General features: G+C 69.3%; 50 protein-coding genes and 1 other RNA gene (2 of these 51 cut by a window edge). 39 read left to right on the forward strand and 12 right to left on the reverse strand.

The features are described from left to right. The 5 genes from ftsE to ssrA all read left to right on the forward strand — a co-directional run. Window positions 1-511 carry the 3' portion of a cell division ATP-binding protein FtsE gene (ftsE, locus tag ACIP79_RS15955; protein WP_365430268.1) on the forward strand. 179 nt of this gene lie to the left of the window's left edge, so only the last 511 of its 690 coding nucleotides appear in the window; its start codon lies off the left edge, out of view; the stop codon is at window positions 509-511. A gap of 46 nt (window positions 512-557) precedes the next feature. Continuing rightward, window positions 558-1,475 carry a permease-like cell division protein FtsX gene (gene ftsX, locus ACIP79_RS15960; RefSeq protein WP_383677420.1) on the forward strand — a complete coding sequence of 306 codons (918 nt, stop codon included), beginning with the start codon at window positions 558-560 and terminating at the stop codon, window positions 1,473-1,475. A gap of 67 nt (window positions 1,476-1,542) precedes the next feature. Beyond that, window positions 1,543-2,730, forward strand: a complete 1,188-nt coding sequence (locus ACIP79_RS15965; RefSeq protein ID WP_401223518.1) for a S41 family peptidase — start codon at window positions 1,543-1,545, stop codon at window positions 2,728-2,730. 82 nt (window positions 2,731-2,812) lie between these two features. Then, the gene (gene smpB, locus ACIP79_RS15970; protein ID WP_401223520.1) at window positions 2,813-3,364 is read left to right on the forward strand and encodes an SsrA-binding protein SmpB; all 552 of its coding nucleotides are present in this window, start codon (window positions 2,813-2,815) and stop codon (window positions 3,362-3,364) included. Window positions 3,365-3,477: 113 nt separating this feature from the next. Continuing rightward, window positions 3,478-3,865, forward strand: a transfer-messenger RNA (tmRNA) gene (gene ssrA, locus ACIP79_RS15975). 80 nt (window positions 3,866-3,945) lie between these two features. On the opposite strand, the gene ACIP79_RS15980 is transcribed toward ssrA, so the two are convergent. From ACIP79_RS15980 to ACIP79_RS16005, 6 genes are all read right to left on the reverse strand, one after another. Beyond that, window positions 3,946-4,959 (reverse strand): LacI family DNA-binding transcriptional regulator, encoded by a 1,014-nt coding sequence (locus ACIP79_RS15980; RefSeq protein ID WP_401223523.1) that lies wholly within the window; start codon window positions 4,957-4,959, stop codon window positions 3,946-3,948. Then, a complete protein-coding gene (yicI, locus tag ACIP79_RS15985; RefSeq protein ID WP_401223525.1) occupies window positions 4,959-7,214 on the reverse strand; it encodes an alpha-xylosidase in 2,256 nt (751 codons plus the stop codon). Before yicI ends, ACIP79_RS15980 begins: the two co-directional genes overlap by 1 nt. Window positions 7,215-7,225: 11 nt before the next feature. Then, a complete protein-coding gene (locus ACIP79_RS15990) occupies window positions 7,226-8,047 on the reverse strand; it encodes a carbohydrate ABC transporter permease (protein ID WP_401223527.1) in 822 nt (273 codons plus the stop codon). Beyond that, on the reverse strand, window positions 8,044-9,039 hold the full coding sequence (locus ACIP79_RS15995) for a carbohydrate ABC transporter permease (RefSeq protein WP_401223529.1): 996 nt from the start codon (window positions 9,037-9,039) through the stop codon (window positions 8,044-8,046). The genes ACIP79_RS15990 and ACIP79_RS15995 overlap by 4 nt, the downstream gene beginning before the upstream one ends. Beyond that, entirely contained in the window at window positions 9,036-10,328 is a 1,293-nt protein-coding gene (locus ACIP79_RS16000) for an ABC transporter substrate-binding protein (protein ID WP_401223530.1), read from the reverse strand. Before ACIP79_RS16000 ends, ACIP79_RS15995 begins: the two co-directional genes overlap by 4 nt. Window positions 10,329-10,713: 385 nt before the next feature. Then, the gene (locus ACIP79_RS16005; protein WP_401223532.1) at window positions 10,714-12,018 is read right to left on the reverse strand and encodes an MFS transporter; all 1,305 of its coding nucleotides are present in this window, start codon (window positions 12,016-12,018) and stop codon (window positions 10,714-10,716) included. A gap of 329 nt (window positions 12,019-12,347) precedes the next feature. On the opposite strand from ACIP79_RS16005, the gene ACIP79_RS16010 reads away from it, so the two are divergent. The 10 genes from ACIP79_RS16010 (at window position 12,348) to ACIP79_RS16055 (ending at window position 23,467) form a co-directional block, all read left to right on the forward strand. Next, complete coding sequence (locus ACIP79_RS16010; protein WP_401224256.1) at window positions 12,348-13,307, forward strand: LysR family transcriptional regulator; 960 nt, start codon at window positions 12,348-12,350, stop codon at window positions 13,305-13,307. A gap of 562 nt (window positions 13,308-13,869) precedes the next feature. Continuing rightward, a complete protein-coding gene (locus ACIP79_RS16015; protein WP_401223534.1) occupies window positions 13,870-14,643 on the forward strand; it encodes a hypothetical protein in 774 nt (257 codons plus the stop codon). Then, window positions 14,643-16,865, forward strand: coding sequence for a glycosyltransferase (locus ACIP79_RS16020; protein WP_401223535.1), 2,223 nt, complete (start codon window positions 14,643-14,645; stop codon window positions 16,863-16,865). The genes ACIP79_RS16015 and ACIP79_RS16020 overlap by 1 nt, the downstream gene beginning before the upstream one ends. Then, the gene (locus ACIP79_RS16025) at window positions 16,862-18,232 is read left to right on the forward strand and encodes an acyltransferase (protein WP_401223537.1); all 1,371 of its coding nucleotides are present in this window, start codon (window positions 16,862-16,864) and stop codon (window positions 18,230-18,232) included. The genes ACIP79_RS16020 and ACIP79_RS16025 overlap by 4 nt, the downstream gene beginning before the upstream one ends. Window positions 18,233-18,611: 379 nt before the next feature. Then, a complete protein-coding gene (locus ACIP79_RS16030; RefSeq protein WP_401223539.1) occupies window positions 18,612-19,271 on the forward strand; it encodes a hypothetical protein in 660 nt (219 codons plus the stop codon). Beyond that, on the forward strand, window positions 19,259-20,305 hold the full coding sequence (locus ACIP79_RS16035; protein WP_401223541.1) for a hypothetical protein: 1,047 nt from the start codon (window positions 19,259-19,261) through the stop codon (window positions 20,303-20,305). Before ACIP79_RS16030 ends, ACIP79_RS16035 begins: the two co-directional genes overlap by 13 nt. Window positions 20,306-20,346: 41 nt before the next feature. After that, entirely contained in the window at window positions 20,347-20,664 is a 318-nt protein-coding gene (locus tag ACIP79_RS16040; RefSeq protein ID WP_401223543.1) for a hypothetical protein, read from the forward strand. A gap of 152 nt (window positions 20,665-20,816) precedes the next feature. After that, a complete protein-coding gene (locus ACIP79_RS16045; RefSeq protein WP_401223545.1) occupies window positions 20,817-22,007 on the forward strand; it encodes a hypothetical protein in 1,191 nt (396 codons plus the stop codon). 97 nt (window positions 22,008-22,104) lie between these two features. Further along, on the forward strand, window positions 22,105-22,722 hold the full coding sequence (locus tag ACIP79_RS16050; RefSeq protein ID WP_401223547.1) for a hypothetical protein: 618 nt from the start codon (window positions 22,105-22,107) through the stop codon (window positions 22,720-22,722). A 49-nt stretch (window positions 22,723-22,771) separates the two neighbouring features. Further along, entirely contained in the window at window positions 22,772-23,467 is a 696-nt protein-coding gene (locus tag ACIP79_RS16055) for a hypothetical protein (RefSeq protein WP_401223549.1), read from the forward strand. Window positions 23,468-23,612: 145 nt separating this feature from the next. Here the strand turns inward: ACIP79_RS16055 and ACIP79_RS16060 are convergent, their stop codons facing one another. Genes ACIP79_RS16060 through ACIP79_RS16070 form a run of 3 tightly spaced genes read right to left on the reverse strand, consistent with a single transcriptional unit; the run spans window position 23,613 to window position 29,146 of the window. Beyond that, on the reverse strand, window positions 23,613-24,263 hold the full coding sequence (locus ACIP79_RS16060; protein ID WP_401223551.1) for a hypothetical protein: 651 nt from the start codon (window positions 24,261-24,263) through the stop codon (window positions 23,613-23,615). 48 nt (window positions 24,264-24,311) lie between these two features. Next, window positions 24,312-24,608, reverse strand: coding sequence for a hypothetical protein (locus ACIP79_RS16065; protein ID WP_401223553.1), 297 nt, complete (start codon window positions 24,606-24,608; stop codon window positions 24,312-24,314). After that, entirely contained in the window at window positions 24,608-29,146 is a 4,539-nt protein-coding gene (locus ACIP79_RS16070; RefSeq protein ID WP_401223556.1) for an RHS repeat-associated core domain-containing protein, read from the reverse strand. The genes ACIP79_RS16065 and ACIP79_RS16070 overlap by 1 nt, the downstream gene beginning before the upstream one ends. Window positions 29,147-29,507: 361 nt before the next feature. Here ACIP79_RS16070 and ACIP79_RS16075 point away from each other — a divergent pair, with 361 nt between their 5' ends. The 6 genes from ACIP79_RS16075 to ACIP79_RS16100 all read left to right on the forward strand — a co-directional run bounded on the left by ACIP79_RS16075 (window position 29,508) and on the right by ACIP79_RS16100 (window position 34,169). After that, entirely contained in the window at window positions 29,508-30,167 is a 660-nt protein-coding gene (locus ACIP79_RS16075) for a hypothetical protein (protein WP_401223557.1), read from the forward strand. Window positions 30,168-30,217: 50 nt separating this feature from the next. Continuing rightward, on the forward strand, window positions 30,218-31,204 hold the full coding sequence (locus tag ACIP79_RS16080) for a hypothetical protein (protein WP_401224259.1): 987 nt from the start codon (window positions 30,218-30,220) through the stop codon (window positions 31,202-31,204). A 94-nt stretch (window positions 31,205-31,298) separates the two neighbouring features. After that, window positions 31,299-31,877, forward strand: a complete 579-nt coding sequence (locus tag ACIP79_RS16085; RefSeq protein ID WP_401223559.1) for a hypothetical protein — start codon at window positions 31,299-31,301, stop codon at window positions 31,875-31,877. Then, window positions 31,874-32,176 (forward strand): hypothetical protein, encoded by a 303-nt coding sequence (locus tag ACIP79_RS16090; RefSeq protein ID WP_401223562.1) that lies wholly within the window; start codon window positions 31,874-31,876, stop codon window positions 32,174-32,176. Before ACIP79_RS16085 ends, ACIP79_RS16090 begins: the two co-directional genes overlap by 4 nt. A gap of 26 nt (window positions 32,177-32,202) precedes the next feature. After that, window positions 32,203-33,564 (forward strand): hypothetical protein, encoded by a 1,362-nt coding sequence (locus ACIP79_RS16095; protein WP_401223564.1) that lies wholly within the window; start codon window positions 32,203-32,205, stop codon window positions 33,562-33,564. 5 nt (window positions 33,565-33,569) lie between these two features. Next, window positions 33,570-34,169, forward strand: a complete 600-nt coding sequence (locus tag ACIP79_RS16100) for a hypothetical protein (protein WP_401223566.1) — start codon at window positions 33,570-33,572, stop codon at window positions 34,167-34,169. Here the strand turns inward: ACIP79_RS16100 and ACIP79_RS16105 are convergent. Beyond that, entirely contained in the window at window positions 34,152-34,595 is a 444-nt protein-coding gene (locus ACIP79_RS16105; protein WP_401223568.1) for a hypothetical protein, read from the reverse strand. The genes ACIP79_RS16100 and ACIP79_RS16105 overlap by 18 nt on opposite strands. Before the next feature lie 429 nt (window positions 34,596-35,024). Between ACIP79_RS16105 and ACIP79_RS16110 the strand changes: the two genes are divergently transcribed. Further along, the gene (locus tag ACIP79_RS16110; RefSeq protein ID WP_401223571.1) at window positions 35,025-36,407 is read left to right on the forward strand and encodes a nitrate/nitrite transporter; all 1,383 of its coding nucleotides are present in this window, start codon (window positions 35,025-35,027) and stop codon (window positions 36,405-36,407) included. 152 nt (window positions 36,408-36,559) lie between these two features. Then, the gene (locus tag ACIP79_RS16115) at window positions 36,560-37,720 is read left to right on the forward strand and encodes a uroporphyrinogen-III synthase (protein WP_401223573.1); all 1,161 of its coding nucleotides are present in this window, start codon (window positions 36,560-36,562) and stop codon (window positions 37,718-37,720) included. On the opposite strand, the gene ACIP79_RS16120 is transcribed toward ACIP79_RS16115, so the two are convergent. Beyond that, on the reverse strand, window positions 37,669-38,223 hold the full coding sequence (locus tag ACIP79_RS16120) for a DUF1772 domain-containing protein (RefSeq protein WP_401223575.1): 555 nt from the start codon (window positions 38,221-38,223) through the stop codon (window positions 37,669-37,671). The genes ACIP79_RS16115 and ACIP79_RS16120 overlap by 52 nt on opposite strands. A 190-nt stretch (window positions 38,224-38,413) precedes the next feature. Between ACIP79_RS16120 and ACIP79_RS16125 the strand changes: the two genes are divergently transcribed. The 6 genes from ACIP79_RS16125 to ACIP79_RS16150 all read left to right on the forward strand — a co-directional run bounded on the left by ACIP79_RS16125 (window position 38,414) and on the right by ACIP79_RS16150 (window position 45,734). Further along, window positions 38,414-39,001: a CGNR zinc finger domain-containing protein gene (locus tag ACIP79_RS16125; RefSeq protein ID WP_383677472.1), complete on the forward strand. Its 588-nt coding sequence runs from the start codon at window positions 38,414-38,416 to the stop codon at window positions 38,999-39,001. 200 nt (window positions 39,002-39,201) lie between these two features. Continuing rightward, the gene (locus ACIP79_RS16130; protein ID WP_383677474.1) at window positions 39,202-39,777 is read left to right on the forward strand and encodes a sigma-70 family RNA polymerase sigma factor; all 576 of its coding nucleotides are present in this window, start codon (window positions 39,202-39,204) and stop codon (window positions 39,775-39,777) included. Window positions 39,778-39,815: 38 nt separating this feature from the next. Beyond that, complete coding sequence (locus tag ACIP79_RS16135; protein WP_401224261.1) at window positions 39,816-40,595, forward strand: zf-HC2 domain-containing protein; 780 nt, start codon at window positions 39,816-39,818, stop codon at window positions 40,593-40,595. 159 nt (window positions 40,596-40,754) lie between these two features. Then, a complete protein-coding gene (locus ACIP79_RS16140) occupies window positions 40,755-43,217 on the forward strand; it encodes a HelD family protein (RefSeq protein ID WP_401223577.1) in 2,463 nt (820 codons plus the stop codon). 450 nt (window positions 43,218-43,667) lie between these two features. Beyond that, window positions 43,668-45,101, forward strand: coding sequence for an NAD-dependent malic enzyme (locus tag ACIP79_RS16145; protein WP_383677478.1), 1,434 nt, complete (start codon window positions 43,668-43,670; stop codon window positions 45,099-45,101). Between the two features lie 351 nt (window positions 45,102-45,452). Next, on the forward strand, window positions 45,453-45,734 hold the full coding sequence (locus ACIP79_RS16150; protein ID WP_007382399.1) for an HU family DNA-binding protein: 282 nt from the start codon (window positions 45,453-45,455) through the stop codon (window positions 45,732-45,734). A gap of 107 nt (window positions 45,735-45,841) precedes the next feature. Here ACIP79_RS16150 and murA read toward each other — a convergent pair whose 3' ends face one another. Continuing rightward, entirely contained in the window at window positions 45,842-47,188 is a 1,347-nt protein-coding gene (gene murA, locus ACIP79_RS16155; protein ID WP_383677480.1) for a UDP-N-acetylglucosamine 1-carboxyvinyltransferase, read from the reverse strand. Window positions 47,189-47,470: 282 nt separating this feature from the next. On the opposite strand from murA, the gene ACIP79_RS16160 reads away from it, so the two are divergent. The 10 genes from ACIP79_RS16160 to ACIP79_RS16205 all read left to right on the forward strand — a co-directional run. Continuing rightward, on the forward strand, window positions 47,471-48,043 hold the full coding sequence (locus tag ACIP79_RS16160; protein ID WP_266460962.1) for a YqgE/AlgH family protein: 573 nt from the start codon (window positions 47,471-47,473) through the stop codon (window positions 48,041-48,043). 28 nt (window positions 48,044-48,071) lie between these two features. After that, the gene (locus ACIP79_RS16165; RefSeq protein ID WP_401223582.1) at window positions 48,072-48,368 is read left to right on the forward strand and encodes a DUF3039 domain-containing protein; all 297 of its coding nucleotides are present in this window, start codon (window positions 48,072-48,074) and stop codon (window positions 48,366-48,368) included. Window positions 48,369-48,428: 60 nt separating this feature from the next. After that, complete coding sequence (locus ACIP79_RS16170; protein WP_401223585.1) at window positions 48,429-49,151, forward strand: hypothetical protein; 723 nt, start codon at window positions 48,429-48,431, stop codon at window positions 49,149-49,151. A 144-nt stretch (window positions 49,152-49,295) separates the two neighbouring features. Further along, window positions 49,296-50,591, forward strand: a complete 1,296-nt coding sequence (locus tag ACIP79_RS16175; RefSeq protein WP_401223587.1) for an extracellular solute-binding protein — start codon at window positions 49,296-49,298, stop codon at window positions 50,589-50,591. A 4-nt stretch (window positions 50,592-50,595) separates the two neighbouring features. Beyond that, on the forward strand, window positions 50,596-51,540 hold the full coding sequence (locus ACIP79_RS16180; RefSeq protein ID WP_401223589.1) for a carbohydrate ABC transporter permease: 945 nt from the start codon (window positions 50,596-50,598) through the stop codon (window positions 51,538-51,540). Window positions 51,541-51,545: 5 nt separating this feature from the next. Next, window positions 51,546-52,382, forward strand: coding sequence for a carbohydrate ABC transporter permease (locus ACIP79_RS16185; protein WP_383677701.1), 837 nt, complete (start codon window positions 51,546-51,548; stop codon window positions 52,380-52,382). A 92-nt stretch (window positions 52,383-52,474) separates the two neighbouring features. Beyond that, on the forward strand, window positions 52,475-54,145 hold the full coding sequence (locus tag ACIP79_RS16190) for a beta-N-acetylhexosaminidase (protein WP_401223591.1): 1,671 nt from the start codon (window positions 52,475-52,477) through the stop codon (window positions 54,143-54,145). A gap of 289 nt (window positions 54,146-54,434) precedes the next feature. Further along, complete coding sequence (locus ACIP79_RS16195) at window positions 54,435-55,328, forward strand: FAD binding domain-containing protein (RefSeq protein ID WP_383677490.1); 894 nt, start codon at window positions 54,435-54,437, stop codon at window positions 55,326-55,328. Continuing rightward, window positions 55,325-56,869: a 2Fe-2S iron-sulfur cluster-binding protein gene (locus ACIP79_RS16200; protein WP_401223594.1), complete on the forward strand. Its 1,545-nt coding sequence runs from the start codon at window positions 55,325-55,327 to the stop codon at window positions 56,867-56,869. The genes ACIP79_RS16195 and ACIP79_RS16200 overlap by 4 nt, the downstream gene beginning before the upstream one ends. Beyond that, window positions 56,866-57,671, forward strand: partial view of a xanthine dehydrogenase family protein molybdopterin-binding subunit gene (locus ACIP79_RS16205; RefSeq protein ID WP_383677494.1) — the beginning only. The gene runs 1,501 nt beyond the window's last position; only the first 806 of its 2,307 coding nucleotides appear in the window; it begins with the start codon at window positions 56,866-56,868; its stop codon lies off the right edge, out of view. Before ACIP79_RS16200 ends, ACIP79_RS16205 begins: the two co-directional genes overlap by 4 nt.

A 57,671-nucleotide genomic window follows, 5' to 3' on the forward strand; every position in this document is an offset into this window, starting at 1 on the left:
GCACGTCCTGGGCAAGGACCTCGCGCGTCTCTCCAACTGGAAGGTGCCGCAGATGCGCCGCCAGCTGGGAACCGTCTTCCAGGACTTCCGGCTGCTGCCGAACAAGACGGTCGCCGAGAACGTCGCCTTCGCCCAGGAGGTCATCGGCAAGTCGCGCGGTGAGATCCGCAAGTCCGTGCCCCAGGTGCTCGACCTCGTCGGCCTCGGCGGCAAGGAGGAGCGGATGCCCGGTGAGCTGTCCGGTGGTGAGCAGCAGCGCGTCGCGATCGCGAGAGCGTTCGTGAACCGGCCCAAGCTGCTCATCGCCGACGAGCCGACCGGAAACCTCGACCCGCAGACCTCCGTCGGCATCATGAAGCTGCTCGACCGGATCAACCGGACCGGCACCACCGTGCTGATGGCGACACACGACCAGAACATCGTGGACCAGATGCGCAAGCGCGTCATCGAGCTGGAGGGGGGCCGTCTCGTCCGCGACCAGGCGCGCGGCGTATACGGCTACCAGCACTGACCGCGACCCTCCCGCACCTGTCCATGGAAAGGCCTGAGTAGACGCCATGCGCGCCCAGTTCGTCTTGTCGGAGATCGGAGTCGGTCTCCGCCGAAACCTGACGATGACCTTCGCGGTCGTCGTCTCGGTCGCCCTCTCGCTCGCCCTGTTCGGCGGCTCGCTCCTGATGAGCGACCAGGTGAGCACCATGAAGGGCTACTGGTACGACAAGGTCAACGTCTCGATCTTCCTCTGCAACAAGAGCGACGCGGAGTCGGATCCCAACTGCGCCAAGGGCGCGGTCACTTCCGACCAGAAGAAGGAGATCCTCGCCGACCTGGACAAGTCCACGGTCGTCGACAAGGTCACCTACGAGTCGGCTGACCAGGCCTACAAGCACTACAAGGAGCAGTTCGGCGACTCCCCGCTGGCCGCGTCCCTCACTCCGGACCAGATGCAGGAGTCGTACCGGATCAAGCTGAAGGACCCGGAGAAGTACCAGGTCATCGCGACCGCCTTCGACGGGCGTGACGGCGTGCAGTCCGTGCAGGACCAGAAGGGCATCCTGGACAACCTCTTCGGGCTGCTCAACGGCATGAACTGGGCCGCCCGCGCGGTCATGGCGATGATGCTCGTCGTCGCGCTGATGCTGATCGTCAACACGGTGCGCGTCTCGGCGTTCAGCCGACGGCGCGAAACCGGGATCATGCGCCTGGTCGGCGCCTCGGGCTTCTACATCCAGGCGCCGTTCATCATGGAGGCGGCCGTCGCCGGACTCATCGGCGGCGGGGTCGCGTGCGGGTTCCTGGTGATCGCGCGGTACTTCATCATCGACCACGGCCTGGCCCTGTCCGAGAAGCTGAACCTGATCAACTTCATCGGCTGGGACGCCGTCCTGACGAAGCTTCCGCTCATCCTCGCCACGAGTCTGCTGATGCCGGCGCTGGCGGCGTTCTTCGCGTTGCGCAAGTACCTGAAGGTGTGACGCATGCCAAGGGGGCCGTACTGCCAACCGGCGGTGCGGCCCTTCGCGTTGTCCTAGACTCACCGGCATGTCAGGCCGTGACCTGTTCTGCGAGCCCCGCCGCATTCGCCGCGGGGCGGCCCTGACATTGCTTTTCGCCAGTGTGTTCATCGCGGGCGCGGCAACGGGATCCTTCCCCGATCCCGGCCGGAAATCCCCCGAGGCCGCCGCTTCGGAGGGCCGTTCGACGCCCAGCGGCGACCACGAGGAGGTCGCGGAGGCCGCCGAGAGGGCCATGGCCGCGGGCAAGTCCCCCATGGAGGCCGCCGAGCGTGCCGTCAGCCGCAGCGGCGACCGCTGGGGCGCGGTCTACTCCGAGGGCGAGTACGAGGAGTTCGAGGAAGCCCTCGACGGCCAGTACACCGGCGTCGGACTGTGGGCCAGGCGCGAGAGCGACGGACGTATCGAGGTGACCCGGGTGCAGGCCGGCTCGCCCGCCGCCACCGCCGGGATCCGCAAGGGCGACCTGCTGCGCAGCGTCGACGGCCGGAAGGTCGACGGCCGGCCGGTCACCGAGGTCGTCGCCCTGCTCCGCGGCGACGCGGAGGACGCCGTGGCCGGTACGGAGGTCTCGCTCGGTCTGGAGCGGGGCACGCGCGCGTGGAGCGAGACGGTGCGCCGGGCCCTGCTGTCCACGGACTCCGTGACCGTGCGCGAGCTCGCCGACGGCGTCACCGTGATCAAGGTCGACGCCTTCACCAAGGGCTCGGGCGACCTCGTACGGACCGCCGTCGCCGCGGCGCCCAAGGGCTCCGGGATCGCCCTCGACCTGCGCGGCAACTCCGGCGGTCTGGTCACCGAGGCCGTCACCGCCGCCTCCGCCTTCCTCGACGGCGGCCTCGTCGCCACGTACGACGTCGACGGCGACGAGCGCGCCCTGCACGCCGACCTCGGCGGGGACACCAGCACGCCGCTGGTCGTGCTGGTCGACGGCGGCACGATGAGCGCGGCCGAACTGCTCACCGGCGCCCTCCAGGACCGCGGCCGTGCGGTCGTCGTGGGCTCCCGGACCTTCGGCAAGGGCTCGGTCCAGATGCCGAGCCGGCTGCCCGGCGGCTCGGTCGCCGAGCTGACCGTGGGGCACTACCGCACCCCCTCCGGGCGGGGCGTCGACGGCCGGGGCATCACGCCCGACCTCGACGTGGACGTGGACGCCGGGGCGGGCGCGCTGGAGCGGGCCGAGACGGTACTCAGCGGGCTCGGGGACCCTTCGTAGCCCCTTTTTCGCGGCCCCTGTTCCCCGCCCCGGTAATCGGCTTTCCCTCCGGACCCCCTGTAGTGCGAAAATGGCCAGCACTATGAGTAAGGGAATGTACGTACCGAAGGAGTCCCAGCCGAAGCAGGGCGGTCAGGCGGGCTCCGGCAAGGTCAAGGACGGCAAGCGCAAGATCGTCGCGCAGAACAAGAAGGCGCGGCACGACTACGCGATCATCGACACCTACGAGGCCGGGCTCGTCCTGACCGGCACGGAGGTGAAGTCGCTGAGGCAGGGCCGCGCCTCGCTGAGCGACGGCTTCGTCCAGATCGACGGGAACGAGGCCTGGCTGCACAACGCCCACATCCCGGAGTACAGCCAGGGCAGCTGGACCAACCACTCCGCGCGCCGCAAGCGCAAGCTGCTCCTGCACCGCGAGGAGATCGACAAGCTGGCGTCGAAGTCCGAGGAGACGGGTCACACGATCGTGCCCCTCGTCCTCTACTTCAAGGACGGCCGGGCGAAGGCCGAGATCGCGCTGGCCAGGGGCAAGAAGGAGTGGGACAAGCGGCAGACCCTGCGCGAGAAGCAGGACCGGCGCGAGTCGGACCGCGCGATCGCCGCCGCCAAGCGCCGGGAGCGCGGCAGCCAGTAGGAACGGAGCGCGGCAGCCAGTAGGAATAGGTTGGCGCCGTCGTGCGTTGTTCACGTACGATGGCTCTGCACCTCACAGAGGGTGCGTGCTTGAGAAGTTTGAAAAATCAACATGGGGATGATCGGTTTCGACAGCGGCTGTCGAAGCAGGGGAAGCGAGCCGAGGAAGCGGCAATGATCTCGTTAACCATATGTCGCAACCAATAATCGCCAATTCCAAGAGCGATTCCCAGTCCTTCGCCCTCGCTGCCTAATAACAGCGACTGAAGGACCCTAAAAGGGTGTCAGCCCGGGAGTGTTCCCGACCCGGATCCTGGCATAATCTAGGGAACTAAACCGCCGAGCCCGGTCACGGGGTTCGGTGGGAAATCAAACAGTGACTGGGCCCGTCGGAGACTTGTTCGCGAGATCTCCGGGGCCGAGAAAATCACAGCGAACTGCGCTCGGAGAAGCCCTGATTCTGCACCGTTGGACGCGGGTTCGATTCCCGCCATCTCCACTCATCCCATGTGGGTAAAGCCCCGCTGCCTCGGCAGCGGGGCTTTTTCCTTTGCCGGGCCTCCCACGGCTTCCTACAGCTTCCTACGGCGTCAGCCTGCGCGGCGCCGTGCTGGCCCGCTCAGTCAGCCGGGGCGCGAGCAGGGTCGCCCCCGGTACGGCCGAGCCGCCCAGCTTCCCCATCAGCAACTCGACCGCCCGCGTGCCCACCTCGGCGGACGGTATGGCGATGGAGGTGACGGGGACCCGGAGACTCCCGGCGAGTTCGTCCGGGCAGATGGCGGTGACGGACAGGTCGCCGGGCACCCGCAGCCCGAGTTGCTCGAAGGCGTCGACGAGCGGTTCGAGGACCGGCTCGTTGTGCACGACGACCCCCGTCAACGCCGGTCGCTCGCGCAGCAGTTGCTCGGCCGTCCGGCGCGCTGCCGCGGGTGACGCCTCGCAGGGGTGCACGGAGGACGCGAGTCCGCTCCGGTCGGCGGCGGCGGTGAAACCCCGGACCACCCGCTGCGCGAACCCGGTCTCCCGCACGTACACCTCGGGCGGCGACCCGACCAGTGCGACCACGCGGTGCCCGAGCCCGGCCAGATGCTCCACGCACAGCTCGCCCGCCGCCGTGAAGTCCAGGTCGATGCAGGTGAGCCCGTCGGCGTGGGCCGGGAAGCCGATGAGCACGGACGGCCGGTCGAGGGCGCGCAGCAACGGCAGCCTGGGGTCCTGGAGTTGGACGTCCATCACGATCAGCGCGTCCACCAGCGCGGTGTCCGCGACCCTGCGCAGCCCGTCCTCGCCCTCCTCCTGGGTGAGCAGCAGGACGTCGTGGTCGTGCCGCCGTGCCGCGGTCACCACGGACACCGCGAACTGCATGACGACCGGCACATGGACGCCGTCCCGCAGGGGCACCACCAGCGCCACCACGTTCGACCGGCTGCTGGCGAGGGCCCGCGCGCCCGCGTGCGGCCGGTAGCCGAGCTTGCGGATGCTCGCCTCCACGCGCTGCCGGGTCTCCTCGGAGATCGGGCGCTTGCCGCTGAGGGCGTAGGAGACGGTGCTCGGGGACACCCCGGCGTGCCGCGCCACATCCGTGATCTTCACCATCACTCGGACTCCAGCTCCACCGTCAGGAACCCGGTGCCTGTCCGGGCCCGCGCCTCGCGACCGCCCGCCGCGAGTCCCCACGGCGCGGCGGGGTCACCGCACGAAGCCCGCAGCGTGTCGCCTTCCCGTACGACCGTGAAGGTGACCCCGTCCACGGCCACCGTCACCTGCGCGCCCCGCTCCAGGCCGTACGCGCGCAGGGTGACCCCGTCGGCGTGGTCGTAGTCGGGCCGGTCGTCCACCGCGCCCACCGGAATCACCGCACCCGGCCGGACCAGGAGCGGCACACTCAGGAACCCGTGCCGCTCGCGCACCCAGCGCGGTCCGGTCACCGTGCGCCCGTCGAGGAAGTGGGTCCAGGTGCCCTCGGGCACGTAGTACGACACGTCTCCCTCGTCGGAGAAGACCGGGGCGACCAGCAGGTCGGGGCCGAGCATGTACTGCCGTTCCAGATGCGCGCAGCCGGGATCGTCCGGAAACTCCAGGATCATCGCCCGCATCACCGGCACGCCCTCCGCCTGCGCGGCGCGGGCCGCCTCGTACAGATAGGGCATGAGGCCGAGTTTGAGGCGGGTGAACAGCCGCAGCACGTCCACGGCCTCCTCGTCGAACAGCCACGGCACGCGGTACGAGGACGAGCCGTGCAGCCTGCTGTGCGAGGACAGCAGCCCGAAGGCGATCCAGCGCTTGAACAGCGCGGCCGTCGGCGTCCCCTCGAACCCTCCGATGTCATGGCTCCAGAACCCGAACCCGGACATGCCCAGGCTCAGTCCGCCGCGCAGCGACTCGGCCATCGACTCGTACGTCGCCTCGCAGTCGCCGCCCCAGTGGACGGGGAACTTCTGGCTGCCGGCGGTGGCGGAGCGGGCGAAGACGGTGGCCTCGTGCTCGCCCCGGTGTTTGCGGAGCACGTCGAAAACGGTCCGGTTGTAGAGGTAGGTGTAGTAGTTGTGCATCCGCTCGGGGTCGGCGCCGTCCGCGTACGCGACGTCGACCGGGACCCGTTCACCGAAGTCCGTCTTGAAGCAGTCGACGCCCTGCGCGAGGAGCGCCTCCAGTTTCGCCGCGTACCACTCGCGCGCCGCCTCGCTGGTGAAGTCGACGAGTGCCATGCCGGGTTGCCACAGATCCCACTGCCAGACACTTCCGTCCGGCCGTCTGAGCAGATGTCCCAGCGCCCGTCCCTCCGCGAACAGCGGCGACCGCTGCGCGATGTACGGATTGATCCATACGCAGATCCGCAGGCCTTTCTCCTTGAGCCGCGCGAGCATTCCCTCCGGATCGGGAAAGACCCGCGGATCCCATTCGAAGTCGCACCAGTTGAATTCGCGCATCCAGAAACAGTCGAAGTGGAAGACGGACAGCGGGAGTTCGCGTTCCCGCATGCCGTCGATGAAGGAGGTGACGGTGGCCTCGTCGTAGGAGGTGGTGAACGAGGTGGACAGCCACAGGCCGAAGGACCAGGCGGGCGGAAGGGCCGGACGGCCGGTGAGCGCCGTGTACTTGCGCAGGATGTCCTTCGGGGTGGGGCCGTGGATGACGTAGTACGTCAACTGCTGTGTCTCGGCGCTGAACTGCACCCGCGACACCGCCTCCGAGCCGACCTCGAAGGAGACCCGGCCCGGATGGTCGACGAAGACGCCGTAGCCCGAGTCCGTCAGGTAGAACGGCACGTTCTTGTAGGCCTGTTCGGTCGCGGTGCCGCCGTCCGCGTTCCACATGTCGACGACCTGGCCGTTCTTGACGAGCGGCCCGAAGCGCTCGCCGAGGCCGTAGACCCTGGTGCCCACGCCGAGGTCGAGCTGCTCGCGCAGGTAGTGCGCCCCGGTGGCGTCCCGCATGATGCCCATGCCCCTGGGGCCGCTGGTGGTGAGCGTGCGGCCGTGGGCGCGGAAGTCGAGATGCCAGGGGCTGGTGCGGGCGACCCGGACGGAGAGGGCGCCCGAGGTGAGCACGGCGTGCTGGTCGTCGTACGAGGCGTGGGCGGCGAACTCCTCCTGGGAGAGCTCGAATCGGGGGCCTCGCGGTTCCTCGCCCTGGAAGTGGGTGAACGTGACGCCGATGACGTCGGACATCGGCGCGTGTGCGGTGATCGTCACGACCGGTCCCTTCAGCAGGTCGCCGCGGTGGCGGATGGGCTGGGTCGGCGCGTGGATCTCCAGGCTTCCCGGCCCCGACGTCACGTCGAGGACCTCGACCGGGTGCGCCGCGGTGACACCCTCGCGCAGCAGCCAGTAGCCGTCGGTGAACTTCACGTCCGCACCCCTTACTTGACCGCGCCCACGGCGATGCCGCGGGTGAGCGTCCGCTGGAAGACGAGGAAGAAGACGAGGGCGGGGAGCACGCCGAGCAGGGCTGCCGCGTTCGTCATGGTGGCGTCCATCAGGCGCTGGCCCTGGAGGACGCCGAGGGCCACCGACACCGTCTGGTTGTCGTTGGAGACCAGCATGACCAGCGGCAGCAGGAACTCGTTCCACGTCCAGACGAAGAAGAAGACGAGGAGCACCCCGAGGGTGGGCCGGCTGACGGGTACGACGATCCGCCACAGCACCTGCCACTTGTTCGCGCCGTCGATCCGGGCGGCCTCGATGATCTCGCGGGGGAACCGGCCCAGCACGGCCGAGAGGAGGTAGGTCCCGAACGCCGCCTGGATGACCGTGAAGACGATGATCACGCTCAACCGGGTGTCGTACAGGCCCGCTTCCTTGCTCAGGTAGTAGATCGGGTAGACGAGCGCCTCCTGCGGAAGCATGTTCGCGAGGACGAAGAACGCGAGCACCCAAGTGCGGCCCCTGACACGCCCGATGCCGATCGCGTACGCGTTGAGGACGGACAGGACGACGGCGAGAAGCGCCACCGACCCCGATATCAGCACCGAGTTGGCGAGCTTCCGGCCGAAGTCGACGCGCTCCCAGAAGTCCTTGATCCCGTCGAGGTAGAGACCCTCGGGGAGGCTCAGGGGGCCGTTCTGCGCGTACTCCGCCGGTGACTTGACCGCGTTGACCACGACGACGGCGAAGGGCAGCACCATGAACAGGGCGGCGATGACGAGGGCGAGGAGGACGGGGGAGCGGCGGAGCGCGGTCATGTGCGGATCCCTTCCTCCAGGTCCTCGGCGCGGGTCTGGAGCCTGAGGCCGACGAGTGCCAGCGCGAGGATGATCACGGTGAGCACCGTGGAGATCGCGGCGCCGTACCCGACCTGCGTCTTCTCGAAGAAGGTGGCGAAGGAGAAGTAGGAGGGGACGTTCGTCGCGCCGCCCGGCCCGCCCTTGGTGAGGACGTACACCGCGCCGAAGACCTTGAGCGCGGCGATCGTGCACCAGAGGAGGACCACATAGGTCTCCGGGCGGATCTGGGGCAGGGTGACGTGCCAGAAGCGGCGCCACCAGCCGGCGCCGTCCAGCTCCGCGGCCTCGTACAGCTGCGGGTCGACGCGTTGCAGCCCCGCCATGAAGACGACCAGCGGGAAGCCGATCTGCACCCAGACCATCACGCCCATGACGCTGTAGAGGGCGATGTCGGGGTCGCCGAGCCAGTCCTGCTGCCATGATCCGAGGCCGACGGCCCTCAACAGCTCGTTCAGGGAGCCGTTCTCGGGAGCGAGGATCCAGCTCCACACGATGCCGGCGACGGCGATGGGCAGGACCTGCGGGAGATAGAAGCAGGCGCGGAGTACGGCGGCGGTCCTGGTCCCGAAGTGCTTGCCGACGAAGTCGAACAGGGCGGCGGCGAGGACGAGTCCGAGTGCGGTCGGTACGGCGGCCATCGCGAGCACCATGAAGAGGCTGTGCCGGAAGGACGCCCAGAACTCCGAATCGTCAAGCAGCTCACGGTAGTTGGCGAGCCCGGACCACTCCGGGCTCCCGACGCCCTGCCAGTCGGTGAAGCTCACACCGGTGTTCATCAGGAACGGCAGGACGACGACCGCGGTGAAGGCGAACGCGCCGGGCAGCAGGAACAGGGCGTACGAGTCGCGGGGGCGACGCGGGTGTGCCGTACGGCGGTGACGCCTCTCGTCCTTGTCCTGCCGGTGGCGCCTGGGGAACACCCGGCCGCCCCGTTCGACGGTGACCGTCATTTCTCGGGTACGCCCTTGTCGTACGCCTCCTGGAGTCCGCTGAGGTAGGCGTCCGGTTTCTCGTCGCCGGTGATCAGCTTCTGGGTCCCGGAGACGAGGACGTCGTAGAAGCCGGGGACCGGCCAGTCGGGGTAGAAGGCCAGACCGTCCCTGTCGGCGACGGTGTTGAAGTTCGCGATGAGTGTCTTGGCCCGCGGGTCGGTGATGGCGGCGGGGTCGGCGGCGACCGGGACGCCGCCCTTGTTGCCCAGCAGGTTCTGGATCCTCTCCGACATGGTGATGTCGATGAAGTCGTAGGCCAGTTCCTTGTTCTCGGCGCCTTCGGGGACGACCCAGAGGTTGCCTCCGGAGCCGAGGGTGAGGTTCGATTCGGGCCACAGGAAGGTGCCCCAGTCGAACTTGGCGTCCGACTGGAAACGGCCGTACCACCAGCTGCCGGAGAACAGGATCGGGCTCTTGCCCTGGATGAAGGAGATCCCGGCGTCCTCCGCCTTCAGGCCGGTGGACTTCTCGCTGATGTAGCCCTTCTTCACCCAGTCGGCGAAGGTCTCGGCGCCGTGGGTCCAGGCCGCGTCGTGGAAGTCCGTCGTACCCTTGTAGAGCTGGTAGCTGTCGACCCAGGGGCGGTCGGCCTCGGACAGGGCGAGCTGGTAGAGGTACTGCTGGGCCGGGTACTCGGCGCCGGCGTCGGCGAGCGGGGTGATGCCGTCGGCCACGAACTTGTCCATGGCGGCGGTGAGTTCCGCGAGCGTGGTCGGCTCGGCGATGCCGTGTTCCTCGAAGAGGTCCTTGTTGTAGAAGACCATCGTGTACTCGGCGTAGTTGGGGATGCCGTACCACTTGCCCGAGCCCATCACGCCGTTCGCGTCGTACTGGCTCGTGGTGCGCACGCCCGCGCTGAGCTTCTTGTCCCAGCCGCGCGCGGTGACCTCGCCACTGAGATCGGTGAGGAGGCCCTGCTTGGAGAGCAGGCCCGCCGTCGCGTTGCCCTTGTTGTACTCCATCAGGTCAGGCGCGTCACCCGAGTTGAGGACCATCTGTGCGGTCTTCTGGATCTGCTCGAAGCCCTTCGACTCGAACTTCACGGTGACGCCCGGATGCGTCTTCTCGAACTCCTTGATCGCCGCGTCCCAGGCGGCGCCCATCGCGCTGTCGGGCCCTTCGTAGTGCCACAGTTTCAGGGTCCCGCCGTCGGAGGATCCTCTGTCCGAATCACCGCAGGAGCTCAGCAGCAGCGATCCGCTCAGGATCACCGCCATGGCCCCCACCCGCCTTCGTGCCGTCAACATCCAGTGCCTCCAGGGGAGTCGGATGGGTATCGGGGCGTCACGGAGTGACCATCGAATCGATTCGATGCGTGACGTCGAAGCGCTTCGACGGGGGAAGGTATGTGGGGGCCGGGGGTGCGTCAATGGGGGGCGCGGGAATTGGGGCGGGGGTTCGATGGGTCGTACGGCGGGGGGTGTTGGGGTGTTGGTGGGAGGGGTGGCGGTGCCTGGCGGTGGTCGGTGGCGGGGGAGGGGGGGGGCGGCTGACTGGCGGTGGGTGGGGTCGAGGGAGGGGTGTGGCTGCCTGGTGGTAGTCGGTGCTGAGGGAAGTGCCGCTGTCAGCGAGTGAGCGGGCGAGCGGGCCGGGCCGGGCCGGGCCGGGGAGGGCCAGGGAGGGGTGCCGCTGTCAGGTAGGGGTCGGGGACGGGGAGCGGGGCTGCCGCCGGGGAGCGGTCGCGATGAGCAGGGCCAGGGTCGCCGCCGTGAGCGGAACGCCGTAACCGGCCGTCGGCGACACCCGCTCCACCACCCACCCGCCGGTCGCCGCCCCGCACGCGATCCCGCCGAGCAGGCCGGTCACCGCGAGGGTCATCCCCTCGTTCAACCGGTCATCAGGAGTGCGCTGTTGGACCAGCGCCATGCCGGTGACCATGGTCGGAGCGGTCGCCATGCCCGCGACGAGGAGGGCTCCGGAGAGGGCCGGCAGGGAGCCGGTCAGGGTCGCCGCGAGCAGGGGGAGGGTCAGGAGCACCGCCATGGCGGCGACGCACAGGGGGTATCGCCGCTCGGCGGGACCGGCCGGCGCCCGCGCCCCGTACAGCAGGCCCGCCGCGCACGAGCCCGCCACCTGGAGGGCGAGGACCGCCCCCGCGGCCGACGGGTGCCCGCGCGCGTCCGTGAACGCGATCGTGACGACCTCCATCGAGCCGAACACCGCGCCGGTGGCGAGGAATCCCAGCAGCAGCGGAGGCATTCCGCGCGCCCGGACAGGGGACTTGGCCCCCGTACGCGGCTGGGGCGGCGGTTCCGTCGAGCGCTGGGCGGTGAAGAGCAGGACGCCCGTCATCAGCAGGACGCTCCCGGCCAGCGTGCCCGCCTCCGGGAACAACGCCCCGCAGAGGAAGGCCGCGAGGACCGGGCCCAGCATGAAGCACAGCTCGTCCGCGGCCTGTTCGAAGGAGTTGGCGGTGTGCAGGGCCTTGTCGTCGCCCCGGTGGAGGTGGGCCCAGCGGGCGCGTGACATGCCGCCCGTGTTGGGGGTCGTCGCGGTGGCGGCGTACGCGGCGAACAGGGTCCAGTCCGGCGCCCCTTGGTGCACGCACACCGTCAGCGCGAGCATGCCCAGCAGGGCGAAGGCCGTCGCGGGCACGGCGACGCGAGCCTGACCGTGCCGGTCGACGAGACGCGCGGTCCAGGGTGCGACCACCGCCGTCGCCGCCAGGCCCGTCGCCGTCACGGCACCGGCGAGGGCGTACGACCCCCGCGACCACGCGATCATGATGACCGCGCTCACGCTGAACATGCCCATCGGGAGGCGGGCGAGGAGATTCCCCAGCGTGAAGGCACGGGTGCCGGGGGTGGCGAAGAGGCGACGGTACGGGCCCGGCGGGCGTCCTTCGCCCCTGCGCGGGCGGAAGTCGACCGCGACGAGGGTGTCGGCGGTGACGGTGAGAAGCGGCAAGTGTGCCTGCTCGGAGGGTCGTTGCGGCATTGCCCAACCGTCACGCGAGGGCGTGCTCGGGGTCCAACACCTACTCTGTGGCGATTGACGCACCTGGGTTGTAGGTTCACCGGATGGTCGCTGAGCGGGGGATGTCGTTGGGGGCGGGAGCGGGAGCGGAAGCGGGAGCGGGGTTGGGCTCGGGGTCGCGGTCCGGGTCCGGCTCCGTGTCGAGGTCGGGGTCAGGGTCGGTGTCCGAGGCCGCATCCGGCTCCGCGTCGAGGTCCGGGTCAGGGCCGAGGTCCGGCTCGGAGTCGGGGCCGGGGACGGGGCCGGGGCCGGAGGCGAAGGCGAGGGCGTACTCCCGTCCAGGTCCCCACCTGGACCCCCGCCTCCTCGGTGCCTTCCTGGCCGTCGCCGAAGAGCTGCACTTCACGCGGGCGGCCGCCCGGCTGTACGTCGCTCAGCAGGCCCTCAGCCGGGACATCCGGCGCCTGGAGAGGGAGCTGGGCGCCGATCTCTTCGTACGCACGACCCGGCAGGTGTCGCTGACGGCGGACGGCGCGCGGCTGCTGCCGTACGCGCGGCGCGTGCTGGCCGCGCAGGAGGAACTGCTGTCCGCCTTCGTGCGAGGGCGGGAGGAGAGGCCGCTTCTCGTCGACGTGAACTCTCAGGGGCTGGCCTCCGGGCGGGTGCTGGACCGGGCCCGTGCGCTCGCCGGTGACATCGAACTGATGGCCCGCTTCGAGAGCGGGCTCACCGGCGCGGCCGGGGAGATGCTCGCGGGCCGGCTGGACGCGTCGTTCGGCCGGTTCGCCGGGCTCGACCCGGTGCTGCGCGCCCGCCTGGAGCAGCAGCCCGTACGGTACGAGCCGATGGCCGTAGTGCTCCCTGCGGACCATCACCTCGCCGAACTGGACGCGGTGCCGTTGGCGGCCCTCGCCGGCGAGACCGTGTACGCCGGTGCGGGGAACCCGCGGACGCTGGAGTGGACCGATCTCGCGCGTCACCTGTTCGAGGGACGCGGCATCGAACTCGCGCCACCCGCCCCGGTGGCCATCGGGGCGGAGGAGTTCCGCCGGGTGATGGCCAGGACCAGAACGCCCGTCCTCGCCGTGGTGAACTTTCCGGCCATGGCCGGAACAGTGCTGAAACCACTCATAGACCCCGCACCGTTGTCCCCGCTGTCCCTGGTGTGGCGGAAGGGACTGGTGCATCCGGGGATCGACGCGCTGCGCCGGGCGGCCGTCGAACTCGCGGGCGAGGAAGGATGGCTGCGGCAGCCCGTGGACGGGTGGATTCCGGCCACAGATGCACTCATCATGATGAGTCACAGCTGACACCAAGCATCGAGGGTCACCGGTGTGCGATACATTCTTAGTCCGGGCGCAGTGTGGTAATGGGGGGCGCTGGGTCGGGTGGGGGCCCGATCCGGACGACAAATGTGCAGGGCCCGGCGTCGTGCGCACCCAGTAACTGTCCCGTGGGGGGATGTGCGTGCCCGTAGAAAACTGGCGGAAAGACGCCCAACCGGTCGGACTAGATGCCGATCAGCAGAATGGGCGTGGAGTGAATCCGTCGAAGCCGCAGTCAGAGTCGCAGTCTCCGTCGCAGGGAGCCGGTGCGCCGCAGGCGCGTGGGCCCGTTCCGTCGCAGCCGCAGCCACGTGGAGCCGGTTCGTACCCGGCGCAGTCCGCGTCGCAGCCGCCGTCGCACCGGGCCGGTCGGCCCTCTCGGCAGGAGCCCGGGGAGCCGGTGGTCTGGCCCGAGGCCGCCAACAGAACCTCGTCCTGGCCGCTCGCCCAGAGACAGGGTTCGAGCGGCGTGCAGCGGGGTCCGGAGCCGGAGTTCCGGTCGGAGTCCCCGTCGGATGCCGGGCGCGGCCCCGACCAGGAGCGCCCGGTGCCTTCGTGGGAGGAGACCGACGAACCGGGGCACACCCATGATCCTCACGAGGTGACGATCCAGCTCGACGGCGCCGGCCGTCAGCTGGAGGACTGGCTCGTCCAGCAGGCCAAGGGGGCCCCGGCCGCCCAGGAAGCCTCGGACGGCCCGGTCTTCGTCGACGAGTCGGGCCGCCGCAGCCGCAGGTACCGCCGCCTCGGCATGGTCGTCGGCCTGGCCTGCGCGGTCTACGCCGTCGTGATCGTCGTCACCCTCCTGTCGGGCAACTCGAACGCGCCCTGGATCCCGATGCCCGGCCAGCAGGCGGACCAGCCGGCCGGCCAGGTCGACACGTCGCCGCTGCCCGCCGAGACGGTGAGCCCGACCGGCACGGCCACGATCTCCCCGAGCGCGACCGCGACGACCACGGACGGTACGACGCCCGAGCCGGGCGGCAGTCCGACCCCGGACGCCTCCGGCAGCGCCCTGAACCCGGGCGCGTCCGTCGACCCGGAGCCCACGACGTCCGGATCGAGCGTGCCGAACCCGGGCACCAGCAGCACGCCGGACCCCGACCCCGATCCCAGTGTTCCGGCGACCACCTCCCCGGATCCCACTCCCACGGAGAGCGCCACCTCGGCCGACCCGACGGAGACCGCGACCACCGGCGGCGGCGACTCGGGAGCCGTCGCCGACGGCGCCGTCGAGCAGCAGCCGGTGGCAACCATGGAGTCCGAGCCGAGCACGACGACCAGCTCCTCGACCTCCCCGTCCCCGGAGAACATCCTCTGATGGCATCCCGCACCAGCCGTCACGCCTCCGCGCCCCGCGCGAAGCGACCCGCACGGAGTGCCAGGCGCCGACGCCTGCCCATGCGCTATCTGCTGCCCTGCCTCATCCTCGTCGCCCTGATGGCGATGCTGATGCTGCGCGGCTACGTACACAGCGAGATCCTCGCCGACCACCGCGTCCGCCCGCCCGTCTCCTACGACCAGGTCCCCGACAAGATCCTCAAGGGCGGCCCCGTCATCGACACGCGGAGCGGCCGGGAGGACACGCTGAGAATCCCGGACCACCGTCTCGTCCTCACCTTCGACGACGGCCCGGACCCGAAGTGGACCCCGAAGGTCCTCGACGTCCTGAAGAAGCACCACGCGCACGCCGTCTTCTTCGTCACCGGCACCATGGCCTCGCGCTACCCGGACCTGGTGCAGCGCATGGTCGACGAGGGCCACGAGGTCGGCCTGCACACCTTCAACCACCCCGACCTCTCCTACCAGTCGAAGAAGCGCATCGACTGGGAGCTGTCGCAGAACCAGCTGGCGCTGGCGGGCGCGGCGGGCATCCGTACGTCTCTCTTCCGGCCCCCGTACTCCTCCTTCTCCGACGCCATGGACAACAAGTCCTGGCCGGTCACGAAGTACATAGGCAGCCGCGGTTACATCACCGTCGTCAACAACACGGACAGCGAGGACTGGAAGAAGCCCGGCGTCCGCACGATCATCGAGAACGCGACGCCCAAGCGGGGCAAGGGCGCGATCGTCCTGATGCACGACTCCGGCGGCGACCGCCACCAGACCGTCCAGGCGCTCGACAGGTTCCTTCCCCAACTCCAGTCCGAGGGCTACGACTTCGAGAACCTCACCGAGGCCCTCGATGCCCCCAGCGCGCACACCGAGGTCACCGGGCTCGACCTGTGGAAGGGCAAGGCCTGGGTCAACCTCGTCCAGGCGGCCGAGAAGACCACCGACGTGCTCGTCGTGGGCATCGCCGTCATCGGCGTGCTGGTCTTCACCCGCTTCGGCCTGATGCTGCTGCTCTCCGTCATGCACGCCCGCCGGGTGCGGCGCACCGGCTTCCGCTGGGGCCCGGTACCGATCACTGAACCGGTGTCGGTGCTGGTCCCGGCGTACAACGAGGCCAAGTGCATCGAGAACACCGTGCATTCGCTGATGGCGAGCGAGCATCCCATCGAGATCATCGTCATCGACGACGGTTCGAGCGACGGCACGGCCCGCATCGTCGAGGACCTGCGCCTGCCGAACGTACGCGTCGTACGACAGCTCAACGCCGGCAAGCCCGCGGCCCTCAACAGGGGTATCGCGAACGCCCGTTACGACATCATCGTGATGATGGACGGCGACACCGTCTTCGAACCGGCGACGGTGCGCGAGCTGGTCCAGCCCTTCGCCGACCCGACCGTCGGCGCCGTCGCGGGCAACGCGAAGGTCGGCAACCGTGACTCCCTGATCGGCGCCTGGCAGCACATCGAGTACGTGATGGGCTTCAACCTCGACCGCCGGATGTACGACATGCTCCGCTGCATGCCGACGATCCCCGGCGCCGTCGGGGCCTTCCGCCGCTCCGCCCTTGAACGCGTCGGAGGCATGAGCGACGACACGCTCGCCGAGGACACCGACATCACCATCGCGATGCACCGCGACGGCTGGCGGGTCGTGTACGCGGAGAACGCACGAGCGTGGACCGAGGCACCGGAGTCCGTCCAGCAGCTCTGGTCGCAGCGCTACCGCTGGTCGTACGGCACGATGCAGGCGATCTGGAAGCACCGCAGGGCGGTCATCGAACGGGGTCCGTCGGGCCGTTTCGGCCGAGTGGGAATGCCCCTGGTGTCCCTCTTCATGATCCTGGCCCCGCTCCTCGCCCCGCTGATCGACGTGTTCCTCCTCTACGGGCTCGTCTTCGGCCCGACGCAGAAGACGATCGTGGCCTGGCTGGGCGTCCTGGCGATCCAGCTGGTGTGCGCGGCGTACGCCTTCCGCCTCGACCGGGAACGCATGACGCACCTGCTGTCCCTTCCGCTCCAGCAGATCCTCTACCGGCAGTTGATGTACGTCGTTCTCCTCCAGTCCTGGATCACCGCGCTCACCGGCGGCCGGCTGCGCTGGCAGAAGCTGCGACGCACGGGTGTGGTGGAGGCGCCGGGGTCGATCCCGCGCCAACCGGACCGGGACTCGCGTGACCGGACCTCGAACGATCGGAGGCCGGTCGGATGACGACACATGACTACACGGTGGGTGCGACACCGCCGTTTGGGGCGCCGAGGGTTGGCGTGCCTGCGTCTGCGTCTACGTCTACGTCGGCACCGGTGCCGACGCCGGGCGTGGACAGGGTGCCTTCTCCGGGCGGGATCCCGGGTGGGACTCAGGGCGGGACTCCGGGTGGAGCCCCTGCGGGGGCCCCGGCCGGAGTCCCGAGTGCGGGCGCCGGGACGAAGAAGCCGGGCCGTGACCGCTACCTGGACCTGCTGCGCTCGATCGCCCTGGTCCGGGTGGTCGTGTACCACCTCTTCGGGTGGGCGTGGCTGACGATCCTCTTCCCCTCCATGGGCGTGATGTTCGCCCTGGCGGGTTCGCTGATGGCGCGCTCGCTCAAACGCCCGGCGTGGGGTGTGATCCGCGGCCGGGTCCGCCGACTGCTGCCGCCTCTCTGGGTGTTCAGCGCGGTGATGCTGACGCTGCTGTTCGCGGGTGGCTGGGACCTGTCCAAGGACCCGGACCACGGCGGGACTTGGGGCCTGATCGAGATGGTCAACTACGTCATCCCGCTCGGCGCCCCGCCGTTCCCCTGGAGCATCGGCTCCAAGTCCGGCCTGCTGGAGAACACTTGGGCGGTCCAGTCCGCGGGCCCGCTGTGGTACCTGCGTGCCTACCTGTGGTTCGTGATCGCGTCCCCGCTGCTGCTGTGGGCGTTCCGCCGCGCCCCGTGGCCCACGCTGCTCGCCCCGCTGGCCCTGACGGCCGTGGTCGGCACCGGCGTGGTGAACATCCCCGGTGAAACCGGCAACGCCGTCACGGACTTCGCGGTCTTCGGCGGCTGCTGGGTGCTCGGCTTCGCCCACCACGAGGGCGTACTGGCGAAGGTTCCGCGCTACCTCGCGATCTCCTGCTCCGCCCTGCTCATGGCCTTCGGCCTGTGGTGGGCTTCGGGCCATCTGGGCCCCGACGGCTGGGACTTGAACGACATCCCGCTCGCCCAGGCGACCTGGTCCTTCGGCTTCGTCGTGATCCTCCTCCAGTACGCACCGTCCTGGCAGGAACTCCCCGGCCGCCTCGCCAAGTGGGACAAGCTCGTCACCCTGTCCAACAACCGGGCCGTCACGATCTACCTGTGGCACAACATGCTGATCATGGCCACGGTCCCGATCATCGACCTCGCGTACAGCCTCCCCTTCATGGAGGGCGAGGGCGCGACGTCGATCCTGGACACCACCTACAACCTGTGGATGTTCGTGCTCGTCTGGCCGCTGATAGCTCTCGCGATCCTCTGCGTGGGCTGGGTCGAGGACCTCGCGGCGCAGCGGAGGCCGCGGTTGTGGCCGGATGGCGCGAAGCGCGGGTCCGCCCGGTCTCGCCGGAAGTAGCTCCCCCACCCACTCCGAACCGCCCGCCAGCCGGGCGCCGTTCCCCCTACCGGCGAGCCCTCCGCCGAACGTGACTGCTCAGACCGCGTGATGGCCTGAGCAGTCACCTACTGCGTACTGCCTACTCGGGGCCGTCGTCGCACTGTCTGCTCGGGGATGACGGAAGGGTCGTCAGTGGCTTTGCGGCGGCCAACGCGGTCACGCGTTCCGGTTCGTGAGGTCACTCGATCGAGGTGACTGTGGCGTCGTTTGGGGATGTTCTGCGGGGCAATATCCGACTTCTGGGTCCGTGTTGGAGCTATTCGCTCTGGTGTCTGTGCACACCCGCCGATACCGTGTCGCTGCCCCTCTGGAACCCCACGTCGCACAGGAGTCTGCCGTGAACCGCCGTCCCCGCCTCCTTGCCACGGCTGCCTTCGGCGCGGCCACGGCCCTTTTTCTGACCGGCTGTGGTGGCGGTGACAGTGATTCCGCGGGCAACGACAAGATCGCCGGGGCCGATACGGGGGGCGAGTCGTCGGCGTCGCCGAGTGCCTCCGCGTCGTCGGCGGCGGTGGAACGGCCGAAGATCGAGCTGCCGGGGGATCTGACTTACACCTTCGACTGGCCGAAGACCGGCGACGCGGCGAAGGACGCGGTTCTGGCGGACAGCGAGGAGTCCATCAAGGCGGTGGACCTGGCCATTGTCAACCAGGACCCCCTCGACAAGGCGTACCTCTTCTATTACGAGGGGGAGGCGGCCGCGGGCACTGAGCAGTTTATTCAGAAGTACAAGGACAACAAGGCCCGGACCACCGGTGCCTATCGCTTCTACAACCCCGTCGTCGCTGTCGATGACGACGGAACTGCTTCGTTGAGCTACTGCGAGGATCAGGGAAAGGCCTTCGTCAAGTACCTGGAAACGAACAAGGTCAAGAAGACCGAAGTCACGGCGAAGAGCTATGTCATTTACCACACCTCGCTCAAGAAGGACAGGCAGGGTGTCTGGGTAATCCAGAAGATCGCCTCTCAGAGTGGGAGTGCCAAGTGCCAGCCCTGAAGAGCAGGTTGATGACAGCTTCCGTGGCGCTCGCCATTGGAACCCTCTTGCCCGCGCTTCTGCTTCCGGGCGTCGCACGTGCCGACGACACCCTAGATGGCGACACTCAGAATTCTCCTCCGCCCGGGCCAAAGGGCAACGTCGACGGTGACACCATTTCCGCCAGTACCGACGGCATTGTCTTCGACCGTTCGAAGAACGGGAGTGGTAGTTCCGTGGGGGCGGTCACGTCCATCACGTCTTGGTCTCCGCCTGCTTGTTGGTATGCGCCGAAGTACACGCCGGAGCAGCTTCAGGCGTATTTGGAGCCGACGTGGGAGGCGGGGTCGACGGGGTACGAGTGGGATGCGGAGCAGCGTAAGCGTTACGTCGATGGTGATCCCTACAAGGATTTCAACAAGGACAAGTCGGGCAAGGGTTATTTCTGGGACTCGTTTGTCGACAGGGATTATCCGGCGGGCTGGGACAAGTGCGAGGAGCCCATCTTCTGGGTGGACCAGGGTGATCCTCCGCCGGCCGATATCGAGAATGCCGTCCCGCCCGAAATCCTTGCTCTGCTCGCGTACGCCGAGATCCGTGTGCCCAGTACGAAGGTGACCCTGGCGCCGGCGGGCACGACCAAGGTGAATCTGCCGACGTGGTCGTGGTTGGACGCGGCGGAGTTCAAGCCGGTGTCGGTGACCGCGTCGGTTCCGTTGCTGGGTGTTGAGGCGACGACGGTCGCGGAGCCGGTGTCGTTGAAGATCGAGCCGGGTACGGCGGACGCGACGACGTATCCGGCGTCCGGTGTCTGTCAGTTCGACAACGGCCGGATCGGTGAGCCGTACGCGGCGGGCAAGTCGGACAGGACTCCGCCGTGCGGGGTGAAGTATCTGCGGGCCTCGGGTGACACGTCGTACAAGCTGCGCGCGACCATCACCTGGAAGATCCACTGGACGGGTACGGGTGTGAACGCCGCGCAGCCCCTCCCGGACGGCGAGTTCGGGGCTGACCAGGACGTGGTCGTACAGGAGATCCAGGCTGTCAACCGCTGACCTCGGGGAAGCCGGAAAGACCGAGAGGAATTCGGAAAGACGTGGCGGATCGGCTGGCGGTCGACGGCGATGAGCTGGCGCATTTCATGAAGATGCTCAGAAAGTCGGGGGACTCCCTGAAAGGTCTGCGCAAGGCGCTGGAGGACGCGACCGTGACCGGCCTCGGCACCGACGACCTCGACCGTGCCTGCGAGAACTTCCAGGACGAATGGAAGTACGGAGCCGACCAGATCGGCGAGCAGACCGAGGATCTCGCCAAGATCATCGGTAGGAGCAAGGACAGTTACCGCGAGGTCGACAGGGCTTTGGAAGAAGCACTCGGGAAACCCGCCAAGGGAAAGGGCGACAGGGCGAAGTGACACAACCGCCCGGCCCCGGGAACTCCGGAGCCGCCCTCGACCCACAGTCCCGAGCCGACCTCGGTAAACCCCAGGGACTCAAGTCCGCTCCGCACATTCCGAACCCTGACTACCCGCATCTGGGCTTCAACCCGGTACCGGGCAGCATCGAGATGGTCGACGGCCTGCACAAGAAACTCGTCGGATGCGCCAAGGTGCTGGAAGAGACGCATGAACTCGTCTCCAGACTGATGGACGGCAGCTACTGGGAGGGCGACGCGGCCGTCGCCTTCCGTGAGCAACTCGACGGCGGTCCACTGCCGTTGAACCTGAAGAACGCCGCCCACTCCATCCGCAAGGCGGCCAGGCAACTCGACCGCTGGGACATCGAGTTGGGCGATTTCCAGCGCCGAGCGAAGCGTCTTGAGGCTGACGCGAAGGACGCGCAGGCCGCCGTGGACCGGGCGAAGGGCCACGTCGACGCCGCGGGCGACAGCCCTGACCTCGGCAAGAAGGGCGCCGTGCACGAGGACGCGAAGAAGGCCCTGGCCAAGGCGAACACCGCGGTGGACGACGCCGAGGACGTACTGGAGAAGATCCGCGGCAGGGCCCGCCGACTCGCGGACGAGCACGAACACCAAGCTCAGCACCGGGCCCGTAAGATCCGCGACGCGACGAAGAAGCTGGCGCCACACGAGCCGGGGTGGTTCGACTCGGCGCTCGACTGGATCACCGAGAACCTGCCGGACATCCTCAGCACCGTGGCCGCCGTGGTGGGGCTGGTGGCGCTCTTCGTCGTCACGGGCGGGACTGCGGCGGCGGTGTTGTTGTTGGTGGCTGCGGCGTTGAGTGCGACGTCGCTGGGCACGCGATTGGCTCAAGACCCCGCGGTCTGGGAGTCCTTGAAGGACGGGTTCACCAAGGGGGAGTTCGATACGGACTTCTGGAGCAATGCCGTCACCGTGGGAGGTGACACCCTGGGCATGGTGCCCGGCATCGGTGCGGTGGGCAAGGGCGCCGTGGTCGCCGCGCGGGGCATTGGGGAGGCGGGGGAGGCTCTCACCGCCGTACAGCGAGTTGTCGGATTCGGAAGCGGCACGATGGAGCATGCGAAGCTCATCTCCGGCTTGGACAATTCCCTGCTCAGGTCCACGATCAGAGGCGCCCGGGCGCCGCAGATCACGAAGGCGGTCGAAGTCACATCTGCCTCGGTCGGCGTGGCCACCGCAGGATTCGGCCTAGTCATGACTGCCGTGGACACTGACGACGACGGCATCAAGGACGGTTCTGTCGCCGGCATCGACGGTGCAAGGCTTGGCATTGATGTCGGAGGGCTTGTCGACATCGCACAGCATGTCTTCTGAGCCCCGAACAGAGAGAGACCGCCGGATGAATCCGACCGAATACCCATCTGCCTGGGACCATCCACCGACCAGGCAAGCCTGGGTCCAGCACATGTTCATGATTGCTGCGCGACTCGTCGGTTGGATCGCGAGCTGGATCGGAACCCTGGGCGTACTGGTGTCTTTCCTGTCCCCTGGTTACACCTTCGTCTTCATCCCTTTGCTGGGTTATGCGGCCTACCGCGTTGTCCTCCAACTCGCCTACATCCGCCCCTCCCTCCAGATCCGGCGTGTCCTGGAGCAGTACCCCTGGCAGTTCCTCACCGGCGTACCCCGTGGTCGGAACAAGCATCCGCAGGTCGAGCAGGACGAGATGTGGTTCGAGTTCCCGAATCCGGAGAGGCCCGAGGAGCGGGTCCCTCTGCTGTTCCTCATGAACATGCGGACCTTCTGGTGGATGCGTCGCTTCGGTACGACGTCCACCAAGCCGGAACTCAAGGCGCAGATCGAGCCTCTCTGGTTCGCCGGTGACCCCCGCTTCATCGCCGTTGTCGCGGCCGCCGGCCGGCGCGGCAAGGGTCCGCGACGGCTACACCTGCTCTTCCAGCGCACGGCCACAGGACGTCGGGGTATCGAGCCGATCGACTGGGACGCGAGCCCCGCCGCGCTGGAGCGAGCGCGCCGTGCCGGAGCCCACGTTCCCGAAGCCGCGGTGTCTCCGCGGACAAGGCCGTAGCGACCGTAGCGACCGTAGTGACCGTAGAGACCCGTACTGGACAGGACCGATGACCACAGCCCTCCGTTTCGCCGTGGCCGATTCGGCCAGGGATCCTGACGCCGACATCTGGTTCGCCGAACCCGCGGGTTTCACCGCGCTGCCCCTGGAAGCTCTTGTGGCTTCGCCCGGTTCCCGGGCGGCCGAGGAACTGCGTACGGCATTCGGCCCGTTCCTGGAGGCCGCTCCCGACGAGGTGGCCCGACAGCAGTTCGTCGCTCAGGTCGCCGTGGGGCAGCAGATGCTCGGGGCCCTGCGTGAGGTCGGCACCGTCCACTGCTCGATCGGTCTGCACCGCGACGATGTGGCCGAGGCGTCTTTGAGGACCGGCAAGGGCCGGCCCCTGCTCTCCCTCTTCACCCTCTCGTGGCGAGACACGGCCGTCGCCCCGAGGGCAGTCACCGCCGCACGGGCCGTGACCTCCGCCGAGGGCCACTCTCACGTCGGCTACCTCGAACTGCCCTGCGGCCCGGCCACCGTCAGCGAGACCGTGCGTACCGCCTCCGCCGACAGCGGCCTGTCACAGTCACCCCTCCTTCAGGTGCATGTCCACGTGCCCCACCCGGACTGCAGACGGCTGGTCGTCCTCACGCTGAGCACGACGGCCGTGGTCCGGCGGGAGGAATATCGCGCTGTCCTCCAACAGATCGCTGAGACGGTCAGTTTCGACAACCCGTTGGAGCCGAGCGGGAGCGCTACCCGCTGAACGACATGCCGGTCGGCCGACTTCACGCACCCCAGGGCTCAGGGGCGTCCACCGCGGCGAAGACCTTTCGGCGTCGCGATCCACGAGGAATTCCGTGGTCCTGAGCGTGCCCGACCGCGGGTGCCCTCCCGTGTTCCCTTCCTCGTCAGCGGTCGATCCGGGCCTCCAGCGCGTGCGCGAACTGCCGGAGGCCCGCCTTGGCGCCCTCGCGCGTGGGTGCGTCGGGACGCAGGATGTCCGGAAGGAACTTGACGCGCCACATGCGGAAGACGTCCGACGCCAAGTGGTCGCTGTCGAGGGCCAGCAGCGAACCCGCCGCGCGCACTGCGCCGACGACGAGTTCGGGAGCCGCCGCGAGACCGGGGCGGCCCCTGACAACGGCGGCGCCCACCAGGGCGTGCATGAGGGTGGCCAACTGGAGGTCACTCCCCATCCGGACCATGCGTCGCAGCACGAGGGGGTCACCGACGGCGGGGGGATAGGCCTCGATGCAACCCGAGTACATCAGCAGGTACTCGGGAGTCACCGCGCGGCCGTCGGTCCACCCTCCCTGCTGCTCGAAGATGGCCATGGTCTCCGCGGAGAAGTCACCGATGTCCCGGACCACCGCGAGGAGACGGTCCAGCTCGTCCCGGTGACCCGCGACGAATCCGGCGAGCGACACGAACTCCAGGGGCCCCGACCCCGAGGCCGCCACCGCACCCAGCTCCAGAATTCCCCAGAGCGGGGCGAAGACGTCATAGCCGAGGCCTGTTCCGGAGATCGGCGCGTAGCCCTCAGCGGGTCCGTCATCCATCAAGGTATTCGAGCACATCTCGGCGCAGGAGACGTCAGCCCGTCGGCATCACGAATCCCAGTACGGCCTGCCGACGCGGATCCGGATCTGCCGGTCGCGGTCGACGTGCACCGCGACGACCCCCTCGACGATGTCCCCGACCTCGGGCAGCGGCGCGGGGGGAGCGTCGGGATCGTTGATCGTGCCGTCGGGGTTGTACGACAGGAGGTCGACGAAGCCGTGAACCTCGGGAGCTTCGTCGAGTTCCAGGAAGACACCGAAGTCGAACCGGTCCTTCACCCTCCCCCGAGCGGGCGACCCCACCGGATACCTGCGCTTCGCCGCTTCCCAGGATTCTTCTGACATTACTTGTGCCGCACTCTCGGGTATTGATTCAGGTCTTCGACAACATTGTTCGGGATTTCCAGCTCCTTATCGGGGCCTCCCTCGTAGTTTCGCTCGTATTTCTGGTACTTCTCAGCGTACTCCGATTTCGGAATCTTTATCTCGACGACGCCCTCGCCGTAGGCCTTGGCGTACTTGTCGGCGACAGAGCGCTCTTTCGCGAAGTAGACCCGCCCGTTGGGGTAGACGTAGTCGGGGCCGTCCGGGTCGCCGGGGAAATCGTCCGCCCGATATCCGTTGAGCTCCTGGGCCTCTCCCTGGTTTCTTCCGGGCGCCTTGAAGATGGACTGGGTGCACTCGTCCGGCGCCAGACCCAGGTGGTCGGACCACGTGTGGGGATTCGGTACGTAGGTGCTGGGGTTAGGGGCGGGAGCAAGACCGAGGGGATCGGCGGTGAGATAACGGCCGGTTTCGGGGTCGTAGTGCCGGAAGTAATTGTAATGGAGGCCGGATTCCGGGTCGAAGTACTGGCCGGGAAAGCGGAGTGGGGTGTACGTCCTGCTGTCCGCCGTCCAGGCAGTGGTGCCCCAGAGGGTGCTGCGGGAGCGCCAGGCGATGGCCCCGGATTCATCGACGAGTTCGGTGGGAGTACCGACGAGGTCGGTCACGATCGAAAAGAAGCGGGAGTCGATCTCTTCCTGCGAAGCGTCCGCGGCGGACACTCGTTCGGTCTGCGCGACAGGGTGCAGGCCTTGGTGGTCCCAGGTGAGGGTGACCGGGCCGGGCAGTTCCTCCGCCACGGTCGTCTGTTCGCAGAGGGTGGTGCCGTCCCAGGAGAACACGGTCTCTTCCCTGACGGTCTCGCCATCGACGTCGAGGCGCTGCTTGGCGCTCCGGCGGCCCAAGGGGTCGTACAGATAGCGCCAGTGAGTGCCGTCCGGCGTGATGACGTCCGTGAGGCGGTCCTCGGCGTCCCAGGTGTAGCGCCAGGTGTCGGGCTTGCGCGACAGACGCGTCTTCTGCCGGACGGTGACGCGGCCGAGGGCGTCGCGCTCGTAGCGGAACTGCCCGGCGCGGGTGAGGTCCGTGCCCGCGTAGACACGCGGCCCTGTGCTCTCGTGGCCCGGGTGGGTGCTGGGCCAGTCGGCGTGCGTCTGGTTCCCCGCCGCGTCGTAGGCGTAGGTCTCGGTCCATGCGCGGGCGTGGACCGCGGTGACCCGGCCCGCAGTGTCCAGGTCGAAGTGGCGGGCTCCGGAGAACTGCTCGTCGACGCCGATGAGGTTGCCATCGGCGCGGTAGGTGTAGGCACGCCGCTGAACCGACCGACCGTCCGCCCTGGTCACCGACTGGGCGGTGCGCCGCCCCAGTTCGTCGAAGACGTGGGCCAGGGTGACGTCGGCGCCGAAACGACGGGCGGTCTCCCGGCCCGACGGGGCGCGTTCGAAGTCGATCGCGTGTCCGGAGGTGACGAGCCGCGCCAGTTGGCCCACCGCGTCGTGGGTGCGCACGCTCGTCGCCCCCGCGGGGGTGGTCCTGCGGGTGCGGCGCCCCGCCTCGTCGTACCCGAAGGCGAGGGTGCGCCCGTCGACCGTCTCGGAAAGCAGCCGCCCGAGGCGGTCCCGCTCCAACGTGAGGGAGATGTCCGGCCCGGCGGCCCGGATGAGGCGGCCGGCGGAGTCGTGGGCAAAGGTGGTGACCACTCCGGCGACGTCCTTGCGGACGGTCCGGCCGAGCATGTCGCGGTCGAAGGAGACGCTCTCCCCGAGGGCGTTGGTCCGCGAGGTGAGCCGACCCGTGGCGTCGTGCGTGTAGGTGACGGCGCGCCGGTCGAAGTCCGTCTCGGACACCAGGCGCCCGGCGGCGTCGTAGCCGTAACTCCACACCAACCCCAGCGGGTTGGTCACCTGGGTGACGCGCAGAGACGCGTCGTAGGCGAACTCGTAGCGGGCGCCGTCGGGGCCGGTACGGGCCGCCAACAGGTCGAAGTGGGTGTACTCGAACCTGGAGACCTGGCCGAGCTGGTCCGAGTGGCTGACGCAGTTTCCCTCGCCGTCGTACGTCCACGCCTCGCTCTCCCCGTGCGGCGCCGTACGGCCTACCAGCCGGCCCTCCGGCGACCAGGCGAAGCGGGTGGTGTGCCCTGCGGCATCGGTGAACGTGACAGGACGGCCCAAGGTGTCCCGTTGCCAGGAGACGACGCCTTCGAGAGGGTCCGTGACCCGGACGGGGAGCCCCGCCGCGTCGCAGCGCACCGTGGTGGTGTGCCCCAGTGAGTCGGTGATCGCCGCGGGATGGCCGGCCGGCGTGAAGGTACTCCGCTCGGTCTCCCCGGCCGGGTTGGTGATGGCGGTGCAGTTTCCTCGCGCGTCGTAGGCGTACGTCCAGGAGGTGCCGTCCGGCAGTTGGATCGCGGTGGCGAGGTTGAGGTGGTTGTACGTGACGCGGATGATGCTGCCGTCCGGCCTGGATATCTCGACGGGCTGTCCCAGCTCGTTGTTGAGGACGTTCGTGGTGTGCCCGAGCTGGTCCGTCGAGGCGATGAGGTGGTGCTTGCTGTCGTACGCGGTACGGACGGTGCCGCCCAACGGGTCGATCTCGGCGACCACCAGGCAGTTCTCGTCGACCACGAAGCGGGAGGTGTCGCCCTCGGCCGAGGTGACCTCCGTGACGCGGCAGCCGGGCCATGCGGGATCGGCGATGTCGTAGGAGAAGGTGTTCGTCACATACCCCTCCTCACCGCCCTGGGAGACGCAGCGGTCCTGGTCGTCATAGCCGTAGTCGTAGCGGCTGCCGTTGGAGTCCCGCCACGACGAGACGCGCAGCCGCTCGTCGTACGTGAACTCCATGGGCACGCCCGAGGAGTTGACGACCGAGGTGAGGCTGCCGTCCGTGTAGCCGTAGCGCTTGAGTGTGAGATCCGAACCGTCCTCACCCCCACCGGCCACACTCAGAGAGGTGACCCTGCCGTCCAGCACGGTCAGTTTGAGTTGGTATCCGCCCGAGTGCCGGATCGCGAGAGGCGTCCCGTCGGCGTCGTAGTCGAAATCGACAGTGTTGCCGTTGCGGTCGGCAACGCGTTCCAGGAGCGCCAACCCGGCCCGCGGCGGGGAGAACTCGCGGTTCCGGCCTGTGACCGGGTCGTCGACGCGGTACCCGCCCGTGTCCAGGCGGGTCAGCGGCCAGCGCGGCCCGCCCTTGGGGAGGACATGCGCGCCCGGCTCCTGGGGATGGGGGTACTCGAGCAGAAGGCCGTCCTCGGTAACGAGAACGAGACCCTGCCCGTCGACCTCAAGGCGCTGGTCGACAGTGGAGGCCCAGGTGGGGCCGAACCACCAGCCCGTGCGGTATCCGGATTGGGCCCTGCGCGTGAAGGCCAGCGGCAGAGCGGCGGGCAGTGTGCCGTCCGTCTCCTCGAGGAACATCTGCCCGGTGGCCGCGTCAACCGGGTCGCCGCAGCCCTTGACCTTGCTCTTCAGCCGGTTGTAGGCGCCCTTCGCGCCGTCCGCGATGCTGCCGCGCGCGTTCCTTCCCAGCCCGCGCGCGGCCAGGCCCATCCCCTTCAGCCCGCCCCTGAGCCCCTTGAGGGCGGCCGCCCCGCCCTTCAGCCCCTTGGCAAGCCCCCCGAGAGTGGTCAGCCCCTTCATCCCCGGTATGCAGTCCAGCGCCGCGAACGCCACATCCCACAGCGACGCCTGCCCCTTGGAGTACTTGTTCAGCGTGTCCGCGAGGACGACGAGGGCCGCGATGAGGACGATCGCCCCGAGGATCGGCCCACCGATGACCAACGCGATGATCCCGACGACCGCCACGACGACCTTGCAGACCGTGACGATGGTGTCCCAGTTGTCGGAGAACCAGTCCCCGACCTCCTCCCACCACTTCCGGTTCCGGATCCCCGCGTCCGACGCCTCGTCGATCTTCCGCTTCGCTTCGCCGGCGGCGTCCTCGCGCATTTTGCGGGCGTCCGCAGCCATCTTCTTCGCCGCGTCCAACGCGTCCTGCGCGGAGCTGACGTCCGACTGGGCCGATGTCTGGGCGCTCTTGGCGTGCTGGGCGTCACGGGTGGCGGCACGGACCTTGGCCTCGTCCGGCTTCTCGGCACTCTTGCTGCCGGTGGGGTCGTCCTTGTATTTGTCGGCTTCCTTGCCGGCCTTCGTCACCCAGGTATCGGCTGAGGAGAGGCGCGACTTGGCGGAGCTGAGGTCACTCTGCGCGGCACGCCCATCCGCCAGCGCCCGATCGGCCAGAGCCTGCGCACGCTCCAGCTTCGGCCAGTACGCCGCCAGCGCACCCCCCGCCATGTCGTACGACGTCTTCAGCTTCTTCAGCTGCTTCGGCACACCCGAGAACTGATCCTGGAACGCCTTCGCCGACTTCCCCGCCCACTGCAGGACCGCTTCCTCGTCCGCCATCCCCTTGATCAGACGCAGCGCGTCCCCGACGTCATCGGCGAAATCCTGCAAGTTCTTGGCCAGCGACCGCACCCGGTCCGGATCACCCGGAGTCGGATCCCTGTCCAGGTCCAGGACATGCCAGTCCTTCGGCCGCACCCCCGCCACGCCGCAACCCCCGTCACGCCTGTCTCGTCAATGTCCGTACGCAGGTGCGAAGTTACTATGTGCCTGGTGAGGATGGAAGGATCGTCAGTGAGTTGAGTGAGGGGCCTTGAGTTCCGAGAGATCTTGAGGGTGCGGGCCTGGGGATCGAGCGGCTGAGGGCCTTTGCGGCGGCCAACGTGGTGAGGCGTTCCCGCTTTCGCCGTCCCTCAAAAAAGGGGTCCGGGTGGTCAATTGGGGAGGTTCCGTGGGGCGATTTCCGACTTCTGGGTCTGTGTCGGGGCTATTCGCTCTGGTGTCTGCACACACCCCCCGATACCGTGTCGCTGCCCCTCTGGAACCCCACGTCGCACAGGAGTCTGCCGTGAACCGCCGTCCCCGCCTCCTTGCCACGGCTGCCTTCGGTGCGGCCACGGCCCTTTTTCTGACCGGCTGTGGTGGCGGTGACAGTGATTCCGCGGGCAACGACAAGATCGCCGGGGCCGATACGGGGGGCGAGTCGTCGGCGTCGCCGAGTGCCTCCGCGTCGTCGGCGGCGGTGGAACGGCCGAAGATCGAGTTGCCGGGGGATCTGACGTACACCTTCGACTGGCCGAAGACCGGCGACGCGGCGAAGGACGCGGTTCTGGCGGACAGCGAGGAGTCCATCAAGGCGGTGGACCTGGCCATCGTCAATCAGGACCCCCTCGACAAGGCGTACCTCTTCTATTACGAGGGGGAGGCAGCCGCGAACACCGAGACGTTCATCAAGGCGTATGTCAAGGCCAAGGCGCGGGGGACCGGCGCCTATCGCTACTACGACGCGGTGGTCAACGTCAGCGGCGCCGACAGTGCGTCGCTCGTGTACTGCGAGGACCAGGGCAAGGCGTACGACATGTACTTGGAGACGAAGAAGGTCGACAAGACCGCCGTCACCAAGAACAGTTACGTGCTTTACAACACCCAGCTGCACAAGAACGCCGACGGTGTCTGGGTCGTCGAGAAGCTTCTTTCTCAGAGGGGGAGTGCCAAGTGCCAGCCCTGAGTGCCGGTTCGCGGGTACTGATCGCCGCGTTGCTGCTCGGTTCGGTCGTCATGGGTGCTGGTCCCGCCATGGCCGACAACAACATCGGTGGGGGTACGCAGACGCCGCCCCCGGGCGGGAACCCGTCGGGCGGCTCCGACGGCAACGGGACCATCTCGGCGACCGCCGGCGCTGTTGTCTTCGACCGATCGAAGAACGGCAGTGGCCGGTCCGTCGGGCCGGTGGCGTCGTCGTCGAACTGGACGCCGCCCGCTTGCTATTACGCCCCGAAGTACACGCCTGATCAGTTGCAGGGTTATCTGGAGCCGATCTGGGAGGCGGGGTCGACGGGGTACGAGTGGGATGCCTCGCAGCGTGACCGCTACGTGGATGGTCAGCCGTACACGGATTTCAACAAGGACAAGGCCGACAAGGGTTATTGGTGGTCGTCGTACGTCAGCCAGGGCCGTGAGGGTGATCCGGGCGCCCTGGACTGTGACAGGCCCTTCTTCTGGGTGGACACGGGTGATCCGCCGCCTGCCGATGTGCCGGAGGCGATCACGCCGGAGATGCTGGCGCAGTTGGCGTACGCCGAGATCCGTGTGCCTGGTACTGAGGTGACCTTGGCGCCCGCAGGTACCACCAAGGTCAATCTGCCCACGTGGTCGTGGCTGGACGCGGCGGAGTTCAAGCCGGTATCGGTCACCGCGTCGGTTCCGTTGCTGGGGATCGAGGCGACGACGGTCGCGGAGCCGGTGTCGTTGAAGATCGAGCCGGGTACGGCGGACGCGACGACGTATCCGGCGTCCGGTGTCTGTCAGTTCGACAACGGCCGGATCGGTGAGCCGTACGCCGCGGGCAAGTCGGACAGGACTCCGCCGTGCGGGGTGAAGTACCTGCGGGCCTCGGGCGACACGTCGTACAAGCTGCGCGCGACCATCACCTGGAAGATCCACTGGACAGGTACGGGTGTGAACGCCGCGCAGCCCCTCCCGGACGGGGAGTTCGGGGCGGACCAGGACGTGGTCGTGCAGGAGATCCAGGCCGTCAACCGCTGAGCCCGGCACACCCACCCCTGCTGACGGATAGAGCCAGAGAGAGCGCCGAACAGTGACACCGCGTCAACCCATCGAGGAAAAAAGCGTCTTCGGGTTGATCACGCCCGAGGACTGGTACCGCATCCCTCTTCGGCCGCAGGAGCAGTTGCAGGCGTCCGTAGGCGCGCTGATACAGCGGCAGTTCGCCGGAGTCGACGACCAGCCGATTCTGCGTCGGCAGGCCGAGGAGCGGTTGCTGGACGCCGCCCAGGCGGGAGCGGACCAGGGGGGTGTGGTGCTCTATCTGTCGTTCCTGGAGGCCGACGGCATTCCGCTGTCCGCTTCGCTCTTGGTCTCTCGTATCCATGAACGGTTCGACAGTCTCGACGCGGTTGCCGCTCTCGCAGGTAAAGGCGCTGTGGCGCCAGTAAGCCTGCCTTCCGCGGGGCGGGCGGCTCGACGCCGCCGTGCCGAACGGTCCCGGGAGTCGCGAAAGTTGGGCTCGGAATTCAACGACACGATTGTCGAGTACTTTGTGCCGGTACCGGGCCCGGAGTCCGAGGAGTCCCTGATGCTGACCTTCAGCACGCCGATGGAGCCGATCGCGGACGCGATGGTCGAACTGTTCGACGCGATCGTAGGCACTCTGCGCTGGCAGTCACGGAGCACGGGTGTGAAGGGGAAGCCGGAATGACGGAGCGGCTCAGGGTGTCCACCGAGGATCTGCGCGAGATCGGCGTGGGGTTGCGCACGGTGGCCACGGAGTTCGAGGGGCTCGACAAGCTCATGGACTCCTACGGCCGGCGCACCGTGGGACACAAGCTGCTTCACGAAAGGCTGCAGGATTTCTCGGACGACTGGGATGACACCCGCAGCAAGATGATCAAGGATGTCGAGGGTCTTGGCACGATCGCCAAGGAAGCCTCCAAGGCGTACGTAGAGCTCGATACCGCGCTCTACAGTGCGCTTGTCGGCAAGGACAAGAAAAAGTGAGCCGCCCTGCCGAGCACCGTTGGGAAGTGCTGGCCGAGAGCGGTGACCCGGTTCCCGGTGACGTCGAAGAGGTGAAGGCACTTTCGCGGCGGTTCACTGCCACAGCCAAGACGATCTCGGACACGGCCGCGGCATTGCGCCGCGTGGGAGATCAGAACAGCTGGGACTCGAAGGCAGGGCGAGAGTTCGCTGACAAGGCCAGTGAAATGGCGAAGACGGTCAGCAAGGCGCACGGTCGCTATGACGAAGCGGGCGCCGCTCTAAAGGAGTACTGCACCGAGCTGGACACCGTTCAGAGGGCGGCCGATCGCCTTCTGGAGCAGGCCGAGACGAAGGCCGGTGATCTGGCCTCCGCGGCGTCCCGAGCCGACAATCCGCCTCAGGGCACCGATGACGAGGCCAAGGGCAAACTGGACAAGAAGGTAACGGATCTCCAGAGCGGGTTGGACGAGTTGCGGGGCCACCTCGCGACCCTGAAGTCCCGTCACAAGGACGCCGGAGACGCTGCTGCCAGACGCATCCACGATGCCGCTGAGAAGGATGGACTCAACGACAGCTGGTTGGACGATCTTCGAGATTCCTTGGAGCTCATCAGCAAGATAGCGGGGGCCGTCGCGGCCGTCTGTGGACTGTTGGCCCTCCTTGTCGGCTGGATTCCGATCATCGGGCAGGCGCTCGCCGGCGTACTCGGCACCGTCGCGCTCGTAATGACCGCGCTGTCGCTCGTCTGCCACTTGCTCCTTGCCATCAATGGCGACGGGTCATGGGGTGACGTAGCCATGGACGTCCTGGGACTGGCGACGTTCGGTATCGGGCGGGTCTTCTCCTCGGGAGCGAAACTCGCGGCGACCGTGGGGCGCAGCAGGGTCTGGACAGCGGCGACCCAGTACGTCCGTGCGTGGAATCCCACCCTCGGGGCTGCCGCCAGGCGAGCCCTCGTCGTGGAGATGGTCGGTGCGAGGGCCGGAGCCGTTGGCCGCGTGGCACGGCCGGACGTGGGTCTCGGAGCCGCGTTCAAGGGGCTACCGCGCTCCTTCGCGGACGACCTGGGCGCGATCAGGGGCAACTGGCGTGATCTGTTCAAGTTCGGTGACAACGCGGCTGCGATGCGTGGAGCCTGGACCGCCGGTGGCGCGCGCGGAGTGGCCAGCATGTGGGTGGGGCCGGGCATGGTCGACGAGATCGGCCGTATGAGGAACATCAGCTCGGCGGATCTCGGCTTCATCGGAACGCCGGCGATCTTCAACCAGGCATTGCGCTACAACGCCTGGGCTCTGAGCGCCACGGCGACGGGAGCCGCTTCCGATTCGTACAGCTTCAGTGGTCTGTACGGAGGTGAACCGGAGATCGACGTCACCGGTCCCGACGCCTCTCTGGCCCACAGGTGACTGCCATGACGTCCACGGAGACCTCGGGCCCGGACTGGCGGGAGTGCCGGATCGCGCTTCCCTCGTCGGAGAACTGGCTGGTTCTCGATCTCGGCACCGAACAGCCGGAAGTCTGGGCTCGCTCGGTCGTGGAAGAGCGTCTCGGTACGGGCGCCCCGTCTGCTCGCAGTGAGGTCATCATCGAGAATGTGCTGTGGTACTGGGCCTCTGCGGTCCAGCAACAAGCCCTCTGTGCCGCGTTGTTGGTCCCGTCGGACGGCTCCGTGATCGCCAGCTGCTCTGTCCGGGAACTGCGGGTCCCGCCAGAGGCACTGACCCTGGAAGCCCTGCGTGTGGAGGCCGAGCAGGCGGCCGGGCCCTGCTTCGGGCAGCCGGAGATCTCAGAAATCCAGCTTCCGCTGGGTCCGGCGCTGCGGGTGCACCGACGTGAACCGAGCGCTCCCGAGTCCGACAGCGGCGCAGTGGTGGAAGGCGTGGCCCACTACATCCTTCCTCGCGCGTACCCGGCTGTCCTGGAGTGTCGCCTGTTGTGGGGCTCCCTGGGGCTCGGCGAGGAACTCGCCAGGATGGCCGACGACTTGGCTGGATCAGTCAGGCTCGTGTGACTTCGGCTCTCCGCGCGAGCCCGACCGATCACTGATGTCAGCAAGGCCGAACCCCTGCCACGGAAGCAGCGCCAGCGGAATCCACCCGAAGCCGACCGCGAAGACGCTCAGAAGGACGGTGAGGCCTTCGGGGAAGATCCGGGCGAGCTGGGCGACGAGTCCGGAGACGAGCACCAGGTAGACACCGATGACCAGGACGGTGAGCATTTTCCGTACGGCCTCGGTGGGGCGAAGCCGCGGCTTCTCGGCGGTACCGCCGAAAAGGCCCAGGACGAGCAGCGGCAGGAACAGTCCGGCCAGCCCGCCGACGGCGATACCGCCGATCACCAGAGCGCCGCGCCCGTCCGCCGGTACCGCCGGGGACAGGAACGAATGATCCGCCAGGTGGGTGGTCAGGTGGACGCCGGCGAAAGCACCGAGAGTCATGGTCGTCAGGACGAGTACCGACCCGGCCGCGAACGCGATGTTTCCGGCTGCGGAACGTTGACGGCTCCGAGCCTCGGAGCGCCCCGACCCTGATTCGGCGGACATGGACCCTCTCATTCCTGTGCGGAGTGCGATTGAGGATAGCGGGCCTGCCCGGAAGGTTTTCGGGTGAACTCGTGGCTCCGCCCCACCCGGCCTCCCCCCTCCGCCCCACCCGGCCTCCCCCCTCCACCACACCCACCCTCCTCCCCTCCGAGCGGGCCACACCCCCGCCCGCGCCCCCCAACCTCACCACCCCACCCCCCACCGCAGTGAGAGCAACGTTCCCTTCCAGTCACCCACAGCCACAGCGTGGAAACGCGCCCTCCCTACCTTCGGGACACACCCCAGGAAAAAGACAGCTGAGCACCGGAGAACCGTGGAGGCGTCATGACAGCCCCGAGTACAGCCCCCGCACCGAGCAGGGGAGGCCGCTGGATCGACGAGTGGGATCCCGAGGACGAGACCTTCTGGGAGGCGGGCGGTCAGAAGGTCGCCCACCGCAACCTGTTCTTCTCCGTGCTGTCCGAGCACATCGGGTTCTCGATCTGGACCCTGTGGTCGGTGATGGTGCTCTTCATGGGGCCCGAGTACGGACTCACCCCCGCCGACAAGTTCTTCATCGTGTCGATGGCGACCCTGGTCGGCGCGATCGTGCGCGTCCCCTACACCTTCGCCGTCGCCCGCTTCGGCGGCCGGAACTGGACGATCATCGCCGCGAGCATGCTGCTCGTGCCGACCGTCGCCGCGTTCGTCGTGATGGAGCCCGGCACGTCGTTCGGGACCTTCCTGGTCTGCGCGATGCTCGCCGGGATCGGCGGCGGCAACTTCGCCTCCTCCATGACGAACATCAACTCCTTCTTCCCGCTGCGCCGCAAGGGCTGGGCCCTCGGGCTCAACGCGGGCGGCGGCAACATCGGCGTGCCGGTGGTGCAGCTCGTGGGGCTCGCGGTCATCGGGGCGAGCGGCGGCCCGAGGGTGCTGCTCGGCATCTACATCCCGCTGATCGTGGTCGCCACCGTCCTCGGCGCCCGCTACATGGACAACCTGTCCTCCGTGAAGAACGACACCGGCGCCGCCAAGGAAGCCGTACGCGACCCGCACACCTGGATCATGTCCTTCCTCTACATCGGGACGTTCGGGTCCTTCATCGGATACAGCTTCGCGTTCGGCCTGGTGCTCCAGACCCAGTTCGGGCGTACGCCGCTGGAGTCGGCGTACGTCACCTTCATCGGGCCGCTGCTCGGCTCGCTGATCCGGCCCGTCGGCGGCTGGCTCGCGGACCGCTACGGCGGCGCGAGGATCACGCTGTGGAACTTCGTCGGGATGGCCGCCGCGACCACCGTCATCGTCGTCGCGTCCATGGAGGAGTCGCTGGCCCTGTTCACCACGGCGTTCATCGTGCTGTTCGTGCTGACCGGGCTCGGCAACGGGTCCACGTACAAGATGATCCCCGGCATCTTCCAGGCCAAGGCCGTGGCAAAGGGGCTGACCGGGGATGAGGGCGCCGCCTACGCGCGGCGGCTGTCCGGCGCCTCGATGGGGCTCATCGGAGCCGTGGGCGCGCTCGGCGGCCTCGGCATCAACCTCGCCTTCCGGCAGTCCTTCCTGAGCGTCGGCTCCGGCACCGGCGCCTTCGTCGCCTTCCTCGCCTTCTACGCGGTGTGCTTCGTCCTCACCTGGGCCGTATACCTTCGCCGCCCGACCACCACCGCGGAGGCTTCCAGGCCCGCCACGGAGGAGAAGCTCCAGCTCAGCTACGCCGAGGTGTGACGTAACACCGGCGACATACGACTGATCCGAGCCTGTCACGGGGCGTTGGCAGGCTCGGTCAGCCGTAAGCCATCGCCGCGACGGCCACCGCCGTACGGCCAGCCCTGAGTGCACGACGACTCGAGTGCAAGACGAGAGCCGGGACGAAAGTCATGTACGACGAACAGCAGCGACCAGAACCGCCACCGCACGGCCCGCTCGCGGGATTCACCGTGGGTGTGACGGCCGCCCGCCGCGCCGACGAACTCGGGGCGCTGCTCCAGCGGCGCGGCGCCTCCGTCGTGCACGCGCCCGCCCTGCGTATCGTGCCGCTCGCCGACGACAGTGAACTGCTCACCGCCACCAAGGAGTTGATCGACGAGGCACCGGATGTGGTGGTGGCCACGACCGCCATCGGATTCCGGGGGTGGATCGAGGCCGCCGACGGCTGGGGGCTGGGGGAGGACCTGCTGGCGCGGCTGCGCGGTGTGGAACTGCTCGCCCGCGGCCCGAAGGTCAAGGGTGCGATACGGGCCCAGGGGCTGACCGAGGAGTGGTCGCCCTCCTCCGAATCCATGGCCGAGGTGCTCGACCGGCTGCTGGAGGAGGGCGTCGAGGGCCGCCGTATCGCCATCCAGCTGCACGGCGAGCCGGTGCCCGGGTTCGTGGAGTCGCTGCGGGCCGCCGGAGCCACCCTCGTCGTCGTCCCTGTCTACCGGTGGATGCCGCCCGAGGACATCGCGCCCGTCGACCGGCTGCTGGACGCGGCCGTCACCCGCGGCCTGGACGCGGTCACCTTCACCAGCGCGCCCGCCGCCGCCTCCCTGCTCTCCCGGGCGGAGGAGCGCGGCCTGCTGCCCGAACTGCTGGCCGCCCTCCACCACGACGTGCTGCCGGTCTGCGTCGGCCCGGTCACCGCGCTGCCGCTCCAGTCCCACGGCCTCGACACCGTCCAGCCCGAACGCTTCCGGCTCGGCCCCCTCGTACAGGTGCTGTGCCAGGAACTGCCCGGCCGGGCCCGCACGCTGCCCGTCGCCGGTCACCGGGTCGAGATCCGCGGGCACGCCGTGGTGGTCGACGGCACGCTGCGGCCCGTACCGCCCGCCGGGATGTCCCTGCTGCGTGCCCTGTCACGCCGGCCCGGCTGGGTGGTGGCACGTGCCGAGCTGCTGCGCGCGCTGCCCGGTGCCGGCCGGGACGAGCACGCCGTCGAGACGGCGATGGCCCGGCTGCGTACGGCACTCGGCGCGCCCAAACTCATCCAGACCGTGGTCAAGCGCGGCTATCGGCTCGCGCTCGACCCGGTGGCCGACTCCAAGTACGCCGACGTGTGAGGCCGCCGGTACAGCAGCAGGGCGCGCGCGAGGCAGGCGAGCGCGAGCGTCGACAGCAGTGCCCGTACGACGTTCCACGCCACCCACGGGTCCTCGAACTCCGCGCGTACGGCGGCCGGGTCGGCGATCCTCGCGGGATCGCCGGCGTCGGCCAGCTCGTCGTTGAGCGGGATGTTCACCACCACCGTGAGGAGGAAGGCGAGGGCCAGGGCGGCGAAACCCGCCAACACCCACCAGCGGTGCGGCGCCCCGCGGGACTGCCGGGCGGCGACCGCCGCGAGGAGCGGCGCGCCCAGGAAGCTGAGGAAGAACACCGGGTTCTGGATCTGGTCGTTGATGTCCTGCATGACTCCGATGAAGACGCGGTCCCCGCTCCGGGAGAGCGAGGGCATGATGCTGCAGGCGAATACGTAGAAGACCCCGGCGAGCAGGCCCGTCGCGACCGTGGCCGCCACCAGTACACCTCCGGCGGCCGTACGCCGCCCCGTGCTGTTGTCCGTCATGTGCCCAAGTCAACCGGCGGCGCGGCGGGGGCGACATGGCCGAGCCGCGCGGCCCCATAAGCGGACGTCCAGGGCGCCGGACGGCACGAGGTCTTCCGGCCGGGGGTGCGGACATGCACTGTGGGGGTATCTACTCCCCAGAGCGGCCCTCGAAGGCCCATGGCGGTAACTCCTAGGCGGTGACAGGCACATGGCATCGGGTACGGCCACGGCCTCGTACGAGCTGCGGTTCGATTCCGGGCGGATCTGCCTGGACCTGCTGGCGACCACCCACCCCGAGGAACGGCTCGACTCGGTGGACCGGCTGCGCGCCTGGATCGCCCGCTCCGGGCTGGTTCCCGCGGGCACTCCGCTGGCGGGCGCCGACCCGGCGTGGCTGGCCGGCTTCCGTGAACTGCGCGAACAGGTCGACCGGTTGGTGAGCGGCGAACTCGACACCCGGCCCGCCGACGCGGCGCTCGCCCGGGTCAACGCGGTCGCGCTCCGCACCCCGCCCGCGCCCTGGGCCGTACGCGCGGACGACGGCTCGCTGCGGCTGCGGCTGCACGCGCCGCCCGGCCACGCCGAGTTGCTCTCCCTGGTCGCCCGGGACGCCCTCGAACTCCTCGCGGACCCGGCGGCGCGGGCGAGCCTGCGCCGCTGCGAGGGCGACAACTGCCCGATCGTCTATCTGGACACATCCCGGGGCCGGCGCAGACGATGGTGCTCCAGTGAGGTGTGCGGCAACCGGGAGCGCGTGGCCCGGCACCGCAGGCGGGCGGCGCTCGCCCGCGCGTGAACCTCCCGGAGTGGGCCCGGCGTTCGAAAACGGACGCTGTCAGTGATCAAGGAACGGCGAGGAGTGACCAGGAGGGTTTCTTCACACCCTCCCCAAGAAATATGTGCGACCCCTTTGAACACGCGCGTACCCAGATGCGTACCCCGGTGTGAGCGACCGACTGGGGGACCCCGGTCGAATCGGGGACACCGGAGGTAGGCGTGCGCAAGGATTCCGCCGTGGCTGATGAACGCCCGCCAAGGGCACGACATCGCGCGACTCAGTCCTCGGAGCCTGACGAGGAGCTGATGCGCGCGCTCTATCGCGAACACGCGGGACCCCTGCTCGCCTACGTGCTGCGGCTGGTCGCCGGTGACCGGCAGCGTGCCGAGGACGTCGTACAGGAAACACTCATCCGTGCCTGGAAGAATGCCGGCCAGCTCAATCGAGCGACCGGTTCGGTACGACCCTGGCTGGTGACGGTGGCGCGGCGCATCGTCATCGACGGACACCGCAGTCGGCAGGCCCGGCCGCAGGAGGTGGACCCGTCACCGCTGGAGGTCATCCCCGCGGAGGACGAGATCGACAAGGCGTTGTGGCTGATGACACTGTCGGACGCGCTGGACGACCTGACCCCTGCTCACAGGGAGGTCCTGGTCGAAACATACTTTAAGGGGCGTACGGTCAATGAGGCGGCCGAGACGCTCGGCATCCCCAGCGGCACCGTGCGTTCACGGGTGTTCTACGCCCTTCGCTCGATGAAGCTGGCGCTGGAGGAGCGGGGGGTGACGGCGTGAGCACATACGGGGGATACGGAACGGGTGGTCCGGGAGCCATGCAGGGTCAACGGGAACAGCAGGGCCCCGGTGACATCCACGAGACCGTGGGCGCGTACGCCCTCGGGATCCTGGACGACGCCGAAGCAACCGCTTTCGAGGGTCATCTCGCCACCTGTGAGTGGTGCGCCCAGCAGCTCGACGAGCTCGCCGGGATGGAACCGATGCTCGCCGCGCTCGCGGACCTGCCCGCCTCGCAGGGCACTCCGGCGATCGGTGAGTCGCTTGCCGCGCGCCCGAGTTCACGGCTCGCGGACCGGCTGGTCGACGAGGTGTCCGAGCGGCGCGCGCTGAAGCGTCGGCGGAGCTTCTACATGGTGGCGGCAGCGGCGGCGCTGATCGTCGCGGGCCCGCTGACCGTGATGGCGGTCGGCGGCGGCGACGACGGCGGCACGACGGCCCAGGCGCACGCCACGAGTCCCGCCAAGGCGGCCTTCGACGTCATCACCGACAAGGTCACGGCCACGGACGCGAGCACCAAGGTGACCGCGGTGGTCGCCATGGAGCCCAAGGCCTGGGGCACCCACGCCGTCCTGGAGCTGAAGAACGTCGCGGGCCCGGAGAAGTGCTCACTGATCGCAGTCGGAAAGAACGGCGAGCGCGAGACGGTCACCTCCTGGTCGGTCCCGAAGTGGGGCTACGGCCTGCCCACAGCCAAGACGGACGAGGCGAAGGCACCGCTCTACGTGCACGGCGGCGCGGCCTTCACCCCCAACGAGATCGACCACTTCGAGGTCATGACCTTCGACGGGAAGCAACTGGTGGAAGTCGACGCGTGACTCGTGAAACCGACGCGTGATCGGTGGAAGCGAACGTATGGATGCGCGTGCAAGTGGACGCATGAACGGACGCGCGGGCGAACCTGGAGCGCGCGCGTAGCCTAAGGGCCCCCCTTCGCGTACGGTTGACGGCTGCCCAGCACGTCAGAAGGGGGCCCGGTGGCCGCTCAGGCTCAGCAGGAAACCGCGCTCGGTTCGGTCCACGATTCCGCGGCAGTCGACGACTCCGTCAGCGACTCCGTACGGGACCGTGAGATCAGCGTCGAACAGGAACATCTGGACCGGGTATACCGGCGCCTCGAGGAGAAGATCCACGAGGCGGAGTTCCTGATGAACGACGCCGCCAAGCGCGGTCAGGTCGGGACACCGGGGGCGCTCGCCGAGCGCGACGCCCAGGTGTTCCGGGCGGGAATTCACCTCAACCGCCTGAACAACGAGTTCGAAGACTTCCTCTTCGGCCGGATCGACCTGCTCCTGGGGAAGGACGGCAAGAAAGGTCCCGACGGCGCGTACACGGCGGTGGAACCCGCCGAGGGCGCCGTACGGGACGACGAGAGCGGTCAGCAGTACGCGGAGATCGCGGAGACCCTGCACATCGGCCGTATCGGTGTCCTGGACACGGACTACGCGCCACTGGTCATCGACTGGCGGGCGCCCGCCGCGGCCCCGTTCTACCGCTCGACCCCGGTCGAGCCGGGCCGGGTGGTCAGACGCCGGGTCATCCGCTCCAAGGGCCGCAGGGTCCTGGGGGTGGAGGACGACCTCATGCGTCCGGAGCTCAAGGCAACCCTGGACGGCCAGGAACTCCCGGTGATCGGCGACGGTGCCCTGATGGCCGCCCTCGGCCAGGCCCGCAGCCACAGCATGCGGAACATCGTGGCGTCCATCCAGGCCGAGCAGGACATGGTGATCCGCGCGCCCGCCGCCTCGGTGACCTATGTCGAGGGCGGTCCGGGCACGGGCAAGACCGCCGTGGCGCTGCACCGCGCCGCCTATCTCCTCTACCAGGACCGCCGCCGATACGCGGGCGGCATCCTGATCGTCTCCCCGACCCCGCTCCTCGTCGCCTACACCGAGGGCGTCCTGCCGTCCCTCGGCGAGGAGGGTCAGGTCGCCATCCGCGCCATCGGCTCCCTCGTCGACGGGGCGGAGGCCACCCTGTACGACTCACCGGCGGTGGCCCGAGCCAAGGGCTCCTACCGGATGCTCAAGGTGCTGCGGAAGGCGGCCAGGGGAGCACTGGAGACACCGTCGGGACCCCCGGCAGGTCCTGGCCGGTCCTCCAACGGGGGCCGGCCCGGCGGCGACCAGCAGCTGTCCTTCGGTGACGGCTTCGAGGAGGACGGGGACGACGCCGGGCCGCGGACCCCGGCCGGCACCCCCACCCGCCTCCGCGTGGTCGCCTTCGGGCGCCGCCTGGAGCTGGAGGCCCCCGAGCTGGACCGGATCCGCGAGAACGCGCTGAGCGGCACCGCGCCGGTGAACCTGCTGCGTCCCCGGGCACGCAAGCTGCTGCTCGACGCGCTGTGGTCGCGCTCGGGAGCCGGGACGCGCCACTCGGACCCGGAGCTGGCGGCGGAGCTGCGCTCGTCCTTCGACGAGGACGTCACGTCCGAGGACAGCTTCATCGAGTTCCTGGACGCCTGGTGGCCGGAGCTGACCCCGCGGGGCGTGCTGGCCGCCATGGCCGACGAGCGGCGGCTCGGGCGGTGGGCGCGGCGGATCCTCAACCCCGGCGAGGTACGGCGGGTGGCGCGCTCCCTCAGACGGGACGGGCTCTCCGTGCACGACGTGGCCATGCTCGACGAGCTGACCGCCGTCGTCGGCAGCCCCGCCCGTCCCAGGAAGCGCCGCGAGCTGGACCCGCTGGACCAGCTCACGGGCCTGGAGGAGCTGATGCCCACGCGTGAGGAGACGCAGTGGGAGCGCGCCGAGCGGCTGGCGCAGGAGCGGACCGAGTACGCGCACGTCATCGTCGACGAGGCGCAGGACCTCACGCCGATGCAGTGGCGGATGGTCGGGCGCCGGGGCAGGCACGCCACCTGGACCGTGGTCGGCGACCCCGCCCAGTCCTCGTGGTCCGACCCGGAGGAGGCCGCCGAGGCCCGGGACGAGGCCCTGGGCAGCCGCCCCCGGCGCCGTTTCACCCTCAGCGTCAACTACCGCAACCCGGCGGAGATCGCCGAACTGGCCGCCAAGGTCCTGGCCCTCGCCATGCCGGGATCGCCGTCCCCCTCCGCCGTCCGGTCCACGGGCGTCGAGCCGCGCTTCGCGGTCGTACGGGACTCGCTCGCGCAGACCGTGCGGGCGGAGGCGGCCCGTCTCCTGGACCGCGTCGACGGCACCGTCGGCGTCGTCGTCGCCATGAACCGGCGCGACGAGGCGGCCCGCTGGCTCAAGGGGCTCGGAGACCGTGTGGTGGCGCTGGGCAGCCTGGAGGCGAAGGGTCTGGAGTACGACGCGACGGTCGTCGTCTCGCCCGCGGAGATCGCCGACGAGTCGCCCGCGGGGCTGCGGGTGCTGTACGTCGCCCTGACCCGTGCGACCCAGCAGTTGACCCTGGTCTCGGCGGACCGGGACGAGCCGGACGCGGACGGGGTGCCGGACCTGCTGCGGGACTGAGAACCCGGGACGACGAGAGGCCCAGGTCACCTTGACGGTGACCTGGGCCTCTCGTTCGTTCAGTGACACCGACCCGCCATGCTCGCCTCGCGGCAAGTGGTCGCTCGTAGCGACGAAGGTTGGGCCCGGGGGCTTGGATCGGGCCGGTGTCACGTCAAAGGTAACAAACGATCCCCGCAAGGCAATTCCCGTCCCGAAAGTTCATTTCCGCGGCGCCCGCTCCTTCCGCGGACCCCCCTTCCTTCGCCGCCCTCATTCTCGTATGGTGGAATACGTTTTCCGAATCTGTCGACCGTCCGCGAACAAAACGTTCGCAACCCGGGGCGGCTACCACGTACTCAGGGGTAGGTGCGACGATCGGACGGCAGACCCGCCGGGTGGTGTGAGAGCGCGAACCGGCGGCACACAGAGCGACACAGCAGTACACGGTGAAAGCAGAGGAAGTCGGCCATGGCAACGGCGCCCAGCGTCTCCTACTCGATTACGGTCCGTCTGGAGGTGCCCGCCAGTGGAACCGCGGTCTCCCAGATCACCACGGCCGTGGAGGCTTCCGGAGGCTCGGTGACCGGCCTCGACGTGACCGCGTCCGGGCACGAGAAGCTCCGGATCGACGTCACGATCGCGGCGACGTCCACCGCGCACGCCGACGAGATCGTCGAGAAGCTGCGCGGCATCGAGGGTGTGACGCTCGGCAAGGTCTCCGACCGTACGTTCCTCATGCACCTCGGCGGCAAGATCGAGATGCAGTCCAAGCACCCGATCCGCAACCGTGACGACCTCTCGATGATCTACACCCCGGGCGTGGCCCGCGTGTGCATGGCGATCGCCGAGAACCCCGAGGACGCCCGCCGGCTCACCATCAAGCGCAACTCCGTCGCGGTCGTGACGGACGGCTCGGCCGTGCTCGGCCTCGGGAACATCGGCCCCAAGGCCGCGCTTCCCGTCATGGAGGGCAAGGCGGCGCTCTTCAAGCGGTTCGCCGGCATCGACGCCTGGCCGCTGTGCCTGGACACCCAGGACACCGACGAGATCGTCCAGATCGTGAAGGCCATCGCCCCCGGCTTCGCGGGCATCAACCTGGAGGACATCTCCGCGCCCCGCTGCTTCGAGATCGAGGCCAGGCTGCGTGAGGCCCTCGACATCCCCGTCTTCCACGACGACCAGCACGGCACCGCGATCGTCGTCCTTGCCGCCCTCACCAATGCCCTGCGGGTCGCGGGCAAGGCGATCGGCGACATCCGGGTCGTCATGTCCGGCGCGGGCGCGGCCGGTACGGCCATCCTCAAGCTGCTGCTGGCCGCGGGCGTCAAGAACGCCGTCGTCGCCGACATCCACGGTGTCGTGCACGCGGACCGCGACGACCTCGTGGAGGCCGTCGCCGATTCACCGCTGCGATGGGTCGCCGACAACACCAACCCCGAGGGCCTCAGGGGCACGTTGAAGGAGGCCGTCCGCGGCGCCGACGTGTTCATCGGCGTCTCGGCGCCGAACGTCATCGACGGCGACGACGTGGCCGCGATGGCCGACGGTGCGATCGTGTTCGCGCTCGCGAATCCCGACCCCGAGGTCGACCCGGCGATCGCCCGCCAGACGGCGGCGGTCGTCGCCACCGGCCGCTCGGACTTCCCCAACCAGATCAACAACGTCCTGGTCTTCCCCGGCGTCTTCCGTGGCCTTCTCGACGCCCAGTCGCGTACCGTCAACACGGAGATGATGCTGGCCGCCGCGACCGCCCTGGCGAGCGTGGTGACCGAGGACGAACTCAACCCGAACTACATCATCCCGAGCGTCTTCAACGACAAGGTCGCGGGCGCGGTCGCCGGAGCGGTGCGGGACGCCGCGAAGGCGGCAGGGGTGACGGCGCCGGGCACCGCCACCGCGTGAGCGGGGTGGTACGGCCGCTGTGACGGGCGCCACGACCGCCGCGGTACCGGCGCGTCGCGGGAGTCGGGGCCTGCGACCGCCTCTAGGGTGGCGGCCAGGCTCAGGCCTTGTGCCCGCCCAGCGCAGGCCTTTTCGTGTGACCCCCAAGGGTGTTCGTGTGACCCCGGGGGGCGCCGGATTGGCTTTCCCGCCGCAGGTGGGGGCAGGATGCGTCTTCGGGCGCGAGGCTCCGGCTACGGACCCGGGTCCGGGGGCCGACCGAGGACCCTGGCAGCATCGGCTTCACTGTGCCCGATATGCGGCTCGCCGCGTGGCACGCCTCAACAGCAAGAAGAACACGGGAGTAACGACATGAACCGCAGTGAGCTGGTGGCCGCGCTGGCCGACCGCGCCGAGGTGACTCGCAAGGACGCCGACGCCGTTCTGGCCGCTTTCGCCGAGACCGTCGGAGAGATCGTCGCCAAGGGCGACGAGAAGGTCACCATCCCCGGCTTCCTGACCTTCGAGCGCACCCACCGTGCCGCTCGCACCGCGCGCAACCCGCAGACCGGCGACCCCATCCAGATCCCGGCCGGCTACAGCGTGAAGGTCTCCGCGGGCAGCAAGCTCAAGGAAGCCGCCAAGGGCAAGTAAGGCCCACGCCGCCCGCGTCAGGGGCGGCGCACGGCAGAGCAGTACGCCAATGGGGCGGCCCCCTTCACCGGGTGGCCGCCCCATCGTCGTACCTACGACAGCGGTTGTTACCCGAGCGCCTTGCCCGGCAGCTCCACCTTCGCGCCGAGTTCCACGAGCTTCTCCATGAAGTTCTCGTAGCCGCGGTTGATCAGGTCGATGCCGTGCACGCGTGAGGTGCCCTGCGCCGCCAGTGCCGCGATGAGGTACGAGAAGCCGCCGCGCAGGTCGGGGATGACCAGATCGGCGCCCTGGAGCCGGGTGGGGCCGGAAACGACCGCGGAGTGCAGGAAGTTGCGCTGGCCGAAGCGGCAGTGCGAACCGCCGAGGCACTCGCGGTAGAGCTGGATGTGCGCGCCCATCTGGTTGAGCGCGGAGGTGAAGCCGAGGCGGGACTCGTACACCGTCTCGTGGACGATCGAGAGGCCGGTCGCCTGGGTGAGGGCGACGACCAGCGGCTGCTGCCAGTCCGTCTGGAAGCCCGGGTGGACGTCCGTCTCCAGGGCGATCGACTTGAGCTGGCCGCCGGGGTGCCAGAAGCGGATGCCCTCGTCGTCGATCTCGAAGGCGCCGCCGACCTTGCGGTAGGTGTTCAGGAACGTCATCATCGAGCGCTGCTGGGCGCCCCGGACGTAGATGTTGCCCTCGGTCGCCAGCGCCGCGGACGCCCAGGAGGCGGCCTCCAGACGGTCCGGGAGGGCCGCGTGGGTGTAGCCGCCGAGCGTGTCGACGCCGGTGATGCGGATCGTCCGGTCGGTGTCCATGGCGATGATCGCGCCCATCTTCTGCAGCACGCAGATGAGGTCCTCGATCTCGGGCTCCACGGCCGCGTTGGACAGCTCGGTGACGCCCTCCGCCAGCACCGCAGTCAGCAGCACCTGCTCGGTCGCGCCCACCGACGGGTACGGCAGCTGGATCTTCGTGCCGCGCAGCCGCTGCGGGGCCTCCAGGTACTGGCCGTCCTCGCGCTTCTCGATCTTCGCGCCGAACTGCCGCAGCACCTCGAAGTGGAAGTCGATCGGCCGGCCGCCGATGTCACAGCCGCCGAGCCCGGGGATGAACGCGTGCCCCAGCCGGTGCAGCAGCGGGCCGCAGAAGAGGATCGGGATGCGCGACGATCCCGCGTGCGCGTCGATGTCCGCGACGTTCGCGCTCTCGACGTGCGAGGGATCGAGCACCAGCTCGCCCGGCTCCTCTCCCGGACGGACCGTCACCCCGTGCAGTTGCAGCAGTCCGCGTACGACCCGCACGTCCCTGATGTCGGGGACGTTGCGCAGGCGGCTCGGCGCGCTGCCCAGCAGGGCGGCCACCATGGCCTTCGGTACGAGGTTCTTCGCACCGCGGACCCGGATCTCACCCTCGAGCGGGGTTCCGCCGTGGACAAGCAGTACGTCGTCAGAGCCGTTGACGGTCATGTATCTCGCGATCCGATGAGTTGGGCAGGGGTGATTCGTCGGCGGGCCCGTGGTTCAGGAGCCGGAGGAGTAAGGGTAATCGCCGCCTACCCCCCTTCAGTAAGCCCAAGTACCACTCAGCTCCGTCATAGCTTTGCCACAACACGAACGGTTCACCGGCGGGCACGAGGCGTCACCGGGGCGGTCGTGCGCGGGCGGCACTTCTGTGCGCCCTGAGCTGCATTCACACAGGTACCCCTATTGGCTCCCCGCTCACGGGGAAGATGCGGGATCATGTCTGGCATGACCGAGGTGTCCTCGCTCACAGGGCGGCTGCTCGTGGCCACACCCGCCCTGGCGGACCCCAACTTCGACCGCGCGGTGGTGCTGCTCCTCGACCACGACGAGGAGGGCTCGCTCGGTGTCGTCCTGAACCGCCCGACCCCCGTGGACGTCGGGGACATCCTGGAGGCCTGGGCGGACCTGGCCGGCGAGCCCGGCGTCGTCTTCCAGGGCGGCCCGGTCTCCCTGGACTCGGCGCTCGGCGTCGCGGTCATCCCCGGCGGCGCGTCCGGCGAGCGCACCCCGCTCGGCTGGCGGCGGGTGCACGGCGCGATCGGCCTGGTCGACCTGGAGGCGCCGCCCGAGCTGCTGGCCGCCGCGCTCGGCTCGCTGCGCATCTTCGCCGGGTACGCCGGCTGGGGGCCCGGCCAGCTGGAGTCGGAACTGACCGAGGGCGCCTGGTACGTCGTCGAGTCCGAGCCCGGCGACGTCTCCTCACCGTCCCCCGAGCGCCTCTGGCGAGAGGTCCTGCGCCGCCAGCGCAACGAACTGGCGATGGTCGCCACCTACCCGGACGACCCTTCCCTCAACTGATGCGTGTGACCTTCAGTACCCTGGCTGTATGAGCACTCTTGAGCCTGAGACCCAGCCCCAGCGAGGCACTGGGACGGGAACCCTCGTAGAGCCGGCACCGCAGGTTTCGCACGGCGACGGGGACCACGAGCGCTTCGCCCACTATGTCCAGAAGGACAAGATCATGGCGAGCGCGCTGGACGGCACGCCCGTCGTGGCCCTCTGCGGCAAGGTGTGGGTCCCGGGCCGCGATCCGAAGAAGTACCCCGTTTGCCCCATGTGCAAGGAGATCTACGAGTCCATGGGCGCCGGCGGCGGCGACAAGGGCAAGGACGGCGACAAGTAACGCGCCTCCGTCCTACGGCGCAGTACGCCGCGTAGTCCGAAGCATGGCCGCGGTGTCCCCGTGCGGGGTGCCGCGGCTCTGCCGTACCCGGGGGTGGACGTGGAGTTGTTGCCGCTGGCGCGGGAACTGGCGGTGGCGCGGCAGTTCCGGGCGAGCCGGATGGTGATGCGGCGGGTGGAGCCGCGCGGCGCGGAGGAGTTGAGCCTGGCGGCGTCCGTGCTGGTGGAACTCCGGGATCCCGAGGCCGCGTTGCCGCTCGCGCGGCGGGCGGTGGAGCTGGCGCAGGACGACTGGCGGGGGCATCTCGCCGTCGCCGACGCCGGTTATCAGCGCCGGGCGTGGGACGAGTCGGTCGCCGCCGCCCGCAGGGCCGTGGAACTCGCGCCGGAAGAGGCCGCGGCGCACCGGCCGCTGGGAGCCGCCCTCAACCGGCGGATCGGTGACGGCCGCGAGGCGAGGCGGGAGTTCAGGCGCGCCAGGGAACTGGGCGGCCGCGAGGCGCTGCGGATGCCGGGGCGGCTGAGCCCGCGGTGGCTCCTGCTGATCGTGCCCCTCGGGATCGCCGCCGGCCTGAATTCGATGGACCTGCCGGGCGTCCTCGGCGGGGTGTGCGGCGCGTCGCGGGGGTTGTTCCCCCTCGCGTGCGCGTGGCTCCTCGTCAGCCGGTCCGGCCGGGCGGGCTTCACCTGGTCCGAGCGGATCGCCGAGCGGCGGGCCCGGCGGGCGGGGTCCGCGGAGCCGGCGGGGCCCGCGGAGCCCGGAAAAGAGGCCTTCGGCGGCTGATCGTTGCACGGAGTGCTTCCCGTGGTCACGAAGTGGTTGAGGCCTCTTGTGGGCATGTTCATGTAGTCCATAGCCTCCGGTGTGTTGTGCAGAGCGAAACATCCATTGCGTATGTTGCAACGCACCCCCACCGGAGGATGCTCCATGAAGCTCTCTGTCCGAACAGCCGTCGCTGTCACCGCTCTCGCGGTCGTCACCGCCTGTGCCCCCCAGACCTCCGACAACTCCTCCTCCGAGAAGGACGAGAAGACCGGCACGCTGCGCGTCTGGCTCTTCCAGGAGGTCAGCAACGCGCCGAAGGAGAAGGTCGTCGACGCGGCCGTCGCCGCCTTCGAGAAGGCCCACGAGGGCGCGGACGTGAAGATCGAGTACATCCCCGTCGAGACCCGCGCCCAGCGCATCAAGGCCGCCTTCAACGACCCGAAGAGCGCCCCGGACGTCATCGAGTACGGCAACACGGACACCGCCGGTTACGTGAAGGACGGCGGACTCGCCGACATCACCGAGGACTTCGCCGACTGGAGCGAGGCCAAGGACACCGACCCGACCGCCAAGCAGTCCGTGACGGTGGACGGCAAGATCTACGGCACCCCCTACTTCGTCGGCGTACGCGCCCTCTACTACCGCACCGACGTCTTCGAGGAACTCGGTCTCGAAGTCCCTAAGACACAGGCCGAGTTGATCTCGACCGCCAAGGAGATCCGGGCCGCGAAGCCGGACCTGTACGGCCTCGCGGTCGGCGGCGCCTACACGTACGGCGCGATGCCGTTCATCTGGTCCAACGGCGGGGAGATCGCCAACGGCAAGGGCGGCTCGTACGCCTCCGCCATCGACAGCGCCGCCGCCCAGCAGGGCATCAAGGCCTACACCTCCCTCTTCGGCGACGACAACTGTCCGGCCGCCAAGTGCGCGGGCATGGGCGGCAACGACACGGTGACGGCCTTCGCCTCGGGCAAGGCGGGAATGGCCATCGGCGGTGACTTCAGCCACGCGGCGGTCGAGGCCGGGTCGGTCAAGGGCAAGTACGCCGTCGTACCGCTGCCGGGCCTGAAGGCGGGCGAGATAGCACCGGCGTTCGCGGGCGGCAACAACCTCGGTGTGCTGAAGAGCACTTCGCACCGCACGATCGCCGTCGACCTGGTGGAGCAGCTCGCCTCGAAGAAGACCCAGGGCGAACTGTTCGACGCCATGGGCTTCCTGCCGACGTTCACCGATGTGCGCGCCGACGTCGCCAAGAAGGAGCCGTTCGTGAAGCCCTTCGTGCAGACGCTCGCCGCGGGCGCCAAGTTCGTGCCGGCCTCGCCCGCCTGGGCGCAGATCGACGCCTCGCTCGTCCTGCCGACGATGTTCCAGGAGATCGTCAGCGGCAAGAAGGACGTGCCGGCGGCCTCGAAGGACGCGGCGGCGAAGATGGACGACGCGTTCGGCACCGTGGGCTGAGCGGATGACGACGCACGACGCGCTCGCCGAGCGCGGCACGGTGGCCAAGGCCCGCCCCGCCCCTCCCCGGCGGCGCGGCCCCGGCTGGACCCCCTGGCTCTACCTCGCCCCCGCCCTCGTGGTCCTGGGTGGCCTGCTCGTCTACCCGATCTACCAGCTCGGCCTGATCTCCTTCCTGGAGTACACCCAGGCCCAGGTCAGCGGCGGCGAACCGGCCACCTTCCAGGGCTTCGGCAACTACACGACGCTCTTCGCCGACCACCAGTTCTGGCAGGTGCTGCTCGCCACCGTCGTGTTCGCGGCGGCCTGCGTGGTCTCCACGCTGGCCGTCGGCTGCGCGCTCGCGGTGCTCCTCACCCGCGTACGGGCGCTGCCCCGGCTCGCGTTGATGCTGGCCGCGCTCGGCGCCTGGGCGACCCCGGCCGTCACCGGATCCACGGTCTGGCTGCTCCTCTTCGACCCCGACTTCGGCCCCGTCAACCGGGTGTTGGGACTCGGCGACCACTCCTGGACGTACGACCGCCTGAGCGCGTTCGCGCTCGTGCTGCTCGAAGTGGTCTGGTGCTCCTTCCCGTTCGTGATGGTGACGGTGTACGCCGGAATCCGCGCCGTACCGTCGGAGGTCCTGGAGGCGGCCTCCCTGGACGGCGCCTCGCAGTGGCGGATCTGGCGCTCGGTGCTCGCGCCGATGCTCCGGCCGATCCTGGTGGTCGTGACCATCCAGTCGGTCATCTGGGACTTCAAGGTCTTCACACAGATCTACGTGATGACGAACGGCGGCGGCATCGCCGGGCAGAACCTCGTGCTGAACGTGTACGCGTACCAGAAGGCGTTCGCCTCCTCGCAGTACAGCCTCGGCTCGGCGATCGGCGTGGTGATGCTGGTGATCCTGATGGCGGTCACGCTGGTGTACCTGCGGCTGCTGCGCAGGCAGGGGGAGGAACTGTGAGTCTCATGACCGGTTTCGTACGGCGTCCGTGGCGGCTCGCCGCCGAGGTGTCCGCGCTGCTGATCGCGGCCCTGGTCGCCTTCCCCCTCTACTGGATGGTGCTCAGCGCCTTCAAACCGGCCGGGGAGATCGAGTCCGCGCGGCCCCGGCCGTGGACCCTGGCGCCCTCGCTGGATTCCTTCCGGCGGGTCTTCGGACAGCAGGAATTCGGCCGGTACTTCGTCAACAGCCTTGTCGTGGCGTGTTCCGTGGTCGTCGTCTCGGCGCTGATCGCGTTTCTCGCCGCCACGGCGGTGACCCGGTTCCGCTTCCGGTTCCGGACCACCCTGCTGATCATGTTCCTGGTCGCGCAGATGGTGCCCGTCGAGGCGCTGACGATCCCGCTCTTCTTCCAGATGCGGGACCTGGGCCAGCTGAACACCCTCGGCTCGCTGATCCTGCCGCACATCGCGTTCTCGCTGCCGTTCGCGATCTGGATGCTGAGGGGATTCGTGAAGGCCGTTCCCGAGGCGCTGGAAGAGGCCGCCTACATCGACGGCGCGAGCCGCGCGAGATTCCTCTGGCAGATCCTTTTCCCGCTGGTCTTCCCGGGGTTGGTGGCCACCAGCGTGTTCTCCTTCATCTCGGCCTGGAACGACTTCCTGTTCGCCAAGTCCTTCATCATCAGCGACACCGCGCAGTCCACCCTGCCGATGGCCCTCCTGGTCTTCTACAAACCGGACGAGCCGGACTGGGGCGGCGTGATGGCGGCGTCCACGGTGATGACGATTCCGGTGCTGATCTTCTTCGTACTCGTACAGCGGCGACTCGTCTCCGGTCTCGGTGGAGCGGTAAAGGACTAGCGGAGCGATTAAGGACCGGCGGAGCGGTAAGGGACCGGCGGGCGGTAAGCGACCAGCGGGCGGCATGGGACCGGCGGAGCGGTAAAGGACCGATGGTGAGGACTGACGTGACGGATTTGATTCCGAGGCCGGGCCGGACGACGGAGGAGGGGGCCGGTTTCTTCGAACTGCGCCCCCGGGTGAGGCTGGTCGCGGGCGAGGGCACGGCCCGGACCGAACGCTGGCTGCGCGGCACGCTGGGGGCGGCCACCGGCCTGTCCCTGCCGCCGGGCGGCGCGGGCGACGAGGACGTCATCCGCCTGGACATCGACCCCGAGGTCACCGCTGACCTCGGGGAAGAGGGCTACCGGCTGGCCGTCACCCCGTCCGGCGTGCACCTGTCGGGCGGCGGTCCGGCCGGACTCTTCTGGGGCGCGCAGACCCTGCGGCAGCTGCTCGGCCCGGACGCCTTCCGGCGCGCGCCGCTCCCCGGCAGGCGGTGGCGGCTCCCGCTGACCCGTGTCCAGGACAGCCCCCGCTTCCGCTGGCGCGGCCTGATGCTCGACGTCTCCCGGCACTTCATGCCGAAGGACGGTGTCCTGCGCTATCTCGACCTGCTGGCCGCCCACAAACTCAATGTCTTCCACTTCCATCTCACCGACGACCAAGGCTGGCGTGTTCAGATCAAGCGCTACCCGAAGCTGACGGAGGTCGGCTCCTGGCGGGCGCGCACGAAATTCGGCCACCGGGCCTCGCCGCTGTGGGAGGAGAAGCCGCACGGGGGCTTCTACACGCAGGACGACATCCGCGAGATCGTCGCGTACGCCGCCGAGCGGCATATCTCCGTCGTCCCCGAAATCGACATCCCGGGACACAGCCAGGCGGCGATCGCCGCATATCCGGAACTCGGCAACACCGACGTCATCGACACGACCTCCCTCTCCGTCTGGGACACCTGGGGCGTCTCCAAAAACGTACTCGCCCCCACTGACAACGTCCTGCGCTTCTACGAGGGGGTCTTCGAGGAACTCCTCGAACTGTTCCCCGCGGACCCCACGGGATCCCTGCCGTTCTCGGCGTTCGTCCACGTCGGCGGCGACGAGTGCGCCAAGGACCAGTGGAGGCAGTCGCCGGCCGCGCAGGCGCGCGTCAAGGAGCTGGGGCTCGCCGACGAGGACGAGTTGCAGTCCTGGTTCATCCGGCACTTCGACAACTGGCTCTCCGCGCGCGGGCGTCGGCTGATCGGCTGGGACGAGATCCTGGAGGGCGGTCTCGCGAAGGGGGCCGCCGTCTCGTCGTGGCGCGGCTACCAGGGGGGCATCACCGCCGCCCGCGCGGGACACGACGTGGTCATGTGCCCCGAGCAGCAGGTGTATCTGGACCACCGTCAGGACGCGGGCGAGGACGAGCCGGTGCCCATCGGCTACGTGCGCACCCTGGAGGACGTCTACCGCTTCGAGCCCGTACCGCCGCAGCTCGACGAGGCGGAGGCACGGCATGTGATCGGCACTCAGGCCAACCTGTGGACCGAGGTGATGGAGAGCCACGCGCGCGTGGACTACCAGGCGTTCCCGAGGCTGGCGGCTTTCGCCGAGGTCGCCTGGAGTGCGCTGCCCGCCCCCGCCGAACGGGACTTCGCGGACTTCGAGAGGCGGATGGCCGTGCACTACCGGCGACTTGACGCCCTGGGAGTCGCCTACCGCCCGCCCGCCGGACCCCTGCCGTGGCAGCGGCGGCCGGGAGTGCTCGGACGCCCGATCGACGGGGAGCCCCCGAACGTGTGAGCCGCCTCCGGGAGAGCTCCCGGGGCGGGTGTCCCGGGGGCCTGCCCCGCCCTTGACGCCCGTGGGGAACAAGACGCCCAAGGATCACCGAAGAGTGGCAATTCCCGCTCATCGGTGATGCCGTGCGAAAACGGACCATCTCCCTGATGAGGGGGGCGAATGCCTCCTAGCGGACCCCCGCGTCGAGGGCCGGGGAAGATGTGCCAGAGTTGCCACGTCCGCCCTGTCAGCACGTACCGTACGGCAGCACAGGTGGGACCAGGTGGGGCAGCGGGAAGGGGCAGCCGGTTTGACCACGCACGCACCGCAGGCGGCGCAGGCCGTGACGCTGCCCGGCTCGTTGGACGAGGCGGTCGCGGCCCTGGCCGCCATGCCCGCCGCCGTTCCCGTGGCCGGCGGCACCGACCTCATGGCCGCGGTCAACTCCGGACAGCTCAGGCCCGCCGCGCTCGTCGGCCTCGGCAGGATCAGCGAGATCCGCGGCTGGCAGTACCTGGACGGCCACGCGCTGCTCGGCGCCGGCCTCACCCACGCCCGCATGGGCCGCCCCGACTTCGCCGCCCTCATCCCCGCGCTCGCCGCCTCCGCGCGCGCCGCGGGACCGCCGCAGATCCGCAACGCGGGCACCCTGGGCGGCAACATCGCCTCGGCGTCCCCCACCGGGGACGCGCTGCCCGTACTGGCCGCCCTGGAAGCCGCGTTGATCATCGCGGGCCCTGGCGGGTCCCGCCGCGAGATCCCGGTCTCGCACCTGCTCGCGGGCGTGGAGATGCTCCGCGCCGGTGAACTCATCGGCTACGTGCGCGTGCCGCTGCTGCACGCGCCGCAGGTCTTCCTGAAGGCGACCGGACGCACCGGCCCCGGCCGCGCGATCGCCTCCGTGGCCCTCGTCCTGGACCCCGCCAGGCGCGGAGTGCGGTGCGCCGTCGGTGCCATAGCGCCGATGCCGCTGCGCCCCCTGGACGCCGAGGCGTGGGTCGCCCAGCTGATCGACTGGGACGGGGAGCGCACGCTCGTGCCGGAGGCGCTCCACGCGTTCGGCGAGTACGTCGCCGCGGCCTGCATCCCTGACCCCGTCCCCGACGAGGACGGCTCCGTACAACCGCTTCCACCCGCTGTACTGCACCTGCGGCGCACCGTCGCCGCGCTCGCCCGACGAGCACTGGGGAGGGCACTGTCGTGACCGACGACCAGCACGGAGAGGGCGCCCCTCAGGGCGGCCGCTGGGATCCGCTGCCCCAGGGCGACTACGACGACGGCGCCACCGCCTTCGTCAAGCTCCCCGAGGGCGGCATCGAGGCCCTCCTCGCCGAGCGGGAGCCGCTCGCGGCGCCCGGCCACGGCTATGTGCCCCCGCAGATCGAGGCGCCGGTGGTCACCGACCCCGCGCAGGCGGGCGCGTGGTCCACGGACACCGGCAACGTCCAGTGGCCCGACCCGAACAACGTGCCGCCGGAAGCCGGCCACGACGCCTACGGGTACCGCCCCGGAGTCACCGGGCAGTGGGACTTCGGGGACGTCGCCCGGGACGACGCCGGACAGGCCGACCGGGGCGGGCACCCCGGTCAGGACGGACCCGCCGGGAACGACGTGACGGGGCAGTGGTCGATCCCGGTGGCCGGCGGTGACCTTCCGGACGAATCGGGCGAGTTCACCACCTCGGCGCTGGTCGAGCAGTGGGGCGGCACGCCGCCCGCGACCCTCCCCGGCGGCGCGGCGGCTCCCTGGGCGACCGAGGGCGTCGGACAGCCGGCGGGGGACATCGGGCGGGCCTGGACCGCCGACCCGCGGGAAAGGCCCGTCGAGGACGCCGTACGGCCGTCGGCGCAGACGCCCGCTGAGGGCCTCGCGGGGCCGTCGCGGGAGTCCTCGGCCCCTTCGCCCGCGCAGGCCGCCCAGCAGCCCGCGGAGCGCGCTCACGAGGCCTCTGAGGCCCCTGACGCGGACCGGGACCGGGAGGACCCCGAAGCCGCCGAGGCGGCGGGCTCCGCCGAAGCGGTCGCCGAGGAGGAGCCGGAGGAGGCCGAGGCCCCGGCCACCGCCCCGCACGACGAACACCCCCTCGCCTCCTACGTCCTGCGCGTCAACGGCGCCGACCGCCCGGTGACCGACGCCTGGATCGGCGAGTCGCTGCTCTACGTACTGCGCGAGCGCCTCGGCCTCGCGGGCGCCAAGGACGGCTGCTCGCAGGGCGAGTGCGGCGCCTGCAACGTGCAGGTGGACGGGCGGCTCGTGGCGTCCTGCCTGGTGCCCGGCGTCACCGCGGCGGGCAGCGAGGTGCGCACCGTCGAGGGCCTCGCCGCAGACGGTCAGCCCTCCGACGTGCAGCGGGCACTGGCCAAGTGCGGGGCGGTGCAGTGCGGTTTCTGCGTACCCGGCATGGCCATGACCGTCCACGACCTCCTTGAGGGCAACCCCGCCCCGAACGAGCTGGAGACCCGCCAGGCCCTGTGCGGCAACCTGTGCCGCTGCTCCGGATACCGCGGCGTCCTGGACGCGGTGCGCGAGGTCGTCGCCGAACGCGAGGCGCACTCCGCGGCCGCCGCCGAATCCGCCCCGGACAACGACGAGGCCCGCATCCCGCACCAGGCCGGTCCCGGCGCGGGAGGCGTCAACCCCGCCGCGTACGACGACACTTCTTCGTACCACCCCCCGTACGACACGTCGTACGATCCCCAGGCGCCGCATGAGCAGCCGTACGGCCAGGACGGAGGCCAGGCGTGAGCAACGAAACCGCGACCGCTTCACCCGCGGCACCGGAGACGGGCCACGAGCCCCTCCCGCACGGGCTCGGCGTCTCACTGCCGACCGCGGAGGCCCGCGCCAAGACCGAGGGCACCTTCCCGTACGCGGCCGACCTGTGGGCCGAGGGCCTGCTGTGGGCCGCCGTGCTCAGATCGCCCCACCCGCACGCGCGCATCGTGTCCATCGACACCCGGCACGCGCGCGAGATGCCCGGCGTACGGGCCGTCATCACCCACGAGGACGTACCGGGCACCCCGGTGCACGGCCGCGGCAGAGCCGACCGGCCGGTGTTCGCCTCCGAGGTCGTACGCCACCACGGGGAGCCCATCGCGGCCGTCGCCGCCGACCACCCGGACACCGCGCGGATGGCCGCCGCGGCCGTCATCGTCGAGTACGAGATGCTCGACGCGGTGACCGACCCGGAGCTGGCCTTCGAGGCCGACGCCCTGCACCCCGACGGCAACCTGATCCGGCACATCCCGCTGCGCCACGGCGACCCGGACGCGGCCGGCGAGATCGTCGTCGAGGGCCAGTACCGCATCGGCCGCCAGGACCCGGCCCCCATCGGCGCCGAGGCCGGTCTCGCCGTGCCCCGCCCCGACGGCGGGGTCGAGCTCTACGTGGCGTCCACCGACCCGCACACCGACCGGGACGCGGCGGCCGCCTGCTACGGCCTGGAGCCCGAGCGCGTCAAGGTCGTCGTCACCGGTGTCCCCGGAGCCACCGCCGACCGCGAGGACCAGGGCGTTCAACTGCCGCTCGGCCTGCTCGCGCTGAAGAC

The organism is Streptomyces sp. NPDC088747 (assembly GCF_044751025.1).
GTDB lineage: Bacteria > Actinomycetota > Actinomycetes > Streptomycetales > Streptomycetaceae > Streptomyces.

What these genes read in the sequence shown, in the direction of transcription:
- ftsX (WP_383677420.1), top strand. Translation starts at nt 558, where the DNA reads ATGCGCGCCCAGTTCGTCTTGTCGGAGATCGGAGTCGGTCTCCGCCGA.
- ACIP79_RS15965 (WP_401223518.1), top strand. Translation starts at nt 1,543, where the DNA reads ATGTCAGGCCGTGACCTGTTCTGCGAGCCCCGCCGCATTCGCCGCGGG.
- smpB (WP_401223520.1), top strand. Translation starts at nt 2,813, where the DNA reads ATGAGTAAGGGAATGTACGTACCGAAGGAGTCCCAGCCGAAGCAGGGC.
- ACIP79_RS15980 (WP_401223523.1), bottom strand. Translation starts at nt 4,959, where the DNA reads ATGGTGAAGATCACGGATGTGGCGCGGCACGCCGGGGTGTCCCCGAGC.
- ACIP79_RS15990 (WP_401223527.1), bottom strand. Translation starts at nt 8,047, where the DNA reads ATGACCGCGCTCCGCCGCTCCCCCGTCCTCCTCGCCCTCGTCATCGCC.
- ACIP79_RS15995 (WP_401223529.1), bottom strand. Translation starts at nt 9,039, where the DNA reads ATGACGGTCACCGTCGAACGGGGCGGCCGGGTGTTCCCCAGGCGCCAC.
- ACIP79_RS16000 (WP_401223530.1), bottom strand. Translation starts at nt 10,328, where the DNA reads ATGTTGACGGCACGAAGGCGGGTGGGGGCCATGGCGGTGATCCTGAGC.
- ACIP79_RS16005 (WP_401223532.1), bottom strand. Translation starts at nt 12,018, where the DNA reads ATGCCGCAACGACCCTCCGAGCAGGCACACTTGCCGCTTCTCACCGTC.
- ACIP79_RS16020 (WP_401223535.1), top strand. Translation starts at nt 14,643, where the DNA reads ATGGCATCCCGCACCAGCCGTCACGCCTCCGCGCCCCGCGCGAAGCGA.
- ACIP79_RS16025 (WP_401223537.1), top strand. Translation starts at nt 16,862, where the DNA reads ATGACGACACATGACTACACGGTGGGTGCGACACCGCCGTTTGGGGCG.
- ACIP79_RS16045 (WP_401223545.1), top strand. Translation starts at nt 20,817, where the DNA reads ATGGTCGACGGCCTGCACAAGAAACTCGTCGGATGCGCCAAGGTGCTG.
- ACIP79_RS16050 (WP_401223547.1), top strand. Translation starts at nt 22,105, where the DNA reads ATGATTGCTGCGCGACTCGTCGGTTGGATCGCGAGCTGGATCGGAACC.
- ACIP79_RS16055 (WP_401223549.1), top strand. Translation starts at nt 22,772, where the DNA reads ATGACCACAGCCCTCCGTTTCGCCGTGGCCGATTCGGCCAGGGATCCT.
- ACIP79_RS16060 (WP_401223551.1), bottom strand. Translation starts at nt 24,263, where the DNA reads ATGGATGACGGACCCGCTGAGGGCTACGCGCCGATCTCCGGAACAGGC.
- ACIP79_RS16065 (WP_401223553.1), bottom strand. Translation starts at nt 24,608, where the DNA reads ATGTCAGAAGAATCCTGGGAAGCGGCGAAGCGCAGGTATCCGGTGGGG.
- ACIP79_RS16080 (WP_401224259.1), top strand. Translation starts at nt 30,218, where the DNA reads ATGGGTGCTGGTCCCGCCATGGCCGACAACAACATCGGTGGGGGTACG.
- ACIP79_RS16090 (WP_401223562.1), top strand. Translation starts at nt 31,874, where the DNA reads ATGACGGAGCGGCTCAGGGTGTCCACCGAGGATCTGCGCGAGATCGGC.
- ACIP79_RS16100 (WP_401223566.1), top strand. Translation starts at nt 33,570, where the DNA reads ATGACGTCCACGGAGACCTCGGGCCCGGACTGGCGGGAGTGCCGGATC.
- ACIP79_RS16105 (WP_401223568.1), bottom strand. Translation starts at nt 34,595, where the DNA reads ATGACTCTCGGTGCTTTCGCCGGCGTCCACCTGACCACCCACCTGGCG.
- ACIP79_RS16110 (WP_401223571.1), top strand. Translation starts at nt 35,025, where the DNA reads ATGACAGCCCCGAGTACAGCCCCCGCACCGAGCAGGGGAGGCCGCTGG.
- ACIP79_RS16115 (WP_401223573.1), top strand. Translation starts at nt 36,560, where the DNA reads ATGTACGACGAACAGCAGCGACCAGAACCGCCACCGCACGGCCCGCTC.
- ACIP79_RS16120 (WP_401223575.1), bottom strand. Translation starts at nt 38,223, where the DNA reads ATGACGGACAACAGCACGGGGCGGCGTACGGCCGCCGGAGGTGTACTG.
- ACIP79_RS16125 (WP_383677472.1), top strand. Translation starts at nt 38,414, where the DNA reads ATGGCATCGGGTACGGCCACGGCCTCGTACGAGCTGCGGTTCGATTCC.
- ACIP79_RS16135 (WP_401224261.1), top strand. Translation starts at nt 39,816, where the DNA reads ATGCAGGGTCAACGGGAACAGCAGGGCCCCGGTGACATCCACGAGACC.
- ACIP79_RS16145 (WP_383677478.1), top strand. Translation starts at nt 43,668, where the DNA reads ATGGCAACGGCGCCCAGCGTCTCCTACTCGATTACGGTCCGTCTGGAG.
- ACIP79_RS16150 (WP_007382399.1), top strand. Translation starts at nt 45,453, where the DNA reads ATGAACCGCAGTGAGCTGGTGGCCGCGCTGGCCGACCGCGCCGAGGTG.
- murA (WP_383677480.1), bottom strand. Translation starts at nt 47,188, where the DNA reads ATGACCGTCAACGGCTCTGACGACGTACTGCTTGTCCACGGCGGAACC.
- ACIP79_RS16160 (WP_266460962.1), top strand. Translation starts at nt 47,471, where the DNA reads ATGACCGAGGTGTCCTCGCTCACAGGGCGGCTGCTCGTGGCCACACCC.
- ACIP79_RS16165 (WP_401223582.1), top strand. Translation starts at nt 48,072, where the DNA reads ATGAGCACTCTTGAGCCTGAGACCCAGCCCCAGCGAGGCACTGGGACG.
- ACIP79_RS16175 (WP_401223587.1), top strand. Translation starts at nt 49,296, where the DNA reads ATGAAGCTCTCTGTCCGAACAGCCGTCGCTGTCACCGCTCTCGCGGTC.
- ACIP79_RS16180 (WP_401223589.1), top strand. Translation starts at nt 50,596, where the DNA reads ATGACGACGCACGACGCGCTCGCCGAGCGCGGCACGGTGGCCAAGGCC.
- ACIP79_RS16185 (WP_383677701.1), top strand. Translation starts at nt 51,546, where the DNA reads ATGACCGGTTTCGTACGGCGTCCGTGGCGGCTCGCCGCCGAGGTGTCC.
- ACIP79_RS16190 (WP_401223591.1), top strand. Translation starts at nt 52,475, where the DNA reads ATGGTGAGGACTGACGTGACGGATTTGATTCCGAGGCCGGGCCGGACG.